The sequence below is a fragment of the Shewanella sp. 10N.286.52.A9 genome, assembly GCF_041468985.1.
In the GTDB taxonomy this organism is placed as follows: Bacteria; Pseudomonadota; Gammaproteobacteria; order Enterobacterales; family Shewanellaceae; genus Shewanella; species Shewanella japonica.
Map to the genome: position 1 here is coordinate 969 of NZ_JBFRJQ010000040.1, position 57,671 is coordinate 58,639.

Consider the following 57,671-nt stretch of genomic DNA (forward strand, 5'->3'; position numbering starts at 1 on the left):
ATCCCCTAGGGGATACCACTTTCTTAACTCTGAGTTATCAAACTGAGTTTTAAGTAATATCAAAGCCACTTAATTGTGGTTTTTTTATGTCTGAAATTTATCGCTAACTCAAAAAGACCTCTCTAAATGAATACCTATACGTAACGACTATAATGTCAACGCCTAAAGTGTTAGTTAGCAACGCCAATCAAATCAAGATGAACTCTTAATAATTACATAATCTATCTAGGATACTTAGTGAGTTGAGGCTTTAGCTATTCTTTAAAGTTCACTCTAAAATGAGTGCTGAACAATTAAAATCAAACATTACGTATTGTATTTGTACAAGAGGTACAAAGTGAATGTAATAACTGAAAACTAATTTTGTTTCAATAGAAAACTCAGTTTTGAACGTCGAGCAGGCTTAGCGCAAGAACAAACAACAAAAAAGAGGCCTTTAGGCCTCTAATTCAAAGGTAGAAAACTTATCTATGTCGTTACTGTGTTTGCGTATTGAGCTCTTGTTTAGCTGCCTTAGATTGATGATGTGTCAACCTTAAAATAGCCACTAATAACAGAGACAATAACCCTACCGAACCAATAACAACACCTTGCCACTCTGATTGATGCCAAAATATCATCAAATAAGGGCCTCCAAGGGACGCTCCTAGATAATAACTGCAAAGGTATAGGGAAGTCGCCTTAGCTCTATGAGTCGATGCTCTTATCGCCACAAACGAATTACAACAACTATGAGTTAAGAAAAAACCACTCGCAGTCAGTAAAAAACCAATTGTAATGCAAAGTAGATTATCCATTAAGGTCAATAACGTGCCAAGCAACATCACAACCAATGCACCTTTGAATAATCGTTGAGCACCAAATTTAACCACCCACTTGGCAGATAAATAAGACGTTAATGTTCCACTTAAATAGCAAAGAAAAATTAAAGTCGCCGCAAAACGGCTAAAATTGTATGGGTCGGCCATCAAGTGTAATTGAATAAAGCTGAACTGATTCACCATCATCATAAAAGCAAGTCCACCGATGGCATATACAAGCCGCATCTGGGGATCTGTCAAATGATAAATAAAACCACCGATATCGTGCTTTATTTTATTAATGACGCTCGTTGAGTGTTGGGTTGCCGCGCACTTTATTTCTCTTCTTGGTAGCAAATATGTGACTATAGAAATCCCAATCAAAGTAACCGAAAAATTCACCATCATGGCTTGTTCCCAGGTAAAGTACTGAGACAAAAGCCCTCCCATTAACCTGCCACCAATACCGCCTAAACTATTTGCCATAATGTAAATACCAGCCGCTTTTAATAAAAAACCTGCTGGTAATTGTTCTTTAAAATATGCCATTGCAATGGCAGGCACTGCTGCGAGTAATACCCCCTGCAATAGCCTAACTAATAATAAAGCATCAAAGTCTTGAGCAAAAATAAGTAATAGATTGGAAGCGACTAACATCCATAAACTGACCATAATAGGTGCTAAACGGCCTATTCGGTCTGAAATTACCGCATAAATAAGTAACGAAAAAGCCAGCGAAAAACTGGTAACAGACAAGATCAATGTTGCTTTAGCACCACTGACATTAAAATGCTCAGCAATTAAGGGCAGCATGCCTTGTACTGCATATAAATTGATATAAACAACGATAGATGCAAGACACAATGCCCAAATTAATCTTTGTTCGCCACCAGATTGGTTTTCAGGGGCTTCTTTGGCAAGTAAATCAGGCACAACATAAGCCTCGATTAAATAGTTAACTGAGCATTGATTATTGCTCGATGAAGACCATAAGCAATTTGAGAAAGTTAAAGATGTGAGTTATGTCTTAATTTGTCAGCATAATCATTAAGACATAACTTAAAGTTCGAGCAATATTTTTACTATTGAACCCTGCTGTTTTTAAGCAGGTGCAAAGTGATCAGTTTAGCGCTCTACCTTTTTCATAATAACTTCAGTGGTGAACTTATCATTATTGATAACCGGAAATTTCTCATAGGTTTGAAAAATAGGTCTATCTTGATACAGAATCATCGCAACAACCCCATACTCAATATCTTCATCAATACTGTCCGCAGGTAACGTAAACTTAAATGGTACTGGTGCTCTGGCAATATCGAACGTTTTTTGCGAGATAATTAAACCTGGGGTATTCAGACCAATAATCGCAATGTTAATTTTACAGTTTTGAGGTAATACAATTTTCTCAAGATAACCCGCATAGCCATTAATAATAACCGGCTCATCTGGGGTAACGGTTACACACGCAGTCATCATAAATGTCATCAACGCAAACATTGCTGCTTTTACACCGAACTTCATATTTTTATCCTTTCGTCATTCTTAATAAGCCTTCTTGTGTTGCAGATGCAACCAAGCGACCCTGTTGATCAAAAAACTGCCCTTTAACAAAACCGCGGCCACCGCTGGCATTGGTACTTTCTACACTATAAAGCAACCAATCTGAAAAATTAAACGGCCTATGGAACCACATGGCATGATCTATCGTCGCCATTTTAATCCCTGGCGTTAAAAATGACACACCATGAGGCTGAGCCGCAGTCACCAGAAAGTTGAAATCTGACGCATATGCAAGCAAATATTCATGAACACTGTGATCACTTGGAATATGGCCATTCGCTCGCATCCAAATATACCGTTTGGGTTCAGTAGAGTCTGGAGCGATAGGATGTATTGGATTAACCAAGCGCATTTCGATCGGCGAGTCAGCCATGAATTTTTCAAGTATCTTAGCGGGTACTTTATCGCGCATTGTAGAAGCTAATTCTTGCTGATTTAGTAACCCGTCTGGACCATCGACGACTGGCATTTCAGCTTGATGTTCAAAACCTTCTTCAGGAGCTTGAAACGAGCAAGTCATGTAAAAAATAGGGCGGCCTTTTTGAATCGCTTTTACTCGTCTTGCACTGAAACTGCCCCCATCACGCATGTTTTCAACATCGTAGACAATAGGAAGTTTCTCATCACCCGCCCGCAAAAAATAAGAGTGTAATGAATGCACATGCCTATCTTCACTTACCGTTTGCTTTGCAGCACTTAACGCTTGCCCCATCACTTGTCCGCCAAAGACATGACCGAAGCCTAAATCCTGACTTTGCCCACGGAACAGCCCTAGTTCGATTTGCTCTAATGAAAGCAGTGATAATAAATCGTTTAAAACTTGACTCATAATTTCCCTAACGTCTGCACAATCTGACTCAATAAACTTAGATTACCTTAGAACCACACGCCTAGCGCAAATATATTCTCGAATTTACGTACAAATAAACAAAAAAACGATAAAATTCAGCACAATTAGTAACAAGATTTTACTTAATTGCGCGATCACAACCTCGTACTTAATCAAAAAAAGTTGCTATGCTATTAGTCTATCCTAATTTAACTCGATATCTTGAAGCCTTAACAATATGCAATCTTGGATTTTAGCCATTAGACCTCGCACTTTACCTGCTGCCATTGGTCCATTATTAATTGGTAATATTTTAGCCCTACACCTTGAGCAATTCAGTTATACCATTGCTTGCATTTCAATGTTATGTGCCATTTTATTGCAAATTGCCGTCAATTTAGCCAATGATTATTTTGATTTTAAAAATGGCATCGACACAGAAGAACGAGTAGGGCCTGTCAGAGTGACCCAAAGCGGAATGTTATCACCTAACAGTGTACGCAATGCCATGGTTATCTGCTTATTGCTTGCATTATTGGTTGGTTCAGCACTTATTTTTCATGGTGGCTGGCCTATTGCGATATTAGCCGTGGCATCCTTGCTTGGTGCGGTATGTTACAGCGGCGGACCTTACCCTTTAGCATCACATGGTTTAGGTGAAGTGGCAGCATTTGTATTCTTTGGACTTGTTGCCGTCGTTGGTAGTTATTACTTGCAAGCAGGTGACACTAGTACCAGTGCTTGGCTGTTAGGAAGCGCTATTGGCATGTTTAACGCAGCGATTATGCTAGTAAATAATACCCGTGATATTCAAACAGACACCAAGGCAGGTAAAAATACCCTTGCTGTTAAAATTGGACAAGCTCAAGCTAGAGTCTTATATCAAGCATTAGTCTATTTACCTTTTGGTCTTATTATTGGTGGTTTTTTAATGGGTAACCTTGAAGGCCTTCCAGTGCTGCTAGCAGGTTTATCATTAATCTACGCTCGTCAACTCAGCGGAGAGTTCAGTAATACCAGTGGTGAAGCCTTAAACCCAATCTTGGGGCGCACAGCTAAGTTAACAATGATTTTCAGCCTATTGTTCAGCATAGGGTTAATCTTTAGTTTGCCAATGTAACTGACCGCTCGCCCAATAAGTCTTCCTATGAACTTGCTTTAACATTAATACAAGCATGTCATAGGAAGCTTTTTACCTTATTAAACCTATACTTAATCTTGTAATAATTACCCTTTTCTTCCCTCTTCATGCCATTCAAGAATAGCACTATCATCCAGCCTAGAAAGCGGATAATACACAGCTTCATTTGGTTTAAATGCTTGATTAGTAATTGCATTGTAAGCACATATCATCGACCATCTAGGTTTATCTGAGCGATTTTGATTTGATTTATGCAGCAAGTTGCAATGAAAAAACAGAACATCCCCCGTTGCTAACTCAACATTGACTAAAGGATGATACTTCATTGCTTCTTCGACAAAAGTCATGTCTGCGCCTTTTTGATCGCCAGTTTTAGCGTGATCTAACCTTCCTATATGATGTGAGCCTTTTAGTACCTGTAAGCAGCCATTTTCAACTGTTGCAGGGTTGATGGCAATCATGCAGCTAATTGCTTTTGGGTACAGCATAAGGTTATCTTGATGCCAATAACCGAAGTCTTGATGCCATTCCCAAGCGCCTCCAACCAATGGCTCTTTCATCATGATTTTGGTACTCGTATGGTAAGCTTCCTCTTTTAGTATCTTTTCTACTGAATCAACAAGTCGTCGGCCTCTAGAAAACATACTGTATAAGTCATCACCAGTTTGCTGCCAAATGCACACCTTGCTTAAGGCACCTTGACTGTCTTTCTTATTCCATGCTTGTTGGTACAAACCCTCATCATTAAAAGCGACTTGCTGCAATTTCGCCATTTCTTGTTGAGAATAGTATCCCTTTACAATGACATAGCCATCACGATTAAAATCTTTAATCTGTTCAACTGTTAATTCAAGTTTACTCATCTTCCATACTTCCTTTTAATTGCTAATGTTAGTTCCGTCTTTATTCATCTTGCTCGATAATGGCAAAATAAACGCCTAAATAAATCAAGCATTGTTAACAATAATCAATTAAACTTATTAAGATCGCAAGTTTTTATTTACATATAAATATTAAATTTATATAAGTATTGGGTTTATAAATAAATGCCCTGTCGGTTTTCTATGCAAATTTTGACAAAATAGCCTTCCTACATCTCAAAGAAAAAGGCCAGCCGAACAATTGGGCACCATTAATAAAAGGGAAAGGTGATATGCCAGCAAGTGTTAACTCAATCGCAGAACAAAAGTACTCTGTGCCAGCATTGGACAAGGGCTTTGATATTTTGGAATTTTTAGCTGAGCAACAAACCCCTTTACTTCAATCAGAGATAGCCAAAGGTATTGGGCGTAAGCCAAATGACATCTATCGGGTATTGGTTAACCTTGAAGCTCGGGGATATCTTCATCGGGATGAGTCTTCTGGTCGATATCAGCTGTCTTTGAAAATATATAACCTCTCAAGAGGAATATCGCCGATTGATAAAGTGAGGCAAGCAGCGCTGCCGTTAATGGAGGATTTGGCGGTTACCACAGGTCAAGCTTGCCACTTAAGCATGCTTTACCAAAGTCAGGCGATGGTTATTGTACAAGCAAAAAGTCACTCCCCAGTGTCAATCAACATAACTGAAGGAGCAATGTTCTCTACCGTTTCATCAACTGCTGGTAAGGTATTACTGGCAAACAGTAACCCTGATGTCGCCTTGATGATACTAAAACGAGATGCACTTTATTTAACAATGAATCAAAAACAGAAAATGGCTTTATCTGCTCAACTGGAAGAAGTTAAGCAACAAGGTTTTTTGTTTACACATACAAGCCATATTGAAGGTATCGCGGAATATTGCGCATTGATTGGAGAACCAGAAGGACAAGTGATTGCCGCACTCACCTTTTCAGTGTTACCCAATGTGCTAAACCACACAGAGCTAAACCTGCTTCAAAATGCGCTGAAGCAAACAGCGAAACAAATTACCCACCAGTTAATAAGTTAAACGCAATCCGCTTAATACGCCTTTCCTTTATGGGAAAAGGCGTTTTGGCATACGTAAAAACTTAGCACTGTAGACTTTTAAGATTCAACTTCTGCCGTTGCATTGGCCGAGATCTGTTTTCGGTCAAAATCATCATTAAGCAAGATCATGTCGGCTAAAGAAGCTCTTAACTTCACTGATGCAGGTGCTTTAGCTGCCGTTCTTTGACTTAACGATTCCCTTAGCAGTACCACTTCAAGTAATTTTTCTAGTGCATCATTATTGTCAATTTCAAGGGGGGGGAGTTTTTTGGCAGCATTTTTGGAGTATTGTTCATATTCAAACGTGACGCTTTCTATCGCTTCGGCTATTCGTTTCTTTTTATCAGCTTTTGTCGGCATTATATTCCCTCATAACTATGAATTTTTACTTACAAACCTTACTGCTTATAGTTGAACCTATAGCAGTCAAGCCGCAGTTACAAGTTTTGCTTACCCGCTTGATTGGGTAATATCATTATTCTATACACAAAAAAGCACTTCTAAATAGAAGTGCTTTTTAATCAATAGCCAGCTAAAAGCTGATATTCAAAGTCGATATCAGATTTTTGATAATGTGCGTTGCTTAGCACTCCAATCTAGATGATATTTTTCACCTGCTGGTTTATCAGTACGTTCAAATGTATGGGCTCCAAAAAAGTCACGTTGACCTTGGAGTAAATTTGCGGGCAAGGTTTCACTGCGATAGCTATCATAATAAGCCACTGCAGAACTAATGCAGGGTGCAGGGATCCCTTGCATGACAGATGCCGCAACGGTCTTGCGCCAATTCATATGCTTAGCTGATAAACTGTCGCTGAAGGTTTGAGCCATCAGTAAGTTTGGAAGCGCTGCATCATCTTGATAAGCTTTAGTAATTGACTGTAAAAAAGTGGCACGAATGATACAACCCGCACGCCAAATCTTGGCGATTTCAGCAAAATCTAAATCCCAATTTTGCTCTTTAGCCGCCATCGCCATTAATTGAAAACCTTGGGCATAACAACATACCTTGGCGCAATATAAAGCATCTTCCAGGTTAGCGATAAACTCCGCTTTTTCGGCATCGTTCAATGGTATTTTTGCAGGACCAGAAAGCTTACTGCTTAAATTAACCCGCAAGGTTTTTTGCGTACTCACCGCACGTGCATAAACCGCTTCAGCAATTGTTGGCGCAGGGCAGCCAATTTGCAAGCTGCTTACCGCAGTCCATAGACCAGTGCCTTTTTGACCCGCTTTATCTAAGATCATTTCAACCAGAGGTTGACCGGTTAACGGATCATCTTGTTGTAATACCTCTGCGCTTATTTCCATAAGATAGCTATTTAAACTACCTTGGTTCCAAGTATGGAAAATACTACCAACTTCATGAGCAGATAAACCTAAGCCATCATGCAATAATTGATAAGCTTCGCAAATGAGTTGCATGTCAGCATATTCAATACCGTTATGCACCATTTTCACGTAATGGCCAGATCCCGCAGGACCAATGTAAGTCGTGCATGGCTCCCCTTCAATCACTGGATTGCCCGGCTCAAACCGCTCAATAGGCAAGCCAGTTGCAGGATCAACTTTTGCTGCCATTGCTTTCCATACAGGTGCTACGTATTGCCAAGCATCTTTATCACCACTAGGCATTAAAGAAGGTCCAAAACGTGCGCCAACTTCTCCACCTGAAACGGCAGAACTAAAGAATACAAACTTACCTTTAAAGCGAGCTTCACGCTCCACTGTATCAGTCCATAGACTATTACCTGTATCAACAATGATATCGTCTGATTCGATACCTGCTTCAATAAGCGCATTACACACGCCATCAACAGGTCCACCAGCAGGCACAGATAACACAATGACGCGAGGTTTAGCTAAAGAATCAAGCATTTCAGTAAGATTATTACAGCCTAGCATTCGGGGAGCTAAGTTTGCTTTTCTTTCTGCTTGTTCTTGATTTATTGCGGTATTCACTTTGTCGCTGTCGAGGTCGAAAGCCGCGACCTGGTAGCCATTATCAGCAATATTTAACGCGAGATTCTTGCCCATTACACCGAGGCCGATAACACCGATGTCTGAACGAAAGGGTTGGGTAGTCATTATTATTTTCCAAAGGTCACAGAGATTAATCGCGCGTAGCGAATCCATTTGGACGGTGATTATACTGATTTATGTAACTAAATTACAGTCGCAAAATGTGCACACACAATTGCATAATTAGGAAAGCAAACTAATAAACAAGTTTTAGCTAATAAACACAGTGAGTTAGAAAAAATTAAGACGGATTGTAAATAATCGTTACAACATTTAATCCAGCAGTCTGAAAATACAAGATTTTTGGTTAAATAACCAAGCCAGCGACCTTAATAAAACATGATTAATGAGCTCACTTTAGCTTAAAAGTAACTAAAAAAGGTTGTATAAGCTAATCTAAGCAAGCTAACTCATACAACCTTTAACACATTTATGAACGATTTAGTTCAGTCCGTGCATCACATCAATACCTAAGCTTTTCCCTTCGCCATGACAGGTTTGGCAAGACTCATCACCAGGCTGATATATTGCGCCAGAGCTTGCATCTTGTTGGAATACACCGCCGAAGCTTTCTGCATGAGCTGCCCAGCTTGCTTCAGTATTATGGCATGAGGCACACACAGCAACAGTCGGTGAATACTCAGAAACTTGACCCGATGAGGTCGCATCACGAGCTGCCACTATGACAGAGTCTTGCGCAGCAAGCGTATCCATTTGGAGCTGACCTTCATCATGACAAGCACGACAATCGTTCGCAGAAGCCGGATACGTCATTGCTTCACGTTCACTACCGGTATAGCCTTTGGTTGTGCGAGTATTTGCATGCAGTGAATGCACTAACTCTCGATAACCTAGACTATTATTAATAGTTCTAAATGCTTTAATACTTGCATCACCTGGTGTGTGTTTGCGTGTGGCATTCATGTATTTAACCATGTCGTTGGTATGACAGCTTTGACAACTACCATCTGCTAAGGTTGTCGCAACTTGTGGCGAGTGACAAGCACCGCAGGTTGCCCCATTAGCTGGTGTAGATATTTTACTGTGAGCCTCATTCACTCGTTGATGGAACTGTTCATCATGGCAAGCAATACACTTTTGGTTATTCACTAATTCAGTATAAAGCTCAACATTCGTGGTTAATGGTATCGCTGCATCAGCTGGGACCTCAGCAAGCACGATACTTGATTCCGTCTCTAGCGCCTCACATGAAGCTGCTAAACCCGTTAGTTTGTCTCCGCAAACCATAACCTTCGCATATAAGGTACCCGTCGTATTCAGCCCAAGATCGGCAACACCAGCATTGTTAATCGTCACAGTAACAACTGAACTCTCCCTAATTAACGTGATATCTTCTGAGCTTGATACTAGGTCCCACACTTTACGCTGGCCATTGTTTTCAGGCATCACATCTTGTTGCGGATTACCTGATGCCACCAGCCAAAGGTTATCTATAGCGGGATCAGCATCTGGATTCGTGCTTAATTGGTTAAAAGTTAGGGTAGCTGTTAACGTGTCTTGCGCCTCATCTACCACACTGTCAGTTAACGCAAACTGATATTGCTCAATCAAGGAATCTGTCACACTCACAGTAGCATTGTGGAAAATGGCCGAACCTAATGAATTATTACTATCTGGGTGACAACCACTGCAGCTCATCGCCCATGCATCAGGAAACGCATCTCGATCGTGAAATAAGCCTACCGCAGTCCCATTCCAGGTGTCAGGTGCATATTTCTCATGACAGCTTAAACAGGTTTCTTGACCAGGGAATTGGTAAAAGTCAGCTTGAGGCGCACCATCTTCAATATGACATTGCTGACATTGATGCATATCACCAGGATAAGTCAGATCGCTATAATCATGGACAGATCCTTTATAACCAATGACCAAATAATCACTTTTATGGATTCTATGTACTAAGCTGGCCATGCCAATGCTCACGCCTGTTTCAGGATCGCCAGAATAACTGGTATGACACATCACACAGCCTTCATAATCAAAGCGTTTATTGCCATGCATTAATAAGCTATTGTCAGCACTGAAGTCATTTGTATGGCATCGATAACAACTCTGCTCCGCTGTCAGTAACACCCGAGTATCTTCTGCTGGAGCGTTTACGCCAGTGGTCGGGTCAAAGTCAAATGTGGTGTTCACCAACATCGTACTGATGTCTGCATCGGAAAAAGGCATTAACTCTAAATACACCCGATGAATATTTTCTACATTGTATTCAGTATTAATTCCATCAATATTTGAATAGCTATCTAAAGGCTGTGAAAACGTATAGCGATATAAACCGTTTCCAATAGCTTCAATACAAGCTTCTTTACAATCCGACTCAATACTTGCTTGCCATTGAGTCCCTTTGTGCTTGTCCCAGCCCTCTTCTAAATCATTGTCCGCTACATCTCCAGGCTCAACCACGTTATTGATATAACTCGTCCATTGTGGTGATAAATCAGTTTCAGCAGTTGTCACGACAGTAGCGCTATCAGCTTCATTCAATGGGCGCACGCGCCTTTGTTGAACTCCTAGCTTAGCAATGCCTGCCCCTAAAGTTGAAATGGACGCCACATCGGCTAAACCACTTACAGCTACACCGTTGGCATTACTAAGATAAAACTCAAAAGAGACCTGCAACGACTCATCAATCGTGACCTTTTCAATTTCAGCTTGTAATGATTTTGCCGATGAAATTGCAATGTTAATGTCACCAGATTCTCCATCATCGCCATTTTTTCCGTCATCACCGGAACATGCTGTAAGTGCAACCATTGGAACTAAAACAAGCGGTGTTATCCACTTCTTATATTTCCTAATTAACAATTTGCTCATCATTATTATTCCTTTTATTAATTCACGGCATTTTTAATTTTTAGTAATAATTATTTATTTATAAAAATCTTATTGTGATAAAAATCATGAATCCACTCAAAATATTAAAACAACAACTAACAAAACAGTACATTCCACAAAGTAAAATACTCAGTTCAAAAGTAACAATTCCAAAAAATGGAATCGAATATAATTTTTAATAATTAAATAGAAAAGCAACTTTTAATAAATAGAATACACAGCAAAAAAATGTGACTTAAGATATATATTAAGACTAATTAGAAAAACAAGAAAACAAACGTGATCATAATCAACTTGTTTTTAAATTAATTAAATAATACTCGAATCATAAATATAAACATAAAAGCAATATTTATAATTAAGAGGAAACAAATATGATTACAAGGAGAGCACTACTTGCTAATGGCGCTAAGGTCGCTGTCGGAACCGTTTATGGTGGAACATTAGTCGGTTTTTTAACTGGGTGTGGTAGCAGTGATGACGCAGAAACCCCAATAGTTGAAGTCATACCCGGTGGACTCATGGTCGTCAACCCTATCTTATGTGTAGGTTGCCGACGCTGCGAAATAGCCTGTAGCTGGAGCCACGGAAAATCAGCTGTTAGCCCAAGTACCTCAAGAATTAAAGTTGCCAAAAACCTCAATTTTGGCCCCCATGGCGTGCAGCCAAACTATCAAGACCAGCGTGGTGAACAAGGAGATAGCACCATTGTGCCATCAACCTGTCGTCAATGTGATGTTTGCATGACCGTTTGCCCTCAAGAAGCGATTACCGTTAACGAAGAAACGGGAGCCAGAGTGGTCAACGATAACTTATGTGTCGGTTGTGGCTATTGCGCTGACAAATGCCCGCAGCAAGTTATCACCATAGATAAAACCACTCGAAAATCTCTCAAATGCGATCTCTGTGAAGGCAGCCCTAATTGTGCCCAAGTTTGCCCAACTGGTGCAATTAAGTTTTATACCTGGGAAGACGCTGTTGCCGAAGTTGAACTTCATGAAAAGTATTTAGAATTAGTTTAAAAACTAAAAAGGAATAATTATGACTACTACATATGGTGGCTGGGCCGGTTATATTTTAAGAGTTAATTTAACAACAAAAGTTATTACTAAAGAAACAACAGAAACCTATCACGATTATATTGGTGGAATGGGAATCGGTTATAAAGTTTTATGGGATGACCATGTCGATGGAATTAAAGCAACTGATGCAGAAAACCAATTAGTTATTTCAGCGGGACCATTAAGTGGCTCAGGTGCAATTTGTTCGGCTAGAACAACGATTACTTCTCGTAACCCTGTTATTCGAAATCACTTAATCACTGATGGCCACTTTGGCGGTCACTTTTCACCAGAGCTTAAATTTGCTGGTTACGATGCAATTATTATTGAAGGTAAATCAGAAACCCCTGTATGGCTAAAAATTGTTGATGACACTGTCACCCTCGAACCCGCAGACTCTTTATGGGGTGTAGGCATATTCGATACCTTTGCCAGCATCAGTAAGTTAATGGGACAACAAGCTCAGGTTGCAGCAATTGGCCCTAGTGGTGAACACCTTGTAGCTCAATCAACTATTCAAACTCAAGGTGGCCACTCAGCGGGCGGTCATGGGGCTGTACTAGGCTCTAAAAAACTAAAGGCCATTGGTATTATTGGCACTGGTACAGTCGATATCGCAGAATCGACAACCAATGAGCAATTACGTGCATTAGATGACCATATTCTTGGGATCATTGGTGCTAACAATCAAGGAGTTGTTCCTAATCAGCCGCAATCTTGGGCAGAGTATAGCTCTACAGGCAGTCGTTGGCGCGGCGGTCCAGGCGTCACATGGGGAGCAGCAGACAATCCTGTAGATGTGGGTGAAACACCATGGGATGACCGCCAAAAAGTGGGCATGCGCACCTCAATGGCCGAAATGTATTTTGGCCGTGATGAAGCCAATAAAATCTTTAAACGTCCAGGAGGCTGCCACTCCTGCCCTATTCGCTGTTTTTGTGAAGTTAAAAACCCAAAAATGAAAAGCGAATACAATCTGCCAACTGAAAACATTACCAATGTATGTTTAGGTTTTCTCGATCCTTGGTACGCCATGGGAAAACCAAGCAATGGTGAAAAACGAACCGACATTCAAACCGTTGGTGCCTATTATATGGATGATAATGGTATTTGGAGTGCTTACGGCCAACTGTCCCATTTAATGCGAGAGTTTACCGCCCGCGGCTTTTGGGAAATCATTCTACCAGCTGAAGAATATGCTGCGATTAATTGGGCACAATACGCTGATCTCGATGCGCATTTTATGCAAGATTTCTATACCCGTATTGCCTACAGTGAAGATTATCCTGGCTCAAATATTCTAGGGCGCTGCCTAGGCCGTGGCTTACATGAATTCATTAATGAAGATGGTGAACTGTACAACGTTGAAGATATTCTTAATGAGGTAGAATCTCCTCGTATGGCGGAATTGACCTTCGAGTTAGAATCTGATGCAAATTATGATTTAGTCGGTAAAACCTACAGTGTATTTCTCGATAAAAACATGAAAGTGTTTAACCGTTCTATGGTGGGTGGCGTTCACCACGCCAGTGAATCAGCAGGTCAAGTAGGAGCGCTGCTAAACACAGTATTTAACCGTGATCCGCAATGTCACTCGCACATCAACTTAATTAACTGTGGCCTTCCCCACGCCAAGATCGCCGAAGTAGCCGCGTCACTATGGGGCGAAGGCGCATTTGATCCTGTTCAACATTACACAGCAATGAACACCTCCAAAGCAAAATTTGCTAAATGGTGTTTAGTGAAAAATGTATTACATGATTCATTAACCCTATGTAACTGGATGTTCCCACTCGTTGTCTCACCAGATGCGAATCGAGACTATATCGGTGACAGCTCAATCGAAGCACAAATGTTCAGCCTTGTCACAGGCATTGAAACATCAGAAGCCGAACTGGACGCCATGGCAGAAAGTGTCTTGCAATTGCACCGCGCACTTACCGTGTTGCAAATGAATGAAATTGATCAGCGAAATAAACATGATGTCTTGTCTGAATGGGTTTATGACTTAGATCATGACAAGAATTTCGGCGACGAAGGCACGATTAAAATGGATCGAGACGATATCCAAATAGGCTTAGACATGTTTTACGCTGAAATGGGCTGGGATAAGGATACTGGCGTACCGACTCGTGCAACATTAGAAAAATTCAAACTGGGTTACGTCGCTGACAAGCTAGAAAGCTTGGCATTGTTACCAGCATAGGTAAATAAAATATGATTGAACTGGTTGATTATATTCGCTTGCTAAGTAAGGACGGTCGTCTGGTGACGGCCGAGCAAGTTATTGCTGTCGCAGGCCTTGATGTAGAAATAGAAGATGTTGAACTCGCTCATCAGCAATTGATTGAAGATAGCCAATATCACGATATCGCCATTATAGCGGGAGAAAAAGAGCACTATTTTTATTCTAAAAGGTTCATTGTAAGAAGTTACGCCATCCAATGGATTGGGGTAAAAGATGATAAGTTAATTGAAACAATGGCGGAGTATATTCGCCGTTATTCAGCAATGGGCGAACTCGTTGCAGCGGTTAACTTTAGCTATCCCCCTTATAAACTTGAACTCAGTGAATTAACGACATTAATTGATAAATTTAGCCAAACAGAGGGGTGTGAAGACATTCATTTTCAAGCCGATGCCAAGAATCATGAAACCCAAACTCATGGTTATTACTTCTCCATAAAAACCATGACCAACACTTATGCCAAAGTGTTGGCTGACCATGATCCGTTTGAGTGGTCTGCATAGGTAAACGTTATTGCCTTATATGCCGTTTATAAGGCAATAACACCCCAATAAAATTAAAATAGGCTAAATTTCTTATTTATATTTAGCCAGTTTGGCTATGTACAGAATAAACTTTTGACTGATTTTCGCTAATCTTATTCGTTAGTTAACACTTCAAGAATAAAAACGTCGCTTTATCGTGACTAAGGTAAAACTTATCTAGTTTTTAACTCCTAAATTACCTCCTAGTTGGTACATTACTCATACATGATTCCAACTAAGTGTGATATATGAAGCCAACAACTACACAAGAAAGTCTTCTGCATCTTGATTACATGACTTTGCTGGTATTTCTTCGACTTTACGAGTTTCAAAGCGGTAAACTCACAGCTGAGTCATTTAACGTTCCCCAATCAAAAATTAGTCGTTGCCTGTCTAGGTTACGAGAAGCTTTTGATGATCCCTTGTTTATCAAAAAAGTGTCAGGCTTAGAAATAACCGATAAGTCTCAGCGCCTTTACCCTATCCTTAAACGTATTGAGATCAACCATATCGATCTTGCGCAAGAAATAGATAAAAGCATCGAAACACTTAACAGTGAAATTGTCATTCATGCGCCTTCTGGTTTTACAAATGGCGTGCTAAGGAAACTGTATAACTGCCAATGTAATAACGCGTGTATGAAGCCCTGCGTTAAATCTGCAGTATTGCAAGACAACGGCGCAAATGACGAAGAAATGTTACTGAATAGTCATTGCGACATCGTCATTACCTGCAATCCGTCCATTCATGTTGGCATACAAAGTCAGAAAATTTGTGAAGTTACCGACACCTTTGTAGTCGCAAGAGAAAACCACCCAATTTGGGATGAGATGTATAAGCCAATTTTAGATCGTGTGCTTAATTACCCTGTAATTTTGACTGAAGTGCTGCATTTTAATAGCGAACTTGAAGCGACACCGTTAAAACAGTTTGCCGATTCTCGTCAAAGAGAATTACTCGTTGCCGCTAAAACAAACAACCTCAATGAAATTTCTGACTTCTTAGTCGGCACTGATGCTATTACTTTAGTGGTATCTCAAGGTGCTGTAGATTATTTAACCCATGATGACACCATCAGAGCGCAAATTGTCCCACGAAAAGAACGTGAAGAATTAATGCGTAATAAGCCCAATATGACGCTCTACATGCAAACCAGAAAGTCTGAACGTAAGCTATCTGAATGTGTAAAAAACAAAATTGCCGAGCTAATCACCACAGGAGCAAATGGCTGCATTAAAGCTTGTCAATTTGAGCGCTAAAATGATTGCCAGATTGTTAGTTAACCTAATACAAATAAACAAAATACCAGAAAGACTAATCAGCTAAATACTGAAACCTTACTCTATACACCAGCCACAATGGCTGGTGTTACCGTGCTTTGCCATCACTTCCCTTTCAATCACAAAACACGCAAAAGCCATCGCAAGGCCCATTTCTAAATACGCCTGACAACTCGAGATACTGGTTCCGTAAGATTTCAGCAGTAATCTCTACCGGCCCATGGTTTAAATAGCATCGTTATTATTCACTCAGATTTGACACTTGTTTGGAATGTCCGCAAGATAATTTGAGCTTTTGCTCTTTTCTCATCCAATCGGTTGAAAACAGCAAGAAATTTATCGATAAAAATAACACAGAAACAACGTTAAGTTTTCTTGTTCGTGTTTAATCAGAATGGAATCAAGATGCATAGACAAAATATCATTATCACAGGGGCAAGCTCAGGTTTAGGTCAAGGTATGGCCATAGAGTTTGCTAAAAAAGGCTGCAATCTAGGACTTTGTGCTCGTAGAACCGAACGATTAGATGCATTAAAAAGTCAAATCAAGTCGATTAATCCAAACGTCAACGTCTGGTTATTACCGCTAGATGTCAATGACCATCAACAGGTGTTTGACGTTTTTGAGCAATTTACTCAGTTAATGGGGAAAGTTGATCGCATCATAGTGAATGCAGGTATGGGAAAAGGTGGCTCAATAGGCACAGGATTATTTGAAGCCAATAAACAAACTGCACAAACTAATTTCATCGCTGCTTTAGCTCAGTGTGAAGCTGCAATGAGTATATTCCGTAAACAAAACGCGGGCCACTTAGTCACAGTTTCCTCAATTAGTGCACTGCGAGGTTTTAGACGAGCAATGACCGTTTATGCAGCAACTAAAGCAGGATTAAGCTCGCTTTCCGAAGGCATACGGTTAGATGTAATGAATACACCGATTAAGGTTACTTGCGTACACCCTGGTTACATTAAAACAGAAATTAACGATCACGCCGATGGGGCATTATTTATGGTCGATGCTGAAACAGGCTGCAAAGCTATGGTCAAAGCAATCAATAAGGAACCTGCAAATTGTTATGTGCCAAGTTACCCTTGGGCGATGATTCAATTAATCCTCCGTATATTACCTGATAAGTTTTTACGTAAAATGAGCTAGAAAATCGCTTACTTTTCAGCTTGTCGTCATATGTTGTTTACACTAAACCGCAAACACAAAAGAGCAATAAAACAACATATTGCAGATATATCAAACTAAAAGCGCACAAAACTGTTCATTAAATAATTTGATACCAGTTCATAAAAATTAAGTCAGAAACATAAAAAAGAGAAGCGTAAAGCTTCTCTTTTTTTATGTTCAAAATACTGAAATAGGATTACTTTAGCTCAGTAATATTAATCGAGCCTTTGCCATAGGTAGGATGGCCTTTTTGTTGTTCTTCAGGTAATTGATTTATGCAGTAATTAATATAAAAAATATTAAAAATTACCGTGAAGAACTTATTCATTTTGTAATCAATATCGAAGTTAACGTGAGCATAATCTTGAATCGCCGCTCTGGCACGAAAAGACCAAAAAACATAAAGACCAAATGCAATCAGCAGCATCATATTTCCGACAAATCCGAATAATCCCATATCACTGTGAGTTAGCACACCGCCAAGGCCAAAACACACAGCAATAGTTATCACAAAGCTATCGTCAGCAGTGCGAATTGAGGTGATATCATCCATTTTAGGGTATTTCGCAAACAACCAAAGAATGGGATAAATACCGCCAGTGAATACCGTCAACCAAAACAAACGACTTGTTTTAGTGTTAATTTTTTCAGGCAATTCTTTAATATTGGAAATCATGAATGCTAAAACCTTTTTAATCGAATAAGCTGCTAACAAAAACGGATTGTATTAGCTTATTATAAAACTAAATTGCAGTCGTTATTATCATGCAAAGTAAAATTAAATAATAAAATCAGTGTTTAGCTCTCATTTTAGACTAATAATGTCGCTTCGCCAGTCATGCCATATTGAGTCACTTTTTAGCGACAAACCCGCAGCATTACACGAGATTTCAGGCAATTATTCATCAAGGCGCAAAACTCATCAAAAAAAGCTGAGCGTAGATTAAGCTCAGCTTGCTCCCAAACGCATATTCTTGTCACAGCTATACCGCAGTGTAACTTAAGAGGCTGTGAGCTCCTTTGCCAACGCATCGGCATATCCCATCTTAGTTAACGCTGAGCGCACAATATCTAAAGTCATGGGATCTTCGATTGTGGCAGGCACAGTAAAGGCACTATTGTCGGCAATTTTACGCATCGTCGCCCGTAATATTTTACCTGAACGGGTTTTAGGCAGCTTTTGCACCGCACTCACCAATCTAAAGGAGGCAACAGGACCTATTTCATGGCGAACTAAGGCTAATAACTCCTTATATAATTGCTCATCAGAAATATCGACACCATTTTTTAATACCACTAACCCTAGAGGCACTTGGCCTTTAAGTTTATCTTGCACACCAATCACCGCCGCCTCAGCCACAGCATCATGTTGACATAATACTTCTTCAAATCGACCTGTCGATAAACGGTGCCCAGCAACATTTATGATGTCATCAATACGACTCATAATATAAAGATACCCGTCTTCATCGATGTAACCAGCATCACCCGTTAAGTAATAACCGTCATACATGGATAAATAACTGTCGACGTACCGCCTGTCGTTATTCCAAAGCGTGGTGAGATTTCCTGGCGGCAATGGCAATTTAATCACGACATTACCACTTTCATTGGCAGGCACTTGCTCACCCATAGCATCAAGTACTTCAACTTGGTAACCCGGTACTGGCCTTGCTGGCGATCCTGCTTTAACTTCAATAGGATCGGCTCCCATTAAATTGGCAGCAACTGGCCAACCAGTTTCAGTTTGCCACCAATGATCAATCACTGGCTTGTTCAACTTTTCTTGCGCCCAGTAAAGCGTATCAGGATCGCAACGCTCACCCGCTAAAAAGACTTGCCCAAGACAAGACAAATCAACGCCGTCTAATCCATCACCATTAGGGTCTTCTCGTTTAATTGCACGAATGGCCGTAGGAGCGGTAAAAAAACTTTTAACGTTATATTGTGAAATAATTCGCCAAAAAGCCCCAGCATCAGGCGTGCCAACGGGTTTGCCCTCATACATTAAGGTTGTCGCTCCCGCCATTAACGGTCCATAGACAATGTATGAGTGGCCTACAACCCACCCCACATCTGATGCAGCCCAAAATACATCGCCCGCATCAATATTATAAATATGCTTCATTGACCACATCATGGCGACTGCGTGGCCACCGTTATCTCTTACAACTCCTTTTGGTTGCCCTGTGGTACCTGAGGTATATAACACATATAAAGGGTGAGTTGACTCAAGGGGAACACAATCAATTAATGGTGCATCTGCTACTGCTTGCTGCCAATCAACATCGCGCTCACTCAGTAATTCTGCTTGATATTGTGGCCTATTTAAAATGACACAATGATTAACTTGGTGAGTCGCTTGCTCTAACGCTTCATCCAGTAGCGGTTTGTATTTAACAACACCAGATGGCTCGATACCGCATGATGCTGATAACACTAGCTTAGGCTTAGCATCGTTAATTCTGGTCGCAAGTTCATTAGCAGCAAAGCCACCAAAAACGACAGAATGGATTGCACCGATACGAGCACAAGCCAACATTGCATAGGCGGTTTCTGGCACCATGGGCATGTAAATGACGACCCTATCGCCTTTTTCAATACCAATGGATTGCATGTAACCTGCTAATCGACTGACTTGAGATAACAATTCTTGATACGTAATGCTATAGTGATTTTGAGTCACAGGGCTCACATACTCGATGGCAATACGATCGCCATGACCCGCTTCAACATGCCTGTCGACAGCATTAAAACAAGAGTTCATTTTGCCACCAGCAAACCACTGATAAAAAGGGGCATTCGACTCGTCCAACACAGTGTTAAAGGGGGTAAACCAAGTCACTGCTTGTGATGCTTGTTGCCAAAACGTCTGCTTATCTTGTATAGATTGCTGATGCATCTTCATCCCTAATCCAGCCATATGCTATTCCTCTATCAGTTTTTTATTCGCAATTGATATTTTTATTTCTGATCATAATTTTTTCATTATGGCGTGGTTAAAAAATAAACCCTATTAGACCAAGGGATATAGAAATAGCGATAAATCCCGCTGCAATTTTCTTAGAAATAATTAACTAACTAGCTGAAATTAAAACAGTCGTATAAATTTTCATGATAAACAGCAGCAAAAATTTGCTACACTTCGCCCAATTAAACACAAGCCTTTTCACCTCACCGAAACTGAGATTTTCTCAGTATTGGCAAGCTCAATTTACAACTTCATCAAGCGAAAACCCGTCACAAACCGGCGACAAACTTTACCTTTACGTAAACTTCATATATCTTGCATCAAAAGACGTATTTTTGGTGAGATGATGAGCGCGAACATAAACCCACAATCAACCTATTCAATTAGTGATTTATCAAAAGAATTTGATATCACGACTCGGAGTATTCGTTTTTACGAAGACCAAGGGCTTATTAAACCTAAACGCCGTGGGCAAACCCGTATTTACAGCTTAAAAGACAGAGTTCGTCTAAAACTGATTTTGCGTGGTAAACGATTAGGCTTTTCGTTAGCTGAAACCCGTCGGTTATTCGAACTGTATGATGCGGATAAAAGCAGTACGTCACAATTACATACCATGCTCGACTTAGTAGAAGAAAAGAAAGCTTCGCTGCAGCAGCAAATGGATGACATCAAAGTCGTACTCATGGAGCTAAATTCTGCAGAGCAGCAATGCCGAGCGGCGCTAGAACAAGATTAAATAATTGGGGGGAGCCCCCCTCAAAGCATCACAATTAACAACTAAGCTCAAAACGTCGCACTCATCGACTCGATATAACGTTAAACCAAGCAATTAGTCACTAAGAACTGATGCTTAACCAATACAAAGCTCAACATAAAAATTATAAGCCTAAGAAACAACATAGTTTCACGGTAAAAGTACCTAATATTCAACAGGACACAAGACAATGACATCACTCTACACAAGCCTTAATTTCGGCCTGGGCGAAGACGTGGATATGCTTCGCGACGCCATCAATGATTTCGCAACAAATGAAATCGCACCGATTGCTGCGCAGGTCGATCAAGACAATACATTCCCTAACCATATGTGGCCAGTATTAGGCGAAATGGGACTACTAGGCGTGACCGTACCTGAAGAGTTCGGCGGCGCTAATATGGGCTACCTTGCTCATGTTGTAGCCATGGAAGAAATCTCCCGCGCATCAGCTTCAATTGGCCTTAGTTATGGCGCACACTCAAACCTTTGCGTTAACCAAATTAACCGTAACGGTAATGCTGCTCAAAAAGCCAAGTACCTGCCTAAGCTGGTTAGTGGTGAGCACATTGGTGCCTTAGCCATGAGCGAACCTAATGCGGGTTCCGATGTGGTATCGATGAAACTTCATGCTCGTAAAGAAGGCGACCGCTACATTCTAAATGGCAACAAAATGTGGATCACTAACGGTCCTGATGCCGACACTTTAGTGATTTACGCTAAAACCGATATCGATAAAGGCCCTCACGGCATTACCGCTTTTATCGTTGAAAAAACCTTTAAAGGTTTCAGCACCGCTCAAAAGCTAGACAAACTCGGAATGCGTGGTTCAAACACCTGTGAGCTTGTTTTTGAAGATTGTGAAGTCCCAGAAGAAAACATTCTAGGCGGCCTAAACAATGGCGTAAAAGTATTAATGAGCGGCTTAGATTATGAACGTGTCGTATTATCAGGTGGCCCATTAGGCATTATGAATGCGTGCATGGACATCGTTGTGCCCTACATTCACGAGCGTGAACAGTTTGGTAAATCAATCGGTGAATTTCAGCTTATCCAAGGCAAAATCGCTGATATGTACACCGGTATGAATGCTGCAAAATCATACGTTTATAATGTGGCGAAATCATGTGATCGCGGTGAAACTACTCGTAAAGATGCCGCTGGCGCTATCTTATACAGTGCAGAGTTGGCCACGAAAATGGCGTTAGATGCGATTCAATTACTCGGCGGCAATGGCTATATTAATGAATATGCCACAGGACGATTATTACGAGATGCCAAGCTATACGAAATCGGTGCTGGCACATCAGAAATTCGCCGCATGCTAATTGGCCGTGAACTGTTTAACGAAACAAAATAGTCAAGATAGCAACACGCTATCGTAAGCACATAACCTAAGCCGTTCAAACGGCGGGCATCCGTAACTAATCGGTAAATCGAAAGTGTTTTGCGTAGCGTGGTTGAGAGTTTCCCCCATTGTCTCAGCCATGCTAACGCCTCACTTGATTCAATAAGGATATGCATTGTGACGCAACTGAGCAGCCGTATTAACTCCCGTAGCGATGAATTTAAAGCCAAACATAATGACATGGCTGCCATCGTAGACGACCTAAAACTCAAACTCGCTAAGATTGAACAAGGTGGCGGCCCCGCTGCACTTGAACGTCATCTTTCGAGAGGTAAATTGCTCCCTCGCCAACGTGTCGAAAAGCTACTCGATCCAGGTTCACCTTTTCTGGAAATTTCTCAATTTGCAGCATACGAGGTGTATGATGAAGCCGTACCAGCGGCTGGGGTCATTGCCGGTATTGGTCGTGTTAGCGGCGTTGAATGTATGATTATTGCTAATGATGCAACAGTCAAAGGTGGTACCTACTACCCCATCACAGTGAAGAAGCATTTACGCGCTCAAGATATTGCAAGTCGCTGTCATCTTCCTTGTATCTATCTGGTTGATTCTGGAGGGGCAAACTTACCGCGCCAAGATGAAGTCTTCCCTGACCGAGATCATTTTGGCCGTATTTTCTACAATCAAGCGCAAATGTCAGCGAAAGGGATCCCGCAAGTGGCAGTGGTTATGGGGCTATGTACCGCAGGCGGCGCATACGTTCCAGCAATGGCTGATGAATCAATTATCGTCAAAGATCAAGGTACCATCTTCTTAGCTGGGCCACCATTAGTTAAAGCAGCTACAGGTGAAGAAGTCACAGCAGAAGAGCTTGGCGGCGCTGAAGTGCACACCAAAATTTCTGGTGTGGCAGATCATTTAGCGCAAAATGACGATCACGCATTAGAGCTTGCTCGTAAATCCATTGCGCGCCTTAATCATCAAAAAGACATTGCTGCGCAGCTAAGTCCTGTGAAACCACCTAAATTTGATATCAACGAGCTTTACGGCATTGTAGGCACCGACCTTAAAAAGCCATTTGATGTAAAAGAAGTGATTGCTCGTGTCGTTGATGACTCTGACTTTGATGAGTTCAAAGCGAATTACGGTAACACCTTAGTGTGTGGTTTTGCCCGTATTCACGGCTACCCTGTCGGTATTGTCGCCAATAATGGCATTTTATTTTCAGAGTCAGCACAAAAAGGCGCTCACTTTATTGAGCTATGTTGTCAGCGTAAAATCCCATTATTGTTCCTGCAAAACATCACTGGCTTCATGGTCGGTAAAAAATATGAACATGAAGGCATCGCTAAGCACGGCGCTAAAATGGTGACAGCTGTTTCTTGTGCCAATGTGCCAAAATTTACCGTGATTATTGGCGGCAGTTATGGTGCAGGTAACTACGGCATGTGTGGCCGTGCATTCGAGCCAACGATGATGTGGATGTGGCCAAATGCCCGAATTTCCGTCATGGGCGGCGAGCAAGCTGCAGGCGTTTTAGCTACCGTTCGTCGTGACGGTTTAGCTCGTAAGGGACAAGAATGGTCAGATGAAGACGAACAAGCCTTTAGAAAGCCCATTGTTGAGCAATACGACAAAGAAGGACATCCATATCATGCGAGTGCACGATTATGGGATGACGGCATTATCGACCCAGCGCAAACACGCGATGTGGTAGGTCTTGCTTTATCGGCGGCACTAAATGCGCCTATTGAAGATACCAAATTTGGTGTATTCCGCATGTAATTGCGGTTTAACAATAGGAGTACATGATGACTGATACAGTGACACTACCGCTTTCTTTTCAACATATCGAATGTCAGCTTAACCAAGGTATTGGTGAGTTAATACTTAATCGTGTTGAAAAGCATAACGCCTTTGATGAAGTGATGATTAATGAAATGATCACCGCCATTGAGTTTTTTGCCAATAACGAAACTTGCCATCAATTAATTCTACGAGCCAACGGGAAAAACTTCAGTGCAGGCGCAGACCTTAATTGGATGCGCAAACAAGCTCAAATGGACTTCAAGCAAAATCTCGATGACGCCCATGAGCTAGCTAAATTAATGCATGTTTTAGACAAATTTCCCAAACCGACCATTGCCTTAGTCAATGGCGCAGCATTTGGCGGTGCACTTGGCCTTATATGCTGCTGTGATATCGCCATCGCCAATGAGCGTGCAAGCTTTTGTTTAAGCGAAGTCAAGCTCGGCCTTATCCCTGCGGTGATTAGCCCTTATGTCGTCAGAGCAATGGGGGACCGCCAAGCAAGACGTTACATGCTCACAGCTGAACGTTTTAGTGCTGACGTTGCGTTAACTCATCAAGTTATTCACGCAATTAATGATGATTTAGATGCCGCTGCACAACCCTTTATCGATGCTTTTAACGCGAATAGCCCACAAGGCATGGCATGGGTTAAAACCTTAGTATCTCACCTCGAAGATGGTGTTATTAACGACGACACTCTTGCCTACACCAGTGAGCAAATCGCCCGTATTCGGGTCTCTGATGAAGGTCAAGAAGGTCTTAACGCCTTCTTTGAAAAACGCCCTGCTGCTTGGATTACTGCCAGCAAAAATAATAACGATAAAAGCCCCCAAGCAAGCACCAAGAATGCTGCACAAGGAGTTCAGTAATGTTTACCAAATTATTAATTGCTAATCGCGGTGAAATTGCGTGTCGCATTATTAACACCGCCAGAGATATGGGCATACGCACAGTCGCTTTATACTCTGACGCTGATGCCAATGCCCGTCACGTTGCCATGGCTGATGAGTCATTTCACATCGGTGGCAGTGCCCCTGCTGACTCATATCTAAAAGCTGATTTAATTATTGATATTGCTAAAAAATCAGGCGCTGAAGCCATTCATCCTGGTTATGGCTTTTTATCAGAAAATGCAGAATTTGCTCGCAACTGTGAACAAAATGGCATTGCATTTGTCGGTCCAGGTAGCGATGCAATTGATGCCATGGGCAGCAAAAGTGCCGCTAAAATCATTATGGGGGCAGCCAATGTACCATTAGTGCCTGGTTATCATGGCGATGACCAAAGCGATGCGACATTACTTGATGAAGCAAAAAATGTTGGCTACCCAATGCTCATTAAAGCCGCTTATGGCGGTGGTGGTAAAGGGATGCGCATTGTTGAAAGCCAGGCCGACGTGCTTGAAGCCATTAACTCAGCACGTCGTGAAGCTGCATCATCATTTGGCAATGACAAACTATTGATGGAGCGCTACCTTCGCCAACCTCGTCACGTTGAAGTGCAAGTCTTTGCTGACACTTTTGGCAACACAATTTACTTATCCGACCGTGACTGTTCAATTCAGCGTCGCCATCAAAAAGTGGTCGAAGAAGCACCAGCACCAGGTCTAAGTGATAGTTTGCGTAAACAAATGGGTGAAGCGGCAGTCGCAGCAGCAAAAGCTATTGATTATGTTGGCGCTGGTACGGTTGAGTTCTTACTTGATACCGATGACAGCTTTTACTTCATGGAAATGAACACCCGCCTGCAAGTTGAGCATCCAGTGACAGAAATGGTCACAGGGCAAGATTTAGTCAAATGGCAATTGATGGTAGCAAGTGGCAGCGAATTACCTTTGTCTCAAGATGAGGTGCGGGTTCACGGCCATGCTTTTGAAGTGCGTATTTACGCCGAAGATCCCCGCAATGAGTTTTTACCAGCTGCCGGTAAATTAAACTTCCTACGTGAGCCTGATCAAAACCGTCATGTACGCATTGATTCGGGTATCCGTGAAAACGATACCATCAGTAACTTTTACGATCCGATGATTTCAAAGCTGATTGTATGGGACGAATCTCGCCCTCGCGCATTGCAGCGTTTAACCCACGCATTAAGCTCGTACCAAATCAGCGGTTTGAAACATAATATCGAATTTTTAGCCAATATTGCCGAACATAAAGCCTTTGCAGAAGCCGACTTTTGCACCGACTTTATTGAGCGTTACTCAAATAGCTTAATTGGCGATGTCACCGATGAAACTGAAAATGCACTGGCATTAGCCGGTCTTTACCAGGTATTGGCCCGTCAACACGCTGCAAAAATCAATGCCACCAATAGCGATGATCCTTACTCGCCTTGGGGTCAAGTCAGCGGCTTTAGGCTCAACAGTGCCAGTGTGCATCATGTTGCATTGCTGCATGTCACAGGCGCAGATGGTGAACACGAACTGCAAAACCTAGTGATAACTGATTTAGGAGACTCGCTGCACCTTGGTTTAAATGGTCAAGCCCTTAAACTGGCCGGCAGCATCAAAGATGAAGTCTTACTGGCTGAAATTAACGGCCATAAAAGTAAAGTACCAGTTAGCCATGAAGGCGATGAGTTCACGCTATTTTTACCTTCTGGTAGTTATCACTTTAAAGCGGTTCTCGCCCAAGAAGCCGAAGAAACAGTTGATAGCGCAGAAAAACTAAAAGCCCCGATGAATGGCACTGTGGTAACACACTTGGTTGAGGTCGGTGAAACCGTCGTTGAAGGACAAGGGCTGCTAGTCATGGAAGCCATGAAAATGGAATACACCATCGAAGCCCCTTTTGATGGTGTCGTGAGTGAATTTTATTTTCAAAGCGGCGAGCTCGTCACCGACGGTGTTCAGCTTTTAAATGTCGAACCAACGGCTGACGCCGAACAAGCATAAGGCGTAAATAATGTTGCCGCATAAAGTCAGTATTTTTGAAGTTGGAGCCCGTGACGGATTACAAAATGAGCTTCCCGTCAGCACGCAAGACAAGTTAAATCTCATCGACCAGTTAGCTGATGCAGGTGTAACGCGAATTGAAGCGGGTAGCTTTGTTTCCCCTAAATGGGTGCCACAAATGGCCGACTCGGGTGATATTTTTAAGCAATTAACCCGCAAGCCAGATGTTGTTTACTCCGCTTTAACCCCTAACTTAAAGGGGCTGGAACTTGCGCTTGACGCTGGAGCAGATGAAGTTGCTATATTTGGCGCAGCATCAGAAACCTTCAGTCAGCGCAATATAAACTGCTCTATTGAAGAGTCTATTGCACGCTTTGAGCCAGTCATGGCAATGGCTAAAGCCCGTAACATTCCAGTACGTGGTTATGTCTCATGTGTCCTTGGCTGCCCTTACGAAGGTGACATTGAGATTGATGAAGTCGCTCGCGTGTCTGAAATACTTTACAAAATGGGTTGTTACGAGATTTCACTTGGCGACACCATTGGTGTTGGCACCCCCATTAAAGCCCGTAAGATGGTTGAAGCCGTGGCTAAATTAGTGCCTGTTGAAAAACTGGCACTACACTTCCATGACACCTATGGCCAAGCGCTTGCTAATATACAAGCTTGTTTAGACACGGGCATCAGTGTGATTGACTCATCTGTGGCCGGCCTAGGTGGTTGCCCATACGCTAAAGGTGCATCAGGCAATTTAGCGACAGAAGATGTTGTATACATGCTTCATGGTATGGGGATTGAAACCGGTATCGACTTACACAAATTAGCTAAAGCTGGCCAACAAATTAGCGCCGCTTTAGGCCGACTAACGGGCTCGAAAGTTGCTCAAGCAATTTGCAGTGAATAACCAAGGTTATTCTGGCCCCAATAATTTGCACTTAACGCAAGATAGAAAAGGACAAGATGATGGCAGGACTCAATAAAGTCGTTCATAGCTACGAAGAAGCCTTAAACGGACTCACCAATGACATGACCATCATGGTTGGTGGCTTTGGCCTTTGTGGTATTCCAGAAGGGTTAATTAACCACATGGTAAAAATGGGTGTAACAGGATTAACCGCCATCTCAAACAACGCTGGGGTTGATGATTTCGGCTTAGGTCTACTGCTTAAAGAACGTCAAATCGCCACCATGATTGCCTCGTATGTGGGCGAAAACGCCACGTTTGAGCAGCAAATGTTATCGGGTGAGTTAAACGTTATCTTGACTCCACAAGGCACATTGGCTGAAAAAATCCGTGCTGGCGGCGCTGGAATTCCTGCGTTCTTTACCGCAACTGGATACGGAACTCCTATTGCTGAAGGCAAAGAAACCCGTGAAATAAAAGGTCGACATTACGTGCTTGAAGATTCACTGACCTCTGACTTTGCCCTTGTTCGAGCATGGAAAGCTGACACGATGGGCAATCTGATCTTTCGTAAAACGGCAGCGAACTTTAACCCTATGATGGCAACTGCGGGCAAGATTACGGTCGTTGAAGCAGAAGAGATTGTCCAGCCGGGTGAATTAGATCCAAACCACGTTCATACCCCAGGTATTTATGTTGACCGCGTCATACAAGCAAGCTTTGAAAAACGCATCGAACAACGTACTGTCAAACCAACTGACGCGGCTGCAAAATAAGGAGCAAGAACATGGCTTTATCAAGAGAACAACTTGCTCAACGTGTAGCACAAGAAATGCAAGACGGCTTTTACGTTAACTTAGGTATCGGTATTCCAACATTAGTCGCTAATTACATTCCAGACGGCATGAGCGTCATGCTTCAATCTGAAAATGGCTTGCTGGGTATGGGCGAGTTCCCAACTGAAGAAACCATTGATGCCGACCTTATCAATGCCGGTAAGCAAACGGTCACCGCTGTTGATGGCGCATCTTTTTTCTCATCAGCAGAAAGCTTTGCCATGATCCGCGGCGGTCATGTGGATTTAACCGTACTAGGTGCATTTGAAGTGGATGTTAATGGTTCAATTGCATCATGGATGATCCCAGGCAAATTAATTAAAGGCATGGGCGGCGCAATGGATTTAGTGGCTGGCGCTGACAATATTATCGTCACCATGATGCACGCAGATAAAAAAGGTAATTCAAAGCTACTGCCACTATGTGAGCTGCCATTAACAGGCTACGGCTGCATCAAACGCGTAATGACTGACCTTGCCTTTATGGAAATCAAAGACGGCGCATTTCACTTGTTAGAGCGAGCACCTGGGGTGTCGGTTGAAGAGATCCAATCAAAGACTGCGGGTAAGTTGGTCGTGCCAGAGCATGTACCAGAAATGGTGTTTTAAATTGAATGTTTGATTCAATTTAACTTTGGATAAAAAAATCAAAAGCGAGCTTCATTGAGGTTCGCTTTTTTGTTGGTGATTCTGAAGTTTTATGAGATTGCTTAAAGCCACAAAGATAACAGCAAGATCAAAGTCGTGGCGCTTCGCCCACACCAGACCAAAAGGGAGTGGACGGCAACTCCCTCTTGGAACACCCACCCGCTCCAACGAAGTGTTTTTCCTCTGACTAGCTAAGCCAATTCACTACCGCCTCAGATTCGCCATCCATGGCTCAACTGAGGCTATGTCGGCGTCGATAGGCAGGATGCCTGAATGTCATGTGGTGCATGGATGCACGAGAATGACCTGCCTCCATCACGTGAATTGACTTAACGTCATCGGACACTTCAATGGAGATTGTTGAATCGGCAGGTTTGTTTTTAATTAGATATTCAATTTACTTTACCTAAACTTATTTTCTTCACTTATTGCCTTCTAAATAAACTCGTTCATATACATAATAAATATACATAATCCAACAGGTATCAATCACTATAAGAATCAACATTGGTGAAAATTTATCAAAGAAACCTAAGATTGCTGAATTCAATCCAGTGGAAGCATAAACACATAATAAAATAAGTTTGAAATCTGCATCATATTTAAACAGTTTTATTTCTTCCTGTGTAAAAAGTGCGACTAAAAATATAATTCCACTTACAACTCCGACTGCATAATTTCCCAAAAAAGTGAAAAATAGACTTCCTTGCATAAACATAATTGGAATTATCGACGACTGTATAAAAGAATAGGTATCTTGACGCTCACAGCCTTCATACGGATTTTCCATTTATATCATTCCCTTTGGTTATCATCTGAATTCTGGTCTACAAATCATTACTCTAAATCTGAGATAACCTTTTCATATATCTGACTATTATTACTTTGCCCAATAATGATATTAAACTCATCCTCGGTACCTATAACTAATGGCCCTCCAGTTTCTTCAGGTAAATAAACCTTATTAACCAAAGCTCTATGAACAAAAAGCGGGTAAACCTTATTGTATAGATAACAAAACTTTGACCCCCTTTCTCTTTCTTCATTAAGATATACAAAACTTTCAGCCAGATCTGAAATAGTCATATCGACAGGAGCCTCGCTAACTATATAACCTTCCTTATCAACGTTACCAATCGAAATAAAATATTCGGTCCCACCAACATATTCACTTCTAAAATCTAAACTATATGGTAAATATAATTCATATCCAATTTCACTCACACCTAAATATAAGCCCTTACCATCTAGATATGATTCAGAAGATTTCTCACTTATATTTATCGAACCAATAACTTTATTATCAAACACGCTGAGATCACAAGAATCAACGCTTCTAATGGTAATTATTGACAATATAAGCATAACAATAAACACTTTAATTAAATTGAGCATAAAAGCTTACTCCATTTCTAGCTGTATCATCTAAATATGTTTTAAAGTGCTCATTATTTGACATAAAACTTAAAAATTGCATTGAAGTTCCCAAAATTCAATAACGCCATTAATAAGTCGGGTCAGATCAAACTTTTTTATCCAACAAACAATGTATGTAGTAAAGTTTACTTATTGCGCAAATTTCGCTAAAAAAGCGGATAGCTCTACAAGTTCAAGAGACTCTATCTCTGCCCTAACTTGGTTTGTGTATTCATTGGGTTCATAGCCCTTACTCAACTCATAGCTGATAACCTGCATACCTTTATGACCACTCACATCTTTATTCCAATCACGTAAAGCATTTGCTTTAGCCAGCTTAAAATCATTTTCAGAAAGCGCATTAAACTGACTTTTAAGCTGTTTATCTCATAATAAGTGGACTCAGATCAAACTTTCTCTATCCAACACCAAATGAACCTGCGGGTTCGATGATCTCCGTTGGAAGTGTCTGAATGCGTTAAGCTAATTTGCGTGATGGAGGCAGGACGCCGACATAGCCTCAGTTGAGCCATGGATGGCGAATCTGAGGCGGTAGCAAATTCGGTTATTTAGCATGAAGAACAACACTTCGTCGGAGCGGCATGGGAGATCCAAGAGGGGGATTGCTGTTGTTTCCCCTCTTGGTCGGGTGTGGGTGGAAAACCCACGACTTTGACTTTGCGACCGTCAAATTGTAATCAATCCAGTCAGAACTCAGCCAGTAAAGAAAAAATAAGTGGGTCAAAATAAGTGGGTCAAAATAAGTGGGGTCAGATCAAACTTTCTCTATCCAACACCAAATGAACCTGCTAACTCAAAGGTCTCCATTGGAAGTGTCTGAATGCGTTAAGCTCATTTGCGTGATGGAGGCTGGTCATTCTCGTGCATCCATGCACCACATGACATTCAGGCATCCTGCCTATCGACGCCGACATAGCCTCAGTTAAGCCATGATCACTCACAGCATCCCAGCTAGAGTCACATTAAACAATATTAGGCTTCTATCACAAAGCTGCCTTGCATAATCGCCCAGTGACCTGGAAATGAACAAAAGAATCGGTAAGCGGCTTTGCTATCTAACCCCTCAATATTAAACGTTATTGATGTTGAGCCTCCGCCGCCAATTACGTCAGTATGGGCTAACACTCTTTCATCACCCGCTTTTATATAGCTGTTATCAGCACCTGCGGTCATGCCGTCATTCGCAATAGCTTGAACATTGTCAGCAGTGCTTAGTACCCAGTTATGGCCCATTGCTGATTTAGGTAAACTGCCTGAATGATGTAAGTTTAAGGTCACTTCTTTGCAGGTCGCTGGCACTGATAAACTTTTCTTATCAAATTGCATCGCATCATTGGCCGTAATTGTTAGTTCGCACTCACTTGCGTTAACGTTTAGGCTCATTAACATTACGCCTAGTGCAGCTGTAGCTTTAATCATGTTGGTCATATCATTTCCTTGTGACGGTATAGAATGCATTGTTATTAAAAACGAAAGCATACTAAAACAAATCACAACAAATGAGAATGATTATCAATTGTAAATAAGTTAAATATTGATTAGCACTTAGCGAATAACCCTTTAGGAGAAATCAAAAGAGTTTGCGTATTCTACTCTTCTAGGATGCTTACTTCATATGTCTGCGTATATAAAAAATATCGATTATGTGGCAAAAGAGCGCTGTAATTTAATCTTTAATTACCGCTTTGCATGTAAGATAGGGGGTTAATCTTCCCAAATAGGCTCTGCCCTATTGCCATTGTTAGGCTAATTTCATGACGTTTGATATTTTATTACTGTTACTTGCTGGTTTTTTTGGCGGCGTTTTAAACTCGCTAGCTGGCGGCGGCAGTTTTATCACTTTCCCTGCATTAATATTTGTTGGCGTGCCACCGATTATGGCTAATGCAACCAATACTTTTTCGTCCTTTGCTGGATATCTCAGTGGTGCATTTGCATTTAGACGAGAGCTGCTTGCTCATAAAAAAGAGATTAAAACCATTATCATCACCAGTTTATTTGGTGGTGCTTTCGGCGCATGGCTATTACTCATTTCTCCAGAGACCGTGTTCCAACAAGCGATACCTTGGTTACTATTATTTGCAACCTTACTGTTTATTTTTGGCTCTAAAATCAATGCCTTTTTCAGTCGTTTATCGAATCAACATAAGTATGCCTCTCAATTGGGCGCGGTAATGTTATTTTTAGTGCTACTAGCTGTCTGTATATACGGCGGTTTTTTCAATGCGGGGTTAGGCATTATCGGTTTAAGCTATTTGGCATTAGCTGGGCACACTAATATCAATGCGATGAATGGCATTAAGCTAGTCATTTCTTCATCGGTTTCCTTAATCGCTATTATTTTATTTATCTACAATGATGCAATTGCTTGGTTCGAGGGGGTTACGGTACTGGTTGGTACTTTGATTGGCGGTTATATGTCAGCCCATATTGCTAACAAGGTATCCCAAGTACGCATGAGGCAGTTTGTGATTGTGATGAGTTGCGCCATTACGGTTTATTTCTTTTACTCCACATATTCTAACCCTCTGTAAAAACTAGATGCAGCTTGTGTTGTAATGAGCTTTAACAGTTCGGTGTATTTGTTTTACACCACATATTTATACCTCCCCCAAAAAACTAGATGCAGCTTGTTATTGTGATGAGCTGCGCCATTACGGTTTATTTCTCTTACTCCACTTATTGTCATCCTCTCAAAAAATGAGATACATGTAGTGAGTGACTCCTATTCCAGTTGCATTCTTAACAACAAAGCGGTGTTGATTGCAGATATAAGGCTATCGTTTCTGGCAGGTCACCGCTTTGTTACCGAAGTAACAATTCAGGGTTTAAGCAAAGTAAAATTCACTACTAAGCTTCAACCAAAAGTCCCATACCGAAGAGGCTTAAACTAAAATAAAATGAAATAATTCTGTAACAAGCAATAAACCCAATGAAAACCCAGACACATATAGTAAATGGAATTTACGATACTGAAAAAATGTACCTCACGATTGGTAAAGACTCAGTAGAGAAGCACTTTAAACCTTACCGTAAATACATTAGTCGTTATAACATCGAAAAAGAATCATTAGTTAGACTTCAAAATATTAATGGAGTCCCCAATTTAATCGACTGTGATGACAGAAACAAAACACTGGTGATGTCAAAAATTTCGGGTAAAACACCAGCACATCTAACCCGTGATAACTTGAAAGATTTGATTGAATTAGTCAATAAAATGCTCGAAGCAGGTGTTGCTCGGCACGCCTTACCCATAAGAGACATCATTGTTGATAATCAGAATAAATTAGGCTTAGTAGACTTCGAACGCTCTACTTTGCGAGGCTCAATCATCCGCCTTGATTGGTATGTGGCAAAAAAAGTCACTCACTACCATTTATATCGATTAATTGCTCAATTCCAGCCTGACCTACTTACGAATAAGCAAAGCCAAAAACTCAATGCTGTAACTCGAATTCGACACTTCTTCAAACGCTAATACAGCGTGCTTTACTAGAAACAGCCGTCAATTATCATGCTTTAACTGCTTTCAGTGCAAATCAGTCTATTGGTTGATAGCGGTTGTTTTTAATCAAGATTAGTCAACCTGCAAATTAACAATATATAGTAAAATCAGCAAATTAGATCGAATTCGTTATTATATTCAACGTTAAATATCACCTATTAATTCTGTGGGTTTAATCGTGCAAGTTTTGCATTTTATATTAGGCTTAAAGATTGTCATCTATTGACATAAAGCAGTGATTTGACAAACTTCTAAGGAGAGAAAAATGTCTAAGAAATTAATAGCGCTACTTATCTCAGGTCTATTGCTGGGTTGTGGTAGTAGTGATGATTCAGAAGAGCCAGCACCAGAAGCTGAAATACCGCAACCAGAGGTTGAAGAGCCCGCTCCCACACCAACCCAAGGTATCTTTATCGATAGTGCCGTTATCGGTATTGGATATCGAACAGAAACTCAATCTGGAGTCACTGATGAAGAAGGTAATTATAATTACCTTGAAGGTGAAACTGTCACTTTCTTTATCGGCGACCTAACCTTCCCAGCAACACTAGCATCAGGAATTGTCACCCCTTTTAATATTGCGGCATCTGAAAGTGTTGATGACAATCAAGTAGTAAACATCGCAAGGTTACTACAAACGCTTGACCAAGATGGCGATACTTCCAATGGGATTACCATTACCGATACCGCTATCGCAACAGCTGAACCGGTTGATTTTAATTTAAGCACAGATGAATTTGCCGACGATCCTGCGGTTAAAACCACTATTGAAAATGGCGGTCAAGATACCGCTGTAACAGACTTGGTTGATGCAGACGATGCTGTCGACCACTTAACCGAACAAGTTGCGGCGAATGGCGTTCAGGTTGGTATCACAGGCGCTTGGCATTATCCAGATGACGATAATGATTTACTCACGTTAGTGTTCTTTAACGACGGCACCTATGCGCATTTTGAAGTTGACTCAGAGGATGAAGAGGAAGAGTCAGGAATGGAATGGGGAATGTACAGCCGTGACAGCGAAACCAACCGTGTTATTGCCAGTCAAACATTTGATGAAAATGGCGATACAGGCTTAACTGATTTTACTGACGTAGATGGTGCACCTTTATTATTTGCCGAAGTTATGGAAGAACAATTAGTCCTTTCAATCGACGAAGATGCCAATGACTCAATTGATGAAACACTTAATTTTGATAAGCAAGGCAGCGAGGGGGTTGTCGGCACTTGGTTAGTAAAAGCAACCGATGATCAACCCGGTGATGAAAATGACTTGTTGATGTTGTTATTTAACGATGATGGAACATACATTCATGCAGAAATAGACCTAGATGGTGAGGCCGAAGAGTCTGGCATGGAATGGGGAACCTACAGTATCGATAGTGAAAGCAATATGGTCACAGTAACCCAAACGTTTGATAGTAATGGAGACACTGGGTTAACTGATTTTGTCGGTGAAGATGGGCCTTCCCTATCAATGTCGGCACAAGGCAATACGTTGCTTTTATATATCGACGAAGATGGTGATGGCGACGTTGATACTCAGATGTTATTCCAGCGTCAATAAACAATGTACACAAGCTAACTCAGTAGGTTCAATCTACACCTTTAAGAATGCGCAATACACGTCATGCTTGAATCTGCTGAGTTTTATTATCCCACCGTAATTAAGGCTTTATCATTACGACTTAATCAATAACGACACATCAACACTCCCCTTCAAGTGAGTTAGCAAAAAATATAGCCGTAACAAACACGCATGTAATAACTTATTACTCAAGAAGAGACTAATAGATTTGATTTTTTTGCCTAATTATTGTTTGTTTATATACTGTTAGGAAGCAAGGACAATCGATAAGGAAAATTATGGCTATAAATAATGTTGAGCCTGAGCTACCCGAGCCAATTCGCGAACACATTGGTCACTTTCTGATAGAGATATTGAGTTACTTTGATATTACGTTCAATAGTCACGATCTTGCTTCCGATTTCAGTTTACTCATTGCCACAATTTTACTGTCCTTGTTTTTCTTCTTTTTTGTTAAACATTTTGTAAAGCTCTTAATAACCAAGTTGTATAAAAACCAGAATACTAAAATAAGACTGACTGTTTCCCGTAAAAAAGTACCGACTAAAATCGCCCTTATCATTCCTTTTTATATCATTATTACCTCCATCGAACTCCTAATTGGTAAAGTCGGTTTTACGGCAGAACTCATTAATAATATTTTGGGAGCCCTTGGCGGTTTATTCATCCTCATTGCCATATTTGCTGTTGTAGATACCTTATTGCTTGTGTCATTAACCCACCCAATTGGGCAAAAATTTCCGCTCCATGGTATCGCTCAATTTGTAAAATTGTTCTCTATTGCTCTTGCAATATTAATGGTTACGTCTGTATTCATGAATAGAACGCCTATTTATTTACTGTCGGGTATTGGTGTCCTTGCTGGCATGCTGATTTTCATTTTTAAAGAAACTTTACTGGGTTTTGTGGCCGGTATTCAGTTGGCAGCAAATGATATGGTCACAATCGGACAATGGATCCAGTTAGATAAATATAAAATTAACGGCATTGTACAAGAGGTCACTTTAACAACAGTAAAAGTACAAAACTGGGATAATACGATATCCATGGTGCCGTCACAGACATTGATGAATGAACCTTTTGTTAATTGGTATGGCGTTGAGCAAATAGGCGCGAGAAGAATTAAGCGTTGTTTATATATTGATATTGAGACCATCAATTTTATAGAAGAGCAGCAATTTTCATCCTTAATTCAAATAGAGCTTATCCGCCCTTATCTTGAAAAAAAAATGGCACAACTCAATGAGTATAATGATGCGCTTTCATCGGATATATCATGTGTTAATCACCGTAAGCTTACCAATTTAGGCTGCTTTAGGGAGTATATGGCTCGCTACATAGAAAGCCATGGCAACATAAGAGCTGATTTAACATTAATAATTAAACAGTTAGAAACTAACAACTTTGGTATACCACTTGAAGTTTACTGCTTTGTAAATACGACTGTGCTTAGAGAGTTTGAACAAGTACAAGCGGATATTTTTGACCATTTTTATTCAATAATGAAAGAATTTAATTTGTCACCCGTTAAAGTCCCAATAAACGTATTAAAAGAAGACACGTACCAATAAAATTAACTTATAGGGAAGCATAGATGTTGCTTCCCTCCTTATCTAACAAACTGCTAAAAATGATACCTAACGCCACCAATAGCCTCTAATTCTACTTTGACATCATCAATTAGGTACAATGTAGGCTGCGCTTCTATGAAAAAAGTAAACCGCTCTACTTTAGTGTGAGCACCAAATACCGCTCTTGCGCCCAATTTAATATCATCATTTTTTTTATCAGCAATCTTGCCGCCCACGCCCCAATAAAAATGTGGGTGGTCCTTAAAATTAAATGTTTTATCTAAGGTAAATGAAAAATCATCAAAACCCACCCCAAACTTATACTCATTCATTTTTACATTAATACCTGAGTCGCTACCTACCATTAAACCGACTTCAGGCGCGGCATTGGCCTTAGGTGTAAAAATGATAAGCAGAGAAAGTATGATTGAAACAAAGACGGTGACAAACTTCATGATGGACCTTGTTAGAAAATAAAAGGCGACATCCTAGCGAGTTTGCTTTTAAGAGTAAATTTGACGAGTAACATTGGGACATTTTTAAACAAATAACGCGAGTAAAGCGCCAGTATACATAACGATTTTATAGCGATTTTGCATCAAGTGTTTCAATGTTGGACAAAACTAACACATAATAAAATTAAGGCGTATATGAAGCATAGATGCCAAAGTAGCATCCGGGTCGGAACCTATTCAAACTCGTCAGTAAATCATGAACAAGTCCCGATTATCTTACTTCAAGATAATTTCTCGCATTCTATACTCCCCTGTTAAGGTTCTCACTTCGGGGTATTTGGCAGAGATTTCGTTAGACATTTTTTCATCCGAATCACTCCATTTCTGCATAAATTGTTTGTACTTCTCCTTATTGGGTTCAATATCAGCTGCATTGTCAAAAGTCACCACCAGCAACATATTAAAGTCACCACTGGTTGCCAGATCGCTGCCGTATATTTTCCAATCTTTAATAAAGCCAAGCTCCTTTTGAATATTAACTGCTTTAACCCAGCTACTGCGTAAACCCGCTAAGTAAATATCTCCCATATTGGGATCCACTTTTACCGTGGTCATCATCATGATTACGCTGCCGAGATCGTAATCTTCATATACTTCTAATCTATCCTTTGAAAATACAGAACTACTAAATAAAACACATAATGCAATTATTAAGGTCTTGTTCATGTCGTTCACTCCTAATTGTTAACTTAATTCACTGGTCGTTTTTTAACCAAACCAAGCTTTAAGAGTATAGTCGAAAGGGTTATAAAAGCAGGAAAAATATAAACCTGAAAGTTATCAGTTCATTAGCGGTGAATATAAAAGAGCATAAAGAAACAAGTCAGTCTAAAGTTATACAAACAACTGAGATTAAAGGATAAAAACCGCACATAAAAAAAGAAATAAAAATGGTTCTAGAAGTACGTTTAACGTATTTAAAGTAAAACACTGCCCGAAGAGCGGGTTTTCACCACTCAAAAACGTATCACTTTAGACTTACATAAAAAGAGTTGTTAATTAAGCATCTTTAGCGGGGGCTGCAGTAAATAACCCCTGAATTTTCGGTGTGATGCTAATAAGTTGATTGGTCAATAAACTCATGCTGTAACCCAACATGGCGCCCAATAATAATGGCGGTAGAATAGCTGCTAAATTAGCGCCTAATGCAAATGTAATACAGCAGCCAATAAACGCACCTGGGATAAACGCCAGTTTTTGATAACTCGCCTGTAAACACATCGCAGCAGTGGCAACACCTGTAAATGCGTAACCTACCATCGGTGAAATAAAGAACCCACTCCCCGAGATAATAAGCCAACCCCAAAAAACACCTGACAAATTTGTACTCATAGCCATCAGCATGCCTTTAAGGCCAGTTTCTGTTTGAGCAAAAAAAGTGCTACAGCTTAAAAAACCAACCCAAGTCACTAACTGGAAAACATCGGCAACCCCAGCCCATAGCGCTGCGAGTAGACCTGCTGATATTGCTATTTGCCAACGATGTTCCATATTGCCCTCTCGAGTGTCGCCAAAATAAAACGTAGAGTTTATAAAATAATACAATCGACACGTAATCTACGCTATTTAGCGATGAAACAAAAGTGATCTAGAACAGATTAATGAGCAAAAAACAGTCAACCAAAGCGATAAAGCTGCTAATACATTAAATATTACTAATTCAAGATGCACTTAGTATTAAGGATTTTTATCCTCCTCAATGAAGTAAATCTGTAAATCTATCGACAAAAACCATAACACTTGTCACTTCCAAACAAGCTAAAACCATTCATAAACGAACTATTTAAGTGATACCGTTCAAATTTTTACTACAAGAACACCGAGTTTATGTAGCTAATTGTATTTTCTTGCGAGAGCTATCATTTTCTATTCTTTGACTCCTCTAGTCTGATATTCAACAAGTCATCAACAGCAAAGCTGCCTTATTGGACTCAACAAAACCAATAGTCATGACAATAATTTGAGGAACGCCTATGAAAAACTACCTATCAAACTCAAGATTAAATCTTGCGACAAATAGTCTTGACTGGGTCATGGGACACACCATCAAACAATCGCTAAGTCTTAAAGATGCAGTGCCTTTAGATGGAATTCAGCAATTAGCGGTACCAGAAAAACCGATTGAGACCTTATACATTCACATTCCTTTTTGTCATACATTGTGTCGATTTTGCTCGTTCCACAAAATTAAGTTTAATGAAGGCGTCGCTAAAACTTATTTTAAAGCCCTAAGACAAGAAATTCGCACAGTAATTGCACAAGGATACCGATTTAATCGAGTGTATATTGGCGGCGGCACGACCACGATTTTAGAAGATGAATTAATCAAAACTATCGAACTGATTAAATCTATTACCACGATAAGAGAAGTCTCTTGCGAGAGCGATCCGATATACTTTAAAGAAGGTAATCCGCATTTACTCAAAGGCTTAGTGGATCGCATGTCTATTGGGGTACAAAGCTTTGATGACAAGATTTTAAAGGCCAGTGGTCGATTTGAAAAATTTGGTAGTGGATTACAACAAGCCGAATACGTTAGCCGTGCAATTGAAGTAATACCAACGGTTAATCTCGATATGATGTACGGCTTTAAAATGCAGACCCCAGAGACTGTAGCCAATGATTTAGCCCAAACAATTCGTCTCAGTCCAGATCAAATCACCACTTATCCGCTTACCGTAGGCATTGGTCAAAACCGTAAAAAAGCGGGTTGCCTTGCTGGCCAACCCGAAGAACTTTGGCCACAATTTTTAGCGGTAAAAGAAGCACTGGCTGAGCGATATATTATGGAATTCCCATGGACTTTCAGTCGTAACTTTGGCCAACCCGTTGAAAATAAGTATGTATTAGATGGCGAAGATTGTTTCGGTGTTGGCTCTGGTGCTTTCGGGCGTTTTGGCGAACAGTTCAGGATCTCAAGCTTTGATATCCCTGACTATATTGAGCGTATCCAATCTAATCAAACCGGAACCAGCTACACCAAACCATTAGATAACAAAGCATTATTACAACATCATTTAATGATGATGATGGGGCATGGACTATTGGATAACGCCCAATTTAAAGCACATACAGGTAAAACATTGTGGCAAGCGTTCCCACTTGAGATGAGTTATTTGATTTCAGCAGGCGCACTGAATAAACAAGGCAGTAACTATGTGACCACACCGGCAGGTCAATTTATTGGTTTGAAAATGTTCTCAGGCTTTTTAGCTGGGATGGACTTCTTACGTGAACAAGCAAGAGAACTGCCCTTATCAATGAAATCTGACAGCGAAGCATCTGCTAATAACAGCATCGCTAATGAAACAAAAACAGATTCAGGCATTATCGTTTAATACAGGCTCTGCGGCTTACTATTTAAGTCGCAGAGCAAACATCCCTTAAATTTGCTACGACTTTATTAGCTTATAAAAGGATAACTAAACGGTATTACGGCGTAAGGATATACTCTATGGCTTGAGCTAGTTTAGGCGAGTCAGGGTCGGACACTTGTGTCACCCACACCACTTCCCCACTTCGGTTTATAAATACGGTAGTTGGTGTACCTTTAACGCCATATAAGTCGGCCACACTGTCACCGTTTATCAGCGTTTGCATCTCTATCCCTCGACTTTTTAACACGCTCTGCGGTTGTGCGCCCTTATCTTCACGAAAACTAATCGCTACCATCTCTAAATCAGTATCTTGATAAGTTTGCCGTAATCTTTCTAAACCAGGTTGCAGCTTTTTGCAGTAAGGACACCAAGTCGCCCAAAAGTGAATAACAACGGGCTTGCCAGCAGTCGATTCAAGTGACCATTGTTTACCATTAGCATCAAACAGCGAAAAATCGGCGGCTTTGGGAAATTGATACCCTTTATCACCTTGCTCATCAGCGCCCCATGCTAGCGATGACAATAAAACACCTTGTATAACTGCCGCAGCGAATAGTAGCCATTTGGCGAGTTTTATATGGTCACCGTTATGGTGAATATCAATCACATTCATACAGACAAACCTCGGAAATATTAAGAATGATTTAACGCAAAAGTCATCTAAATTCTGTCTTAAACGCTCTCTTAAATTCGGCCTTTAATTCGGCCTTGCTTGAGCACCTATATACAGACCGAGCTACCCGCTTATTGCTTTCATCGCTATTCATTTTTAACTGAACTTGTCACAGAAATCATGTTCGTTTATCCAAGTCATCAGCCATTTTACAAACTGGTCTAATCAGGTTAACTTGGCATAAAAGGTAAATGGAGTTCACATGCCGACATTGACTGACTGGCAACAAGATAGCTATTTTCAGCAATTTTCTTTTGCAAAAGAAGCTGACTATTCTATTTTCGTAAAACATGCAGGAGATACTAATAATCCCGCGTTATTACTGATCCATGGCTTTCCCACCAGCAGTTATGATTGGCAGCCTATATGGCAAAGTCTCAGCGCTCAGTTTCATGTCATTACCTTAGATATGATTGGCTTTGGATTATCAGATAAACCCACCCAATTTCACTATTCGTTCGCCGCTCAAGCCAATTTAATCGAGCAACTACTCGCGTCACTCAAGATAAATAATGTGCATATTTTGTCTCATGATTATGGCAACACAGTCACACAAGAGTTACTGGCGAGGCAACAGCTCAATCAACCCAATTATCGAATACTGAGCACAGTGTTATTAAACGGCGGTATTTTTCCTGAAGTGATTCACCCAATTCTTATCCAAAGATTGTTATTAAGCCCACTCGGCTTTTTAGTCGCTAAAGGAATGGGATTCAAAGCATTTAAACGTAACTTTGATACCATTTGCACAATCAACATTTCAGAAAGCGAACTACAAAAACATTGGCAATTGATTAAACATCATCAAGGTGAGCGAGTGTTTCATAAGCTTATTCAATACATGAAAGAGCGAAAGGTGAATCGTGACCGTTGGGTCAATGCGCTTATTGATAACCCAACGCCGATGCGCTTCATTAATGGACTAGATGATCCTATTTCTGGCCAAGATATGCTTGAGCGATATGAAACTCTGATTGATACTCCAGATGCTATCAGCCTGCATGATGTTGGTCATTACCCTCAACTAGAAGCGCCAAGTCTAGTATTGAAGCATGCAATGGCATTCTGGCAGCGCCACCAAATTATTGGTTAATCTGCGTTAATAAAACCAAGCAATGCATGAAGGATAATGGCGCTCAAGCAACACAAATTATTACCGCTTAAATTAACTGAGTTTTTACTCAAAGTTCGCTAAAGTAGACTAAGTTATAACCAGTCGCTGAAAAACTTATTCAATAATTAATAACAACCACGACGACTCAACAACCACAACTATGGTGCGAAAAAACGCAAAAAACAAAGGACCGTATTATGCCGATTTATCAAGCCCCACTGCGTGATTACCAATTTATCCTATCTGAGCTGCTATCTATCTATGATCAAACCGAACTCGCAGGCTTTGATGAAATAGACCCAGAGCTAACCGACGCAATTTTGCAAGGTGTCGCCGATTTCACCACCGACATCATGTTACCTTTAAATGCCTCAGGCGATCTTGAAGGATGCCAACTTAAAGATGGCAACGTCATTACGCCTAAAGGTTTTAAAGAGGCTTACCAACAATACATTGATGATGGCTGGGCTACGCTCACCTGCGATCCTGAATATGGCGGTCAGGGCTTACCTGAAGTCATTGGCACCTTTGCCACCGAAATGAAAACCGCCACCAATATGGCTTTTGCCATGTATCCTGGGTTAACCCATGGCGCTTATTCAGCCATCCATGTCCATGGAAGCGATGCACTGAAACAAAAATATTTAGCAAAGTTAGTCAGTGGTGAATGGACTGGAACCATGAACTTAACTGAATCCCATGCTGGAACCGATCTTGCCCTTCTTCGTACTAAAGCAACCCCCGTCGCTGATGGCAAATTTGCAATCAGTGGCGAGAAAATTTTCATTTCATCAGGGGATCATGACTTAGCTGAAAACATTGTCCATTTAGTTTTGGCCAAATTGCCTGATGCACCAGAAGGGGTGAAAGGTATTTCATTGTTCGCGGTGCCAAAGTTTCATGTAAACGATGACGGCAGCTTAGGTGAAGCCAATCAGTTATGTGCCAGTGCGTTAGAGCACAAAATGGGGATTCATGGTAACTCAACCTGTGTCATGGTGTTTGATGGCGCTGTAGGAGAGTTGGTTGGCGAACCTCATCAAGGTCTAAAAGCCATGTTTACTATGATGAACCAAGCTCGCCTTGGCGTTGGTATTCAGGGCTTAGGCGTATCTGACATCGCTTATCAAAATGCGCTGGTTTATGCTAAAGAGCGCATTCAAGGCCGGGCCCTTTCTGGAGTTAAACAGCCACAACAAGCTGCAGACTCGATTTTGGTTCACGGTGATGTGCGTCGTATGTTGTTATCTCAAAAGTCATTCAATGAAGGAACGCGTGCATTAATGGGCCAACAGGCTTTATGGCTTGATCAGGCAGAGCGACACAGCGACCCTGTAAAAGCTAAACAAGCTGCAGCGCTTGCAGCCCTTTTTACGCCAATCGTAAAAGGGTTTGTGACCGATCAAGGCTTTAAAGCTTGTGTTGATGCTCAGCAGATTTATGGCGGACACGGCTATATTAATGAATGGGGTATGGAGCAATTTGTACGTGATATTCGAATTGCGATGATTTATGAAGGCACAAATGGCGTACAAGCACTCGATCTTGTTGGTCGTAAATTATTATCAGATAAAGGCGCAACACTGACATTATGGTCAGATATGGTTAAAGGCTTTATTGGTGAACATAGTAATAATGACGCGATGAAACCTTACCTTGCAGGGTTAATGGATGCAGCCACGGATTTAGAAAAAGCCACAGGATTTATTGCACAGTCAGCGACTAAAAATCCCGATATGATTGGTGCAGCCTCAATGCCATATATGCAGTTATTTGGCATTAGTGCCCTTGCATGGATGTGGGCACGAATTGCAGCGACGTCAATTGCCGCCCTTGATGCAGGTACAGATGAGTCTGATTTTTATCAAGCTAAGTTAAATACAGCCGAGTTTTATATGCGATATTGGGGATGCCAAACGCGCAGTTTACGCAAGCAAGTCGAAATGAGCAGCGCGCAAATTGCAACCTTTGATGAAGCCGATTTTTAGTCAGACTTAATACAAGCTATCTATGTAAGCTATATAAAAAAACAGCGCCTTTAGGCGCTGTTTTTGTATTTCTGGAAATAACCTTTAATGACTAATCCCAGATAAATTCTCTAAAATGCTTACGACACACTGACTCGTAGCTTTCATTACCACCAATAGCAACCTGCTCACCTTCACGCATAGGTTTTCCATTACCATCAAGGCGAACGACCATATTGGCTTTGCGACCACAGTGACAAATGGTTTTTAACTCAACCAATTTATCTGCCCAGGCGAGTAGATATTGACTACCGCTGAACAACTCCCCTTGGAAATCCGTTTTCAGGCCGTAACACAATACTGGGATATCAAGATTATCCACCACATGAGTTAATTGCTTCACTTGTTCTTTACTTAAAAACTGGGACTCATCAATTAAAATGCAGTGTAATTGCTGAGATTCAAGCTCAGCTTCAATCATGGTCGATAAATTATCGTTTGCTCCAAATACTTGAGCATCTGTTTCAATCCCTATTCTAGACGCCACTTTTCCAACACCGTATCTGTCATCAATTGACGCTGTCATAACAAGCGTATTCATGCCACGTTCACGGTAGTTATAAGATGATTGGAGAAGCGAAGTTGATTTGCCGGCATTCATTGCCGAATAATAGAAATAGAGTTGTGCCAAAACAGAAGATCCTTATTGTTATAATCGAGGTTAGTCTACCATTGAATCGATTTAGAGATAAGGCATGTGAGGATTAAATAGCGTGAACTTGCTAGCACTATTCCTTGATGATGAATCCCCTTTATCATCACAGTTAATTTGCTTTCCCTTTTGCTGGTTAACTCGCCCTCCTCCTTATCCGTTTCTCAAGAGAATATCGCAAAAAGCCAAAGCATGACTGATGAAAAGAATGTATTCCAAACAAGCATCTATTAACATAATTTACATTTTGCAATAAATTAGATCACAGTTTTCAAGCTCACTACCAGCACAACATATACAGGCATCACGAAACGACAAAATCTTCATATACGATTAAGAAACAATTGATAAATTGCATAAACAATTATAATTAAGGAAGTAGAAACACAATGCATAAAACAATTGTCGCTGTCGCGATTGCTGCAACATTCGCATTAAGTGGTTGTAGTCATACTCAAACAGAAAACACCACTCAGGGCGCTCAAGTGCAATCTCAAAATCCATTGATGCAAGCAAGCGTACTCCAGTACCAAGCACCTGACTTTAGTCAGCTTAACAATGAGCATTTTCAGCCAGCGCTTGAGCTGGGAATTGAACAGCACCATCAAGAAATTCTCAAAATTGCTGCTAACCCTGCCTCACCGACATTTGAAAATACCATTGTCGCTATGGAAAAGAGCGGTGCATTACTCACTCGCACTTCGAGTATTTTCTATAACTTAACCGGCTCAAACAGCAACCCTGAATTACGTAAAGTACAAGGCATTATGGCGCCGAAGATGGCGGCACATTCAGACAATATTAATTTAAATCCGCAGTTATTCAGCCGTATTCAAGCAATTTATGATACTCGCAATAACAGCTCGTTAACTGCAGAAGAAGTTCGTTTAGTAGAGGTTTATCATCAGCGATTTGTGCTCGCTGGCGCCAAGCTAACTGAAGCGGAAAAACAAAAGATTCGTGAATTAAATGAAGAGCAATCAACACTCACCAATGAGTTTGCACAACGACTGTTAAGACTCAGCAAGGAAATTGCAGTAAAAGTAGACTATGAAGCCCAACTGGCAGGTTTATCACAATCCGCTATTGCAGCAGCAAAAGCAGATGCTGAAGCGGCAGGACTTAAAGGCCAATATCTACTCAATATCACCAATACCACACGCCAACCGGTTTTAGCTCAATTAGATAACCGTGAGCTGCGTCAGCAAGTATGGGAAGCGTCAGCAAATCGTGGCTTAACTGGTGACAACGAAACCGCTTCATTAGTCGCTCGATTAGCGCAGCTTCGTGCTAAAAAAGCCAAACTACTTGGCTTTGACACTTGGTCTGATTACCGTTTAGCCCCGCAGATGGCTAAAACGCCAGAAGCGGTTTACGACATGTTTGGCTCAATGGTGCCGTCTGTGGTGGAAAACACTCAAAAAGAAGCCGCTGATATACAAGCCATGATAGATAAAACTGGCGGTAACTTTACCCTAGCACCATGGGACTGGGCATATTACGCAGAGTTAGTCCGTAAGGAAAAATATGACCTCGACTCAGCGTCTATTAAACCTTACTTTGAGTTCAATCGTGTTTTAGAAGATGGCGTATTCTTTACCCTAGAAGCATTGTACGGTGTTACGTTAAAGCCACGTCCAGACTTACCGGTTTATCACCCAGACGTAAAAGCTTACGAGATGTTTGATGAAGATGGCAGTAGCATGGCTATATTCTATGCAGACTACTTTGCTCGTGAAGGTAAACGTGGTGGTGCGTGGATGAGCTCGTTTGTCGGTCAATCTGAGTTATTAAATCAAAAACCTGTCGTCGTAAATGTCATGAACATTAAAAAGGCGCCAGAAGGCCAGCCAACCTTTGTGAGCTACGATGAAGCGACAACCATGTTCCATGAAATGGGCCACGGTACTCACGGTATGTTCTCTAAAGTGAAATACCCATCTTTAGCAGGTACTGCTGTATCTCGTGATTTCGTTGAATTCCCTTCAACTTTTGAAGAGGACTGGGCTGCGCACCCTAAAGTACTTGCAAACTACGCTAAACACTACGATACAGGCAAACCTATTCCAGACGATTTACTGCAAAAGCTATTAGCTTCTCGAAGCTTTAACCAAGGCTTCGACACCTTAGAATACATGTCAGCTGCGCTGCTTGATCTAGAGTGGCATGCACTGGATGCTGACGCGCCGCTGCAAAATGTTGAAAGCTTTGAAGCTGCTGCGCTTAAAAAACATGGTGTCGACTTACCAGCAGTACCACCTCGTTACCGCTCAACTTACTTTGCTCATGCCTTCCCTGGGGGATATTCAGCTAGCTACTATGCATACATGTGGAGTGAAATTCTTGCTGCTGATGCCTTTGCTTATGTGCAAACTCAAGGTGGGCTGAATCGAGAAATCGGTATGAAGTTTAGAAAAACTATCCGTGAAGTCGGCAATAGCGTGCCGCCAATGGAAGCCTATCAAAACTTTAGAGGCCAAGCCCCTACCACTGACGGCTTGCTTGAGCGCCGTGGCTTAAAGTAACTTAGCTCTGGTTAACGAGCAAAAAAATGCCACTCAATTGAGTGGCATTTTTATTGTTAGATTTTAGCCTAAACTGGGATCTGACTTTAACAAGTCGAGCTCATATTAAGTCACAAACTAAATCCAAGTGCTTAGGACTACTTAGTGGCTATTTTTAGTCCTAAGATTGCTAATACGAACAATACAGAACACGTAATAAAGCCCATCGCAACAGAACCAGAGAAACCAAGCACGGTATAACCCACAATACTGATAACCGCTACGATTATCGCGTAAGGCAATTGTGTCATAACGTGGTCAAGATGGTGACAGCTCGCTCCTGTCGAAGACAAGATAGTGGTATCAGAAATCGGTGAACAATGGTCTCCAAATACCGCACCAGAAAGCACAGCGGCAAGCATTGGTAACATCATAGTGCTATCACTGCCCATCGCCATATCGGCAGCGATTGGTAACATAATACCAAATGTACCCCAGCTAGTGCCGGTTGAAAATGCGGTTAAACCAGCTAATAAAAATAGCACTGCAGGCAGTAATGCAAATGGAATATTACCCGTTGCCAAGCTCGCCATGTATTTACCCGTTTCAAGCTCGCCAATCACTGACGCAATTGTCCAAGCAAATAACAAGATATAAATAGCTGGCAACATTGACTTAGCGCCAACTTTGATTCCAGTAAACATCATGCTGGTGCTAATTTTTTGCTGCATGGTTAATGCAATCGTCACCACTAGACCCACTAATGAGCCGTAAAATAATGATTCGCTGACTTCAGTGTTTTCAAATGCACCTAAAACACTAAATGGTAAACCTTCACCCGCCAGTGCATCAGCACCGGTTGAAACCATAAAGTAAATAGTTGCCGCCACAAGCACAAAAATCGGCAGGAATAACCCCATGATTTTACCTGTATCAGCTTCTGGTAAATCAGCGGTCGCGCCTGGAGGTAACCCTTTGCTTTCGTCAAAGAGTTCGCCTTTTTGCGCATTACGCTCATGTTGGCGCATTGGGCCAATGTCTAAACCAAAGATAGCAACACACAATAAAAGTAATAGCGCAAAAAGGGCATAAAAGTTCATCGGCACCATTTGTAAAAACACGCTTAAATGGCCTGTATCAGCAAACCCATGTGCCGTTAAGATACCGCCAATCAGGGCAATAATGTATGCCCCCCAGCTTGAGACTGGCGAGATAACACAAACTGGCGCAGCAGTTGAATCTAACAAGTAGGCCAGTTTTGCACGTGAAATATGGTAGCGATCAGTAATAGGACGTGCGATTGAGCCAACCACGATACTGTTGAAGTAATCGTCGATAAATACCACACAACCTAAGAACATGGTCATGAGTTTGGCGTCACGTTTATTGCGAATACGTTGGTGTGCCCAATCAGCAAACGCACGTGCTGAACCACTCACGGTAATTAAAGCGGTGATCATCCCCAGCACTACCAAGAAGCCAATAATTTGTAAATTCCAGGCATTGAGTGCGCCGTCATCCCACACTAAACTGGTGACAGTACTCACTAAGTGGCTTGCAGCTCCAGTAAAAGAGAAATCAGTCAGCAATATCACGCCAGCAATAATACCTAAACCTAATGAAAGAAGTACTTTGCGTGTAACTACTGCTAATACAATTGCCACAACAGGAGGCAAAAGAGAGAGTGCCGAATCGGCATAACTTGTTATCATCATTTATATATTTTCTTCGTTGAGTACGAATGGAGGATAACTGATAAGGCAAGACATCGCATAAAGCGAAGACAAGAATCTTTTCAGTAGCACTCCACAGTAATATCGATATCAACATCGATATCCATTGTTTTATCCTCACGGATAAAAATTACTATGACAGTGCAGCCCCTTTCGGAAACTGCCCCAGCAAATGGTATTGATCGTACCGATTCACTTCGGCACCAAATCCTTTCAAATTAAGTTATTGGTATCAACCAACTTAACCATACTGATATTTGATGCGCCTCTACTTATGTATACGACAGTTTAAATGCTTTATAAAAGCTCACTGCCGCGACACAAGACCATACAAACATAAGCACGAGGTTAATTACCAGATAAAACTAGCTTATCTTGTGAGAAATAACATCACAATCAAAAAACAACACAACACGATATCGACACCGTAACGAATTGTTAGCAAGCGAAGAATTATCCATCAATTAACGACAGTGAGATTAATATGCTTAAAAAATCTGATTATTGAATTAATTCAGGTGTATTTATATCGTTCAATAGGTTTAGCAATGATAAAGCTGAAAAACAATGTCATTTAATGCGCACTGACACTAAAACAAACTATCGAATAATCACGCCATAAACTGCGACCCAAAAAAAAGGTTTTTGCCTAAAAGACAAAAACCTTTTTCTACAATCAGTTTATAATTACAAAGATTGAGTTAACTCTGGAATCGCATCAAATAAGTCTGCTTCAAGTCCATAATCAGCCACTTGGAAAATTGGCGCTTCAGGATCTTTATTGATAGCCACAATCACTTTAGAGTCTTTCATACCCGCTAAATGTTGAATAGCGCCAGATATACCGACAGCGATATACAGATCAGGAGCAACAATTTTACCTGTTTGACCGACTTGTAAATCGTTAGGAACATAGCCAGCATCAACAGCGGCACGTGAAGCGCCAACGGCAGCGGTTAGCTTGTCAGCTAATGCTTCTAGAATAGCAAAGTTCTCACCGCTACCCATGCCACGACCACCAGAAACAATCACTCCAGCGCTGCCTAATTCAGGGCGCTCAGATTCTGTGAGAGTTTGCGAAACAAAAACTGTCTTAGCTTCTGCAACAAAATCAACGTTAACCGCTTCAGCATTGCCATCGTTGCCTGCAGCATCAAATGCACTGGTACGAACCGTCATCACTTTTTTGTCATCTAAGCTTTGTACCGTCGCCAATGCAGAACCTGCATAAATAGGACGTACAAATGTGTCAGCACTCACCACATCTACGACTTCAGAAATTTGCGCAACATCTAATAATGCTGCCACACAAGGAAGAGTATCTTTACCTACACTGCTTGCAGCTGCTAGCACGTAATCGTAATCACTGGCGACATTAACAATTAACTTAGAGAGGTTTTCAGCCATTTGCGCTTCATAAGCAGCATTGTCAGCGACAAGGACTTTACTCACACCCGATAGTGCTTGTGCAGAAGCAACCACAGCACCAACATGACTACCAGCAACAAGCACATGGACATCGCCGCCAATTGCAGTTGCTGCACTAACGACTTTGGCCGTGTCTAATTTTAAACTTGCGTTATCGTGTTCTGCTAATACTAAAATAGCCATAATTAGATCACCTTCGCTTCATTTTTTAACTTTTCAACAAGTTCAGCCACCGAACTCACCATGACACCTGCTTGACGTTCTGCAGGTGGCGTCACTTTAATCACATTTTGATGTGCTTTAAGGCTTACACCCAAGTCATCAATAGATAAGGTTTCAAGTGGTTTACGCTTTGCTTTCATAATATTAGGTAATGAAGCATAGCGAGGCTCATTTAAGCGTAAGTCCGCAGTCACCACCGCTGGTAACGGCATTTTTAATGTTTGTAACCCACCATCAACTTCACGAGTCACTTCAGCACTGTCAGCAGTTAATGTTAATTCAGAAGCAAATGTTGCTTGTGGCATATCAGTTAAAGCAGCAAGCATTTGGCCTGTCTGGTTATTGTCGCCATCAATTGATTGCTTACCAAAAATAATCACATCAGCTTGTTCTTTTTCTTGAACCGCTTTTAAAATTTTAGCAATTGATAACGGCACTAAATCTTCATCAGTCGTCACATGAATGGCACGGTCAGCACCCAAAGCCATTGAAGTACGTAACTGCTCTTGTACTGATTTGGCACCAATACTCACCACTACAACTTCTGTGACACTTCCCGCTTCTTTTAGTCTAACGGCTTCTTCTACCGCGATTTCACAAAATGGGTTCAAGGCCATTTTCAAATTAGCAGTATCAACATCTGTGTTATCAGCTTTTACTCTGACTTTCACATTGGCATCGACTACGCGCTTTACAGGCACCAATACTTTCATGGGATTTCCTTCTACACCTTCAATGTATGTGGATGGCACATTGGCTTCAGCCAATGCAATATGGCATAACTTTACGTCCTGTTAACGTTAACGTCAACCAAAGTCAAACACTTGTTTATATAATTTTTAGTTAAGAGACTGCTGATAAATAACTTATATATGCAAATAAAATATTACTTTTAGACTTAATTAACGCTTTTTAATTAAAATTTGCCTATTTAAAGGTTTTTTTATTTGATCCAATCAAATTTACTTTCTATTATTAAGAGCAATTCAAGTAACCGTGCTTTTTTTACTATCTTTTTTTGTTTTAACAATTTAAATAGTCGCATCAATTTACACTCTAGTTTGATAACAATTAACCAATTTAGAGTATTGATAGGTATTATTTAATCATCACAGAATTACTTGAGATACTTATTAATTAAAATCATTAGGATGCACATTGATATGAGTGACTTTTTAGAAATTTTGACACATGGTCGTCGTTTTAAAGCTGCTGTAAAAGAGTTATCACTAGATGAATTACGTGAACTTTCTACTAAGCTTGAAAAAATCATTACAGAAAGAGAAGAAGACGAAAAAGCTGAATTAGAAGCCAATGCTGAGCGTAATGCCCGCATTGCTGAAATATTAGCTCAAATTGAAAATAGCGGTTTATCAATTGAAGATTTAGGTGAAGTAACAGCAAAGCCTGCACCTAAAAAGCGTGCCCCACGCCCTGCTAAATATCAAATTGAAGTTGATGGCGAATTAATTCAATGGACTGGTCAAGGCCGCATGCCAACTGTATTTAAAAACCAAGTAGATAATGGTAAAACAATGGAAGACTTCTTAATTCCAGGTATGGAATAAGTCTTAATCTACGATATGATAAAAAGCTTACTTCGGTAAGCTTTTTTGTTATCTAGGATGAGTAAACAGTATTTCCTCGACGCCATAAGCCATGTAAACTAACCCCTTCGCAGCACACCACTCAATTAGGCCTGTATTATGAATGTTTCTCGTCCAATGATGTCTTTCGCACTAGTATCAAGCTTTTTATTATCAGGCTGCGCAAGTGATTATACTTTTAATAGTAATTTAGACAGTAAAGCCATAGATGAGTATTTCAAGCCAACAAGCGTTGAACTATTTAAAGACGGTGAACGTCCAACTGGCGCATTTGATATTGTTGCCCTAGTTGAAGGCGAGTCTTGCCAAGAAACGGAAACTGGCGTACCCGCTAATGTCGCCGATGCCCGCACACAAGCCCGTAAAAAGGCCAATGAACTGGGTGCTAATGGACTTATCGTTAAGAAGTGTCTATTAACAGAACAACCAACAGAAACTTGCTTTACCCAAGCATTCTGCGTCGGCCAAGCAATTAAAATGCACAATGTGCAATAACCTTTTTACTATATATTTAATTCATGACTACTCATTCTGACCAGCCGTTTCAATCTGATATTGAAGCGGTTGCAATTTGTCGCACGCCATATAAACAAAAGTTTGGTATTCCTAGGCAACCTGGCCTAGTTAATGTCAAAGGCTGGGTTGAGTTAACCCCCAAATTTAACCAACTCGATGCCGTCAGGGGAATTGAACAATATTCACACCTTTGGCTACTTTTTTGTTTTCATGAAAACTTAGCACAAGGCTGGAAAAACACCGTTAGACCTCCTCGACTAGGCGGAAATGAAAAGCTAGGCGTATTTGCTACCCGCTCTACTTTTAGACCAAATGGCATTGGCCAATCTGTAGTTAAATTACATTCAGTTGTTAGACGCAACGGTAAAGTCTGCCTAGAAATATCTGGAATGGATTTATTAGATGGCACACCAATCATTGACATAAAACCCTATATTCCATTTTCTGACGCCATTGATAATGCAACTGGAGGCATTGCTCAATCAGCACCAGAATTAATAGAGGTTCAATATTCATCATTAGCTGAAACACAAGTTTTGGCTCACTCTAAAGCGCTTGATATATCGCATTTACAACAAGTAATTACGGATGTTTTAGCGCAAGACCCGAGGCCTGCATATAAAAAAGCGAAAGTTGATCTTAAAATTTATCAAGTTGCTTTATTTGATATAGATGTATTTTGGCGAGTCAATGATAAAACGATTGAGGTGATTGAAATTAAACCGACTAGCGTATGTTAAAATAAACTTAGCTTTTCGATTAACTATGTCATTTTCACCCATTTTTAGGCGAATTGATTTATCTAACAATGTTTTAAATCTAACGGTCATAATAATAATTTCGTTAACTTAATCTTAGGCTTAATAATGAATAATAAACCTGATTATCAAACTCAGCATAAAAAACGCCTATCTTGGATGCCTTGGCTTTATTTTTCGTTAAAAGAAAAACACTTAGTCTGGGCAAAGCCTTGGCAAGACGAGATCCAACAACATTTAACCCAAGTTGAAACTATTCATATTGGTGAGCACAGTTTTATCGCTCCTGAAGCCAACCTTTTTGCAGAACGTGGACGTGACATTCATATAGGTAACCAATGTATGATTGCAGCTGATGTGTTCCTCCACGGCCCTATTACACTGGGTGATGAGGTCGCGATTAACCACGGCTGTTCATTTGATGGCGGAAAAGTAGGGATCACGATCGGCAATAAGACCCGCATAGCAAATAACGTGACTATTTACGCATTTAATCACGGGATGTCCGTCGATAACCCTATTTACCAACAAGCTGTTACAGCCAAAGGGATCACTATTGGTGATGATGTTTGGATTGGAGCACAAGCTGGTATTGTTGATGGTGTCACTATTGGTAATCAAGCCATTGTAGGTATGGGCAGCATTGTCACCAAAGATGTCCCGGAGTTCGCTATTGTTGCAGGAAACCCTGCTAAAATAATCGGCGATAGGCGCGATAAGTAGTTAAAAAGTGCTGCACAATAACGCCTTGTCGTTCAATTTTCCTTGCTAACATGGCGATGTTAAACCAGCGTCTTATTGGTTTAATTATTTCAATGCCCTTGTTCCATATATTAAAGCCAAGATGTTGTTAATTATCTGGTGACAACATCGTTGCAAGTGCTAAAATGTCGCCCATTAATAGCTACTAAGTGGACATTGGGAATGCGAGTTAGCAATTACCTGCTTTCAACACAAAAAGAAACTCCTGCAAATGCAGAAGTGATCAGTCATCAATTAATGTTACGTGCAGGTTTTATCCGCCGTAATGCATCAGGCCTTTATTCATGGCTGCCCAGCGGATTACGCGTATTGCGTAAAGTTGAGGCGATTGTTCGTGAAGAAATGAATAATGCTGGTGCTGTTGAAATCTTAATGCCCCTAGTTCAGCCTGCCGATTTATGGGCTGAAACTGGTCGCTGGGAAAAATTCGGTCCAGAATTGCTCCGCTTTCAAGATCGCCACAATCGCGACTTCGTATTAGGTCCAACTCATGAAGAAGTCATTACCGACCTTGTACGTAAAGAAGTTAGCTCTTATAAGCAATTACCATTGAACTTATATCAAGTTCAAACAAAATTCCGTGATGAGGTTCGTCCTCGTTTTGGTGTGATGCGTGCTCGTGAGTTCTTGATGAAAGATGCTTACACATTCCATTTAAGCCAAGAGTGTTTAGATAACACCTACGCACAAATGCATAATGCATACAGTAAAATTTTTGAGCGTATGGGGTTAGCTTTCCGTCCTGTTATCGCAGATACAGGCTCAATTGGCGGCAGTGCTTCACATGAATTCCATGTACTTGCAAATAGCGGCGAAGATTTAATTGCTTACTCAAACGGCAGTGATTACGCAGCCAATATCGAGAAAGCAGAAACAGCTGAGCCTACAACAACGTTAGCAGCACCAACTCAAGAAATGACTTTAGTTGATACGCCAAATGCTAAAACGATTGCCGAGTTAGTTGAACAATTTGACGTTGAAATCACTAAAACAGTGAAAACATTGATTGTTAAAGGTGCAACTGATGAAGCGCCGCTTGTAGCGCTAATCGTACGTGGCGATCATGAGCTAAATGAATTAAAAGCCGATAAGCACGAACTTGTTTCTGCGCCACTTGAGTTTGCAACTGACGCAGAAATCAAAGGTGCCATTGGCGCAAGCACTGGCTCTTTAGGCCCTGTAGGCTTAACAATGCCAGTTATCATTGACAAAGATGTTGCTGTAATGAGCGATTTTGCAGCGGGTGCCAACCAAGATGGAAAACATCATTTTGGTATCAACTGGGAACGTGACTTACCAATGGCGCAAGCGATGGATCTTCGCAATGTTGTTGAAGGTGAGCCTACGCCTGACGGTAAAGGTACTTACGAGTTTGCACGTGGTATCGAGGTGGGTCACATCTTCCAACTTGGAACCAATTACTCAGAAGCCATGGGTGCAACCGTACTTGATGAAAACGGTAAAGCAAAAGAAATGCTGATGGGATGTTATGGTATCGGTGTCAGTCGTATTGTTGCTGCAGCAATTGAGCAAAACCACGACGACCGAGGCATGATGTTGCCAGCGACCCTTGCCCCATTCACTGTGGGTATTTTACCGATGAACATGCACAAATCGCATCGTGTAAAAGAAATGGCAGAGCAGTTATACAAAGATTTGAGTGCTGAAGGCATTGAAATCTTGCTGGACGATCGTAAAGAGCGCCCAGGTGTCATGTTCAATGACATGGAGCTAATTGGTCTACCTCACGTTGTCGTAATTGGTGACCGTAATATCGACGCGGGTGTATTTGAATATAAAAATCGCCGCACTGGTGAAAAGCAAGAAATTCCTTTTGACCAAATCGTTGACTTCATTAAGTCATCAATTAAAGGCTAAACCTTCACTAGGCTAGCTAAAACCTGCCTCAGTAAAAGACATTAAACGCACCTTAGGGTGCGTTTTTTTTACTAAAAATTTATACGATGGTGTAAAAAAACCTTCATTAACTCGTCTAACCAGATAATATTAACCATACTGATATCATGATGTTAAACACAATAAGGAGATAAACGT

50 protein-coding genes and 1 riboswitch (1 of these 51 only partly in view) are annotated in these 57,671 nt (G+C 40.9%); of the genes, 29 read left to right on the forward strand and 21 right to left on the reverse strand.

Going from position 1 to position 57,671, the window contains the following annotated elements:
- Positions 1 to 476: 476 nt before the first annotated feature.
- The 3 genes from AB4128_RS20270 to tesB all read right to left on the reverse strand — a co-directional run bounded on the left by AB4128_RS20270 (position 477) and on the right by tesB (position 3,189).
- On the reverse strand, positions 477 to 1,733 hold the full coding sequence (locus AB4128_RS20270) for an MFS transporter (protein ID WP_372038754.1): 1,257 nt from the start codon (positions 1,731 to 1,733) through the stop codon (positions 477 to 479).
- A 192-nt stretch (positions 1,734 to 1,925) separates the two neighbouring features.
- Complete coding sequence (locus AB4128_RS20275; RefSeq protein ID WP_055026089.1) at positions 1,926 to 2,321, reverse strand: YbaY family lipoprotein; 396 nt, start codon at positions 2,319 to 2,321, stop codon at positions 1,926 to 1,928.
- A gap of 4 nt (positions 2,322 to 2,325) precedes the next feature.
- Positions 2,326 to 3,189: an acyl-CoA thioesterase II gene (gene tesB / locus AB4128_RS20280; protein ID WP_372038756.1), complete on the reverse strand. Its 864-nt coding sequence runs from the start codon at positions 3,187 to 3,189 to the stop codon at positions 2,326 to 2,328.
- A 238-nt stretch (positions 3,190 to 3,427) separates the two neighbouring features.
- Between tesB and AB4128_RS20285 the strand changes: the two genes are divergently transcribed.
- Positions 3,428 to 4,309, forward strand: a complete 882-nt coding sequence (locus AB4128_RS20285; protein ID WP_372038758.1) for a 1,4-dihydroxy-2-naphthoate polyprenyltransferase — start codon at positions 3,428 to 3,430, stop codon at positions 4,307 to 4,309.
- 107 nt (positions 4,310 to 4,416) lie between these two features.
- On the opposite strand, the gene AB4128_RS20290 is transcribed toward AB4128_RS20285, so the two are convergent.
- The gene (locus AB4128_RS20290) at positions 4,417 to 5,193 is read right to left on the reverse strand and encodes a phytanoyl-CoA dioxygenase family protein (protein WP_372038760.1); all 777 of its coding nucleotides are present in this window, start codon (positions 5,191 to 5,193) and stop codon (positions 4,417 to 4,419) included.
- 290 nt (positions 5,194 to 5,483) lie between these two features.
- Here AB4128_RS20290 and AB4128_RS20295 point away from each other — a divergent pair, with 290 nt between their 5' ends.
- Positions 5,484 to 6,263: an IclR family transcriptional regulator gene (locus AB4128_RS20295; protein ID WP_055026092.1), complete on the forward strand. Its 780-nt coding sequence runs from the start codon at positions 5,484 to 5,486 to the stop codon at positions 6,261 to 6,263.
- A gap of 77 nt (positions 6,264 to 6,340) precedes the next feature.
- Here AB4128_RS20295 and AB4128_RS20300 read toward each other — a convergent pair whose 3' ends face one another.
- The 3 genes from AB4128_RS20300 to AB4128_RS20310 form a co-directional block, all read right to left on the reverse strand.
- Complete coding sequence (locus AB4128_RS20300; protein WP_055026085.1) at positions 6,341 to 6,643, reverse strand: hypothetical protein; 303 nt, start codon at positions 6,641 to 6,643, stop codon at positions 6,341 to 6,343.
- A gap of 198 nt (positions 6,644 to 6,841) precedes the next feature.
- Complete coding sequence (gene gndA / locus AB4128_RS20305) at positions 6,842 to 8,371, reverse strand: NADP-dependent phosphogluconate dehydrogenase (RefSeq protein ID WP_372038762.1); 1,530 nt, start codon at positions 8,369 to 8,371, stop codon at positions 6,842 to 6,844.
- Between the two features lie 375 nt (positions 8,372 to 8,746).
- The gene (locus AB4128_RS20310; protein ID WP_372038763.1) at positions 8,747 to 11,146 is read right to left on the reverse strand and encodes an OmcA/MtrC family decaheme c-type cytochrome; all 2,400 of its coding nucleotides are present in this window, start codon (positions 11,144 to 11,146) and stop codon (positions 8,747 to 8,749) included.
- A gap of 392 nt (positions 11,147 to 11,538) precedes the next feature.
- Between AB4128_RS20310 and AB4128_RS20315 the strand changes: the two genes are divergently transcribed.
- The 5 genes from AB4128_RS20315 (at position 11,539) to AB4128_RS20335 (ending at position 17,432) form a co-directional block, all read left to right on the forward strand.
- Positions 11,539 to 12,186, forward strand: a complete 648-nt coding sequence (locus tag AB4128_RS20315; RefSeq protein ID WP_372038765.1) for a 4Fe-4S dicluster domain-containing protein — start codon at positions 11,539 to 11,541, stop codon at positions 12,184 to 12,186.
- Between the two features lie 19 nt (positions 12,187 to 12,205).
- Positions 12,206 to 14,431: an aldehyde ferredoxin oxidoreductase gene (locus AB4128_RS20320; protein ID WP_372038767.1), complete on the forward strand. Its 2,226-nt coding sequence runs from the start codon at positions 12,206 to 12,208 to the stop codon at positions 14,429 to 14,431.
- Positions 14,432 to 14,442: 11 nt separating this feature from the next.
- Positions 14,443 to 14,976 (forward strand): hypothetical protein, encoded by a 534-nt coding sequence (locus AB4128_RS20325; protein ID WP_372038768.1) that lies wholly within the window; start codon positions 14,443 to 14,445, stop codon positions 14,974 to 14,976.
- A 269-nt stretch (positions 14,977 to 15,245) separates the two neighbouring features.
- Complete coding sequence (locus AB4128_RS20330) at positions 15,246 to 16,256, forward strand: LysR family transcriptional regulator (RefSeq protein WP_055026079.1); 1,011 nt, start codon at positions 15,246 to 15,248, stop codon at positions 16,254 to 16,256.
- A gap of 426 nt (positions 16,257 to 16,682) precedes the next feature.
- Complete coding sequence (locus AB4128_RS20335; protein ID WP_372038769.1) at positions 16,683 to 17,432, forward strand: SDR family oxidoreductase; 750 nt, start codon at positions 16,683 to 16,685, stop codon at positions 17,430 to 17,432.
- Positions 17,433 to 17,649: 217 nt separating this feature from the next.
- On the opposite strand, the gene AB4128_RS20340 is transcribed toward AB4128_RS20335, so the two are convergent.
- Complete coding sequence (locus AB4128_RS20340) at positions 17,650 to 18,129, reverse strand: hypothetical protein (protein WP_055026077.1); 480 nt, start codon at positions 18,127 to 18,129, stop codon at positions 17,650 to 17,652.
- Positions 18,130 to 18,453: 324 nt separating this feature from the next.
- The gene (locus AB4128_RS20345) at positions 18,454 to 20,376 is read right to left on the reverse strand and encodes a propionyl-CoA synthetase (protein WP_372038771.1); all 1,923 of its coding nucleotides are present in this window, start codon (positions 20,374 to 20,376) and stop codon (positions 18,454 to 18,456) included.
- A gap of 394 nt (positions 20,377 to 20,770) precedes the next feature.
- On the opposite strand from AB4128_RS20345, the gene AB4128_RS20350 reads away from it, so the two are divergent.
- The 8 genes from AB4128_RS20350 to AB4128_RS20385 all read left to right on the forward strand — a co-directional run bounded on the left by AB4128_RS20350 (position 20,771) and on the right by AB4128_RS20385 (position 29,585).
- The gene (locus tag AB4128_RS20350) at positions 20,771 to 21,163 is read left to right on the forward strand and encodes a MerR family DNA-binding transcriptional regulator (protein WP_055026075.1); all 393 of its coding nucleotides are present in this window, start codon (positions 20,771 to 20,773) and stop codon (positions 21,161 to 21,163) included.
- A gap of 208 nt (positions 21,164 to 21,371) precedes the next feature.
- Positions 21,372 to 22,541: an isovaleryl-CoA dehydrogenase gene (locus AB4128_RS20355; protein WP_055026074.1), complete on the forward strand. Its 1,170-nt coding sequence runs from the start codon at positions 21,372 to 21,374 to the stop codon at positions 22,539 to 22,541.
- Between the two features lie 165 nt (positions 22,542 to 22,706).
- Positions 22,707 to 24,314, forward strand: coding sequence for a carboxyl transferase domain-containing protein (locus AB4128_RS20360; RefSeq protein WP_372038773.1), 1,608 nt, complete (start codon positions 22,707 to 22,709; stop codon positions 24,312 to 24,314).
- 23 nt (positions 24,315 to 24,337) lie between these two features.
- Positions 24,338 to 25,210 (forward strand): enoyl-CoA hydratase-related protein, encoded by an 873-nt coding sequence (locus AB4128_RS20365; protein ID WP_372038775.1) that lies wholly within the window; start codon positions 24,338 to 24,340, stop codon positions 25,208 to 25,210.
- Positions 25,210 to 27,237: an acetyl-CoA carboxylase biotin carboxylase subunit gene (locus tag AB4128_RS20370; RefSeq protein WP_372038777.1), complete on the forward strand. Its 2,028-nt coding sequence runs from the start codon at positions 25,210 to 25,212 to the stop codon at positions 27,235 to 27,237. Before AB4128_RS20365 ends, AB4128_RS20370 begins: the two co-directional genes overlap by 1 nt.
- Before the next feature lie 10 nt (positions 27,238 to 27,247).
- Positions 27,248 to 28,141: a hydroxymethylglutaryl-CoA lyase gene (locus AB4128_RS20375; RefSeq protein ID WP_372038779.1), complete on the forward strand. Its 894-nt coding sequence runs from the start codon at positions 27,248 to 27,250 to the stop codon at positions 28,139 to 28,141.
- 59 nt (positions 28,142 to 28,200) lie between these two features.
- A complete protein-coding gene (locus tag AB4128_RS20380; protein WP_372038780.1) occupies positions 28,201 to 28,917 on the forward strand; it encodes a CoA transferase subunit A in 717 nt (238 codons plus the stop codon).
- Between the two features lie 11 nt (positions 28,918 to 28,928).
- Positions 28,929 to 29,585, forward strand: coding sequence for a 3-oxoacid CoA-transferase subunit B (locus AB4128_RS20385; protein ID WP_372038781.1), 657 nt, complete (start codon positions 28,929 to 28,931; stop codon positions 29,583 to 29,585).
- A gap of 460 nt (positions 29,586 to 30,045) precedes the next feature.
- Here the strand turns inward: AB4128_RS20385 and AB4128_RS20390 are convergent, their stop codons facing one another.
- The 4 genes from AB4128_RS20390 to azu form a co-directional block, all read right to left on the reverse strand.
- A complete protein-coding gene (locus AB4128_RS20390) occupies positions 30,046 to 30,414 on the reverse strand; it encodes a hypothetical protein (RefSeq protein ID WP_372038783.1) in 369 nt (122 codons plus the stop codon).
- A gap of 47 nt (positions 30,415 to 30,461) precedes the next feature.
- On the reverse strand, positions 30,462 to 31,019 hold the full coding sequence (locus AB4128_RS20395; protein WP_282166672.1) for a hypothetical protein: 558 nt from the start codon (positions 31,017 to 31,019) through the stop codon (positions 30,462 to 30,464).
- A 171-nt stretch (positions 31,020 to 31,190) separates the two neighbouring features.
- Positions 31,191 to 31,337 (reverse strand): hypothetical protein, encoded by a 147-nt coding sequence (locus tag AB4128_RS20400; RefSeq protein ID WP_282166673.1) that lies wholly within the window; start codon positions 31,335 to 31,337, stop codon positions 31,191 to 31,193.
- Between the two features lie 696 nt (positions 31,338 to 32,033).
- Complete coding sequence (gene azu / locus AB4128_RS20405) at positions 32,034 to 32,480, reverse strand: azurin (protein WP_372038793.1); 447 nt, start codon at positions 32,478 to 32,480, stop codon at positions 32,034 to 32,036.
- Between the two features lie 335 nt (positions 32,481 to 32,815).
- Between azu and AB4128_RS20410 the strand changes: the two genes are divergently transcribed.
- The 4 genes from AB4128_RS20410 to AB4128_RS20425 all read left to right on the forward strand — a co-directional run bounded on the left by AB4128_RS20410 (position 32,816) and on the right by AB4128_RS20425 (position 37,728).
- Positions 32,816 to 33,595 carry a sulfite exporter TauE/SafE family protein gene (locus AB4128_RS20410; RefSeq protein WP_080916198.1) on the forward strand — a complete coding sequence of 260 codons (780 nt, stop codon included), beginning with the start codon at positions 32,816 to 32,818 and terminating at the stop codon, positions 33,593 to 33,595.
- Positions 33,596 to 33,993: 398 nt separating this feature from the next.
- Positions 33,994 to 34,542, forward strand: coding sequence for a hypothetical protein (locus AB4128_RS20415; RefSeq protein WP_372038784.1), 549 nt, complete (start codon positions 33,994 to 33,996; stop codon positions 34,540 to 34,542).
- A gap of 292 nt (positions 34,543 to 34,834) precedes the next feature.
- A complete protein-coding gene (locus tag AB4128_RS20420) occupies positions 34,835 to 36,136 on the forward strand; it encodes a hypothetical protein (RefSeq protein ID WP_372038785.1) in 1,302 nt (433 codons plus the stop codon).
- A 299-nt stretch (positions 36,137 to 36,435) separates the two neighbouring features.
- Entirely contained in the window at positions 36,436 to 37,728 is a 1,293-nt protein-coding gene (locus AB4128_RS20425; protein ID WP_080916201.1) for a mechanosensitive ion channel family protein, read from the forward strand.
- Positions 37,729 to 37,781: 53 nt separating this feature from the next.
- Here AB4128_RS20425 and AB4128_RS20430 read toward each other — a convergent pair whose 3' ends face one another.
- From AB4128_RS20430 to AB4128_RS20440, 3 genes are all read right to left on the reverse strand, one after another.
- Entirely contained in the window at positions 37,782 to 38,183 is a 402-nt protein-coding gene (locus AB4128_RS20430) for a hypothetical protein (RefSeq protein WP_080916202.1), read from the reverse strand.
- 276 nt (positions 38,184 to 38,459) lie between these two features.
- Positions 38,460 to 38,909, reverse strand: a complete 450-nt coding sequence (locus tag AB4128_RS20435) for a hypothetical protein (RefSeq protein WP_372038786.1) — start codon at positions 38,907 to 38,909, stop codon at positions 38,460 to 38,462.
- Between the two features lie 333 nt (positions 38,910 to 39,242).
- Positions 39,243 to 39,734 carry a DUF1097 domain-containing protein gene (locus tag AB4128_RS20440; protein WP_192021290.1) on the reverse strand — a complete coding sequence of 164 codons (492 nt, stop codon included), beginning with the start codon at positions 39,732 to 39,734 and terminating at the stop codon, positions 39,243 to 39,245.
- 482 nt (positions 39,735 to 40,216) lie between these two features.
- On the opposite strand from AB4128_RS20440, the gene AB4128_RS20445 reads away from it, so the two are divergent.
- The gene (locus AB4128_RS20445; protein WP_080916204.1) at positions 40,217 to 41,581 is read left to right on the forward strand and encodes a coproporphyrinogen III oxidase family protein; all 1,365 of its coding nucleotides are present in this window, start codon (positions 40,217 to 40,219) and stop codon (positions 41,579 to 41,581) included.
- A 94-nt stretch (positions 41,582 to 41,675) separates the two neighbouring features.
- On the opposite strand, the gene AB4128_RS20450 is transcribed toward AB4128_RS20445, so the two are convergent.
- Positions 41,676 to 42,233, reverse strand: a complete 558-nt coding sequence (locus AB4128_RS20450; protein ID WP_119968957.1) for a TlpA disulfide reductase family protein — start codon at positions 42,231 to 42,233, stop codon at positions 41,676 to 41,678.
- Between the two features lie 262 nt (positions 42,234 to 42,495).
- Between AB4128_RS20450 and AB4128_RS20455 the strand changes: the two genes are divergently transcribed.
- Together AB4128_RS20455 and AB4128_RS20460 are read left to right on the forward strand one after the other, a co-directional pair.
- Positions 42,496 to 43,386, forward strand: coding sequence for an alpha/beta fold hydrolase (locus tag AB4128_RS20455; RefSeq protein WP_372038787.1), 891 nt, complete (start codon positions 42,496 to 42,498; stop codon positions 43,384 to 43,386).
- Positions 43,387 to 43,604: 218 nt separating this feature from the next.
- Complete coding sequence (locus AB4128_RS20460) at positions 43,605 to 45,395, forward strand: acyl-CoA dehydrogenase C-terminal domain-containing protein (protein WP_372038788.1); 1,791 nt, start codon at positions 43,605 to 43,607, stop codon at positions 45,393 to 45,395.
- A 91-nt stretch (positions 45,396 to 45,486) separates the two neighbouring features.
- Here AB4128_RS20460 and AB4128_RS20465 read toward each other — a convergent pair whose 3' ends face one another.
- Positions 45,487 to 46,065 carry a thymidine kinase gene (locus tag AB4128_RS20465; RefSeq protein WP_055026057.1) on the reverse strand — a complete coding sequence of 193 codons (579 nt, stop codon included), beginning with the start codon at positions 46,063 to 46,065 and terminating at the stop codon, positions 45,487 to 45,489.
- Between the two features lie 410 nt (positions 46,066 to 46,475).
- Between AB4128_RS20465 and AB4128_RS20470 the strand changes: the two genes are divergently transcribed.
- On the forward strand, positions 46,476 to 48,611 hold the full coding sequence (locus AB4128_RS20470; RefSeq protein ID WP_372038789.1) for a M3 family metallopeptidase: 2,136 nt from the start codon (positions 46,476 to 46,478) through the stop codon (positions 48,609 to 48,611).
- A gap of 137 nt (positions 48,612 to 48,748) precedes the next feature.
- Here the strand turns inward: AB4128_RS20470 and AB4128_RS20475 are convergent, their stop codons facing one another.
- From AB4128_RS20475 to AB4128_RS20485, 3 genes are all read right to left on the reverse strand, one after another.
- On the reverse strand, positions 48,749 to 50,305 hold the full coding sequence (locus tag AB4128_RS20475; RefSeq protein ID WP_372038790.1) for a Na+/H+ antiporter NhaC family protein: 1,557 nt from the start codon (positions 50,303 to 50,305) through the stop codon (positions 48,749 to 48,751).
- A gap of 76 nt (positions 50,306 to 50,381) precedes the next feature.
- Positions 50,382 to 50,602, reverse strand: a riboswitch (Lysine riboswitch).
- A gap of 408 nt (positions 50,603 to 51,010) precedes the next feature.
- A complete protein-coding gene (locus AB4128_RS20480; protein ID WP_065108496.1) occupies positions 51,011 to 51,934 on the reverse strand; it encodes an electron transfer flavoprotein subunit alpha/FixB family protein in 924 nt (307 codons plus the stop codon).
- A gap of 2 nt (positions 51,935 to 51,936) precedes the next feature.
- Positions 51,937 to 52,686 (reverse strand): electron transfer flavoprotein subunit beta/FixA family protein, encoded by a 750-nt coding sequence (locus tag AB4128_RS20485; RefSeq protein WP_055026053.1) that lies wholly within the window; start codon positions 52,684 to 52,686, stop codon positions 51,937 to 51,939.
- Between the two features lie 450 nt (positions 52,687 to 53,136).
- Here AB4128_RS20485 and AB4128_RS20490 point away from each other — a divergent pair, with 450 nt between their 5' ends.
- From AB4128_RS20490 to AB4128_RS20515, 6 genes are all read left to right on the forward strand, one after another.
- Positions 53,137 to 53,541, forward strand: coding sequence for an H-NS family nucleoid-associated regulatory protein (locus tag AB4128_RS20490; RefSeq protein WP_055026052.1), 405 nt, complete (start codon positions 53,137 to 53,139; stop codon positions 53,539 to 53,541).
- A 138-nt stretch (positions 53,542 to 53,679) separates the two neighbouring features.
- The gene (gene rcsF / locus AB4128_RS20495) at positions 53,680 to 54,075 is read left to right on the forward strand and encodes an Rcs stress response system protein RcsF (RefSeq protein WP_055026051.1); all 396 of its coding nucleotides are present in this window, start codon (positions 53,680 to 53,682) and stop codon (positions 54,073 to 54,075) included.
- Between the two features lie 23 nt (positions 54,076 to 54,098).
- The gene (gene tsaA, locus AB4128_RS20500; protein ID WP_055026050.1) at positions 54,099 to 54,836 is read left to right on the forward strand and encodes a tRNA (N6-threonylcarbamoyladenosine(37)-N6)-methyltransferase TrmO; all 738 of its coding nucleotides are present in this window, start codon (positions 54,099 to 54,101) and stop codon (positions 54,834 to 54,836) included.
- A gap of 126 nt (positions 54,837 to 54,962) precedes the next feature.
- Positions 54,963 to 55,577, forward strand: coding sequence for a DapH/DapD/GlmU-related protein (locus AB4128_RS20505; RefSeq protein WP_119968962.1), 615 nt, complete (start codon positions 54,963 to 54,965; stop codon positions 55,575 to 55,577).
- A gap of 201 nt (positions 55,578 to 55,778) precedes the next feature.
- Entirely contained in the window at positions 55,779 to 57,494 is a 1,716-nt protein-coding gene (locus AB4128_RS20510) for a proline--tRNA ligase (RefSeq protein ID WP_372038791.1), read from the forward strand.
- Positions 57,495 to 57,670: 176 nt separating this feature from the next.
- Position 57,671, forward strand: partial view of a patatin-like phospholipase family protein gene (locus tag AB4128_RS20515; protein ID WP_055026047.1) — a 1-nt sliver only. Its footprint extends 1,130 nt past the window's final position; only 1 of the gene's 1,131 nt is visible here; the start codon is cut by the window's right edge — 1 of its three bases falls inside, at position 57,671; its stop codon lies off the right edge, out of view.

What these genes read in the sequence shown, in the direction of transcription:
- AB4128_RS20275 (WP_055026089.1), bottom strand. Translation starts at nt 2,321, where the DNA reads ATGAAGTTCGGTGTAAAAGCAGCAATGTTTGCGTTGATGACATTTATG.
- tesB (WP_372038756.1), bottom strand. Translation starts at nt 3,189, where the DNA reads ATGAGTCAAGTTTTAAACGATTTATTATCACTGCTTTCATTAGAGCAA.
- AB4128_RS20285 (WP_372038758.1), top strand. Translation starts at nt 3,428, where the DNA reads ATGCAATCTTGGATTTTAGCCATTAGACCTCGCACTTTACCTGCTGCC.
- AB4128_RS20290 (WP_372038760.1), bottom strand. Translation starts at nt 5,193, where the DNA reads ATGAGTAAACTTGAATTAACAGTTGAACAGATTAAAGATTTTAATCGT.
- AB4128_RS20295 (WP_055026092.1), top strand. Translation starts at nt 5,484, where the DNA reads ATGCCAGCAAGTGTTAACTCAATCGCAGAACAAAAGTACTCTGTGCCA.
- AB4128_RS20300 (WP_055026085.1), bottom strand. Translation starts at nt 6,643, where the DNA reads ATGCCGACAAAAGCTGATAAAAAGAAACGAATAGCCGAAGCGATAGAA.
- gndA (WP_372038762.1), bottom strand. Translation starts at nt 8,371, where the DNA reads ATGACTACCCAACCCTTTCGTTCAGACATCGGTGTTATCGGCCTCGGT.
- AB4128_RS20310 (WP_372038763.1), bottom strand. Translation starts at nt 11,146, where the DNA reads ATGATGAGCAAATTGTTAATTAGGAAATATAAGAAGTGGATAACACCG.
- AB4128_RS20315 (WP_372038765.1), top strand. Translation starts at nt 11,539, where the DNA reads ATGATTACAAGGAGAGCACTACTTGCTAATGGCGCTAAGGTCGCTGTC.
- AB4128_RS20320 (WP_372038767.1), top strand. Translation starts at nt 12,206, where the DNA reads ATGACTACTACATATGGTGGCTGGGCCGGTTATATTTTAAGAGTTAAT.
- AB4128_RS20325 (WP_372038768.1), top strand. Translation starts at nt 14,443, where the DNA reads ATGATTGAACTGGTTGATTATATTCGCTTGCTAAGTAAGGACGGTCGT.
- AB4128_RS20330 (WP_055026079.1), top strand. Translation starts at nt 15,246, where the DNA reads ATGAAGCCAACAACTACACAAGAAAGTCTTCTGCATCTTGATTACATG.
- AB4128_RS20335 (WP_372038769.1), top strand. Translation starts at nt 16,683, where the DNA reads ATGCATAGACAAAATATCATTATCACAGGGGCAAGCTCAGGTTTAGGT.
- AB4128_RS20340 (WP_055026077.1), bottom strand. Translation starts at nt 18,129, where the DNA reads ATGATTTCCAATATTAAAGAATTGCCTGAAAAAATTAACACTAAAACA.
- AB4128_RS20345 (WP_372038771.1), bottom strand. Translation starts at nt 20,376, where the DNA reads ATGGCTGGATTAGGGATGAAGATGCATCAGCAATCTATACAAGATAAG.
- AB4128_RS20350 (WP_055026075.1), top strand. Translation starts at nt 20,771, where the DNA reads ATGAGCGCGAACATAAACCCACAATCAACCTATTCAATTAGTGATTTA.
- AB4128_RS20355 (WP_055026074.1), top strand. Translation starts at nt 21,372, where the DNA reads ATGACATCACTCTACACAAGCCTTAATTTCGGCCTGGGCGAAGACGTG.
- AB4128_RS20365 (WP_372038775.1), top strand. Translation starts at nt 24,338, where the DNA reads ATGATGACTGATACAGTGACACTACCGCTTTCTTTTCAACATATCGAA.
- AB4128_RS20370 (WP_372038777.1), top strand. Translation starts at nt 25,210, where the DNA reads ATGTTTACCAAATTATTAATTGCTAATCGCGGTGAAATTGCGTGTCGC.
- AB4128_RS20375 (WP_372038779.1), top strand. Translation starts at nt 27,248, where the DNA reads ATGTTGCCGCATAAAGTCAGTATTTTTGAAGTTGGAGCCCGTGACGGA.
- AB4128_RS20380 (WP_372038780.1), top strand. Translation starts at nt 28,201, where the DNA reads ATGGCAGGACTCAATAAAGTCGTTCATAGCTACGAAGAAGCCTTAAAC.
- AB4128_RS20385 (WP_372038781.1), top strand. Translation starts at nt 28,929, where the DNA reads ATGGCTTTATCAAGAGAACAACTTGCTCAACGTGTAGCACAAGAAATG.
- AB4128_RS20390 (WP_372038783.1), bottom strand. Translation starts at nt 30,414, where the DNA reads ATGGAAAATCCGTATGAAGGCTGTGAGCGTCAAGATACCTATTCTTTT.
- AB4128_RS20395 (WP_282166672.1), bottom strand. Translation starts at nt 31,019, where the DNA reads ATGCTCAATTTAATTAAAGTGTTTATTGTTATGCTTATATTGTCAATA.
- azu (WP_372038793.1), bottom strand. Translation starts at nt 32,480, where the DNA reads ATGATTAAAGCTACAGCTGCACTAGGCGTAATGTTAATGAGCCTAAAC.
- AB4128_RS20410 (WP_080916198.1), top strand. Translation starts at nt 32,816, where the DNA reads ATGACGTTTGATATTTTATTACTGTTACTTGCTGGTTTTTTTGGCGGC.
- AB4128_RS20415 (WP_372038784.1), top strand. Translation starts at nt 33,994, where the DNA reads ATGAAAACCCAGACACATATAGTAAATGGAATTTACGATACTGAAAAA.
- AB4128_RS20420 (WP_372038785.1), top strand. Translation starts at nt 34,835, where the DNA reads ATGTCTAAGAAATTAATAGCGCTACTTATCTCAGGTCTATTGCTGGGT.
- AB4128_RS20425 (WP_080916201.1), top strand. Translation starts at nt 36,436, where the DNA reads ATGGCTATAAATAATGTTGAGCCTGAGCTACCCGAGCCAATTCGCGAA.
- AB4128_RS20430 (WP_080916202.1), bottom strand. Translation starts at nt 38,183, where the DNA reads ATGAAGTTTGTCACCGTCTTTGTTTCAATCATACTTTCTCTGCTTATC.
- AB4128_RS20435 (WP_372038786.1), bottom strand. Translation starts at nt 38,909, where the DNA reads ATGAACAAGACCTTAATAATTGCATTATGTGTTTTATTTAGTAGTTCT.
- AB4128_RS20440 (WP_192021290.1), bottom strand. Translation starts at nt 39,734, where the DNA reads ATGGAACATCGTTGGCAAATAGCAATATCAGCAGGTCTACTCGCAGCG.
- AB4128_RS20445 (WP_080916204.1), top strand. Translation starts at nt 40,217, where the DNA reads ATGAAAAACTACCTATCAAACTCAAGATTAAATCTTGCGACAAATAGT.
- AB4128_RS20450 (WP_119968957.1), bottom strand. Translation starts at nt 42,233, where the DNA reads ATGAATGTGATTGATATTCACCATAACGGTGACCATATAAAACTCGCC.
- AB4128_RS20455 (WP_372038787.1), top strand. Translation starts at nt 42,496, where the DNA reads ATGCCGACATTGACTGACTGGCAACAAGATAGCTATTTTCAGCAATTT.
- AB4128_RS20460 (WP_372038788.1), top strand. Translation starts at nt 43,605, where the DNA reads ATGCCGATTTATCAAGCCCCACTGCGTGATTACCAATTTATCCTATCT.
- AB4128_RS20470 (WP_372038789.1), top strand. Translation starts at nt 46,476, where the DNA reads ATGCATAAAACAATTGTCGCTGTCGCGATTGCTGCAACATTCGCATTA.
- AB4128_RS20475 (WP_372038790.1), bottom strand. Translation starts at nt 50,305, where the DNA reads ATGATGATAACAAGTTATGCCGATTCGGCACTCTCTCTTTTGCCTCCT.
- AB4128_RS20480 (WP_065108496.1), bottom strand. Translation starts at nt 51,934, where the DNA reads ATGGCTATTTTAGTATTAGCAGAACACGATAACGCAAGTTTAAAATTA.
- AB4128_RS20485 (WP_055026053.1), bottom strand. Translation starts at nt 52,686, where the DNA reads ATGAAAGTATTGGTGCCTGTAAAGCGCGTAGTCGATGCCAATGTGAAA.
- AB4128_RS20490 (WP_055026052.1), top strand. Translation starts at nt 53,137, where the DNA reads ATGAGTGACTTTTTAGAAATTTTGACACATGGTCGTCGTTTTAAAGCT.
- rcsF (WP_055026051.1), top strand. Translation starts at nt 53,680, where the DNA reads ATGAATGTTTCTCGTCCAATGATGTCTTTCGCACTAGTATCAAGCTTT.
- tsaA (WP_055026050.1), top strand. Translation starts at nt 54,099, where the DNA reads ATGACTACTCATTCTGACCAGCCGTTTCAATCTGATATTGAAGCGGTT.
- AB4128_RS20505 (WP_119968962.1), top strand. Translation starts at nt 54,963, where the DNA reads ATGAATAATAAACCTGATTATCAAACTCAGCATAAAAAACGCCTATCT.
- AB4128_RS20510 (WP_372038791.1), top strand. Translation starts at nt 55,779, where the DNA reads ATGCGAGTTAGCAATTACCTGCTTTCAACACAAAAAGAAACTCCTGCA.